This is a genomic window from uncultured Parasphingopyxis sp. (genome assembly GCF_937129435.1).
Lineage (GTDB): Bacteria > Pseudomonadota > Alphaproteobacteria > Sphingomonadales > Sphingomonadaceae > Parasphingopyxis.
Map to the genome: position 1 here is coordinate 1 of NZ_CAKZNF010000026.1, position 43,413 is coordinate 43,413.

56 protein-coding genes, 2 other RNA genes and 2 pseudogenes are annotated in these 43,413 nt (G+C 62.7%); 21 read left to right on the forward strand and 39 right to left on the reverse strand.

Going from position 1 to position 43,413, the window contains the following annotated elements; genetic code table 11:
* The 6 genes and pseudogenes from Q0139_RS05030 to ffh form a co-directional block, all read right to left on the reverse strand.
* Positions 1–332 (reverse strand): annotated as a pseudogene (locus tag Q0139_RS05030) (aspartate-semialdehyde dehydrogenase); the annotation flags it as partial.
* 95 nt (positions 333–427) lie between these two features.
* On the reverse strand, positions 428–847 hold the full coding sequence (gene rplS / locus Q0139_RS05035; RefSeq protein WP_298018401.1) for a 50S ribosomal protein L19: 420 nt from the start codon (positions 845–847) through the stop codon (positions 428–430).
* 1 nt (position 848) lies between these two features.
* Positions 849–1,592 (reverse strand): tRNA (guanosine(37)-N1)-methyltransferase TrmD, encoded by a 744-nt coding sequence (gene trmD, locus Q0139_RS05040; protein ID WP_298018404.1) that lies wholly within the window; start codon positions 1,590–1,592, stop codon positions 849–851.
* A gap of 327 nt (positions 1,593–1,919) precedes the next feature.
* Entirely contained in the window at positions 1,920–2,405 is a 486-nt protein-coding gene (rimM, locus tag Q0139_RS05045) for a ribosome maturation factor RimM (protein WP_298018406.1), read from the reverse strand.
* Between the two features lie 6 nt (positions 2,406–2,411).
* Complete coding sequence (gene rpsP, locus Q0139_RS05050) at positions 2,412–2,981, reverse strand: 30S ribosomal protein S16 (RefSeq protein ID WP_298018410.1); 570 nt, start codon at positions 2,979–2,981, stop codon at positions 2,412–2,414.
* Between the two features lie 40 nt (positions 2,982–3,021).
* A complete protein-coding gene (gene ffh / locus Q0139_RS05055; RefSeq protein ID WP_298018414.1) occupies positions 3,022–4,476 on the reverse strand; it encodes a signal recognition particle protein in 1,455 nt (484 codons plus the stop codon).
* A 242-nt stretch (positions 4,477–4,718) separates the two neighbouring features.
* Here ffh and Q0139_RS05060 point away from each other — a divergent pair, with 242 nt between their 5' ends.
* From Q0139_RS05060 to Q0139_RS05080, 5 genes are read left to right on the forward strand one after another with little or no spacing between them, the layout of a single operon-like run.
* A complete protein-coding gene (locus Q0139_RS05060) occupies positions 4,719–6,374 on the forward strand; it encodes an EAL domain-containing protein (protein WP_298018417.1) in 1,656 nt (551 codons plus the stop codon).
* 55 nt (positions 6,375–6,429) lie between these two features.
* Entirely contained in the window at positions 6,430–7,236 is an 807-nt protein-coding gene (gene dapF / locus Q0139_RS05065; protein ID WP_298018419.1) for a diaminopimelate epimerase, read from the forward strand.
* On the forward strand, positions 7,233–8,486 hold the full coding sequence (gene mtaB, locus Q0139_RS05070; protein ID WP_298018422.1) for a tRNA (N(6)-L-threonylcarbamoyladenosine(37)-C(2))-methylthiotransferase MtaB: 1,254 nt from the start codon (positions 7,233–7,235) through the stop codon (positions 8,484–8,486). The genes dapF and mtaB overlap by 4 nt, the downstream gene beginning before the upstream one ends.
* The gene (ftsY, locus tag Q0139_RS05075) at positions 8,483–9,436 is read left to right on the forward strand and encodes a signal recognition particle-docking protein FtsY (protein ID WP_298018425.1); all 954 of its coding nucleotides are present in this window, start codon (positions 8,483–8,485) and stop codon (positions 9,434–9,436) included. Before mtaB ends, ftsY begins: the two co-directional genes overlap by 4 nt.
* Entirely contained in the window at positions 9,433–10,059 is a 627-nt protein-coding gene (locus Q0139_RS05080; protein WP_298018428.1) for a septation protein A, read from the forward strand. Before ftsY ends, Q0139_RS05080 begins: the two co-directional genes overlap by 4 nt.
* Positions 10,060–10,122: 63 nt before the next feature.
* Here the strand turns inward: Q0139_RS05080 and Q0139_RS05085 are convergent, their stop codons facing one another.
* The 4 genes from Q0139_RS05085 to pspF all read right to left on the reverse strand — a co-directional run bounded on the left by Q0139_RS05085 (position 10,123) and on the right by pspF (position 13,238).
* On the reverse strand, positions 10,123–10,746 hold the full coding sequence (locus tag Q0139_RS05085; protein WP_298018431.1) for a superoxide dismutase: 624 nt from the start codon (positions 10,744–10,746) through the stop codon (positions 10,123–10,125).
* Between the two features lie 174 nt (positions 10,747–10,920).
* Positions 10,921–11,490: a tetratricopeptide repeat protein gene (locus Q0139_RS05090; RefSeq protein WP_298018434.1), complete on the reverse strand. Its 570-nt coding sequence runs from the start codon at positions 11,488–11,490 to the stop codon at positions 10,921–10,923.
* A 120-nt stretch (positions 11,491–11,610) separates the two neighbouring features.
* Positions 11,611–12,168, reverse strand: coding sequence for a tetratricopeptide repeat protein (locus Q0139_RS05095; RefSeq protein WP_298018437.1), 558 nt, complete (start codon positions 12,166–12,168; stop codon positions 11,611–11,613).
* Between the two features lie 53 nt (positions 12,169–12,221).
* Positions 12,222–13,238, reverse strand: coding sequence for a phage shock protein operon transcriptional activator (pspF, locus tag Q0139_RS05100; protein ID WP_298018554.1), 1,017 nt, complete (start codon positions 13,236–13,238; stop codon positions 12,222–12,224).
* Positions 13,239–13,407: 169 nt separating this feature from the next.
* Here pspF and Q0139_RS05105 point away from each other — a divergent pair, with 169 nt between their 5' ends.
* The 10 genes from Q0139_RS05105 (at position 13,408) to Q0139_RS05150 (ending at position 17,031) form a co-directional block, all read left to right on the forward strand.
* Positions 13,408–13,584: a hypothetical protein gene (locus Q0139_RS05105; protein ID WP_298018440.1), complete on the forward strand. Its 177-nt coding sequence runs from the start codon at positions 13,408–13,410 to the stop codon at positions 13,582–13,584.
* Positions 13,585–13,668: 84 nt separating this feature from the next.
* The gene (gene pspA / locus Q0139_RS05110; RefSeq protein ID WP_298018443.1) at positions 13,669–14,355 is read left to right on the forward strand and encodes a phage shock protein PspA; all 687 of its coding nucleotides are present in this window, start codon (positions 13,669–13,671) and stop codon (positions 14,353–14,355) included.
* 3 nt (positions 14,356–14,358) lie between these two features.
* Positions 14,359–14,643: an envelope stress response membrane protein PspB gene (pspB, locus tag Q0139_RS05115; RefSeq protein ID WP_298018446.1), complete on the forward strand. Its 285-nt coding sequence runs from the start codon at positions 14,359–14,361 to the stop codon at positions 14,641–14,643.
* A 31-nt stretch (positions 14,644–14,674) separates the two neighbouring features.
* Entirely contained in the window at positions 14,675–15,052 is a 378-nt protein-coding gene (gene pspC, locus Q0139_RS05120; protein WP_298018449.1) for an envelope stress response membrane protein PspC, read from the forward strand.
* Positions 15,053–15,099: 47 nt separating this feature from the next.
* Entirely contained in the window at positions 15,100–15,399 is a 300-nt protein-coding gene (locus Q0139_RS05125) for a hypothetical protein (RefSeq protein ID WP_298018452.1), read from the forward strand.
* A 12-nt stretch (positions 15,400–15,411) separates the two neighbouring features.
* On the forward strand, positions 15,412–15,723 hold the full coding sequence (locus Q0139_RS05130) for a hypothetical protein (protein ID WP_298018455.1): 312 nt from the start codon (positions 15,412–15,414) through the stop codon (positions 15,721–15,723).
* A gap of 9 nt (positions 15,724–15,732) precedes the next feature.
* Positions 15,733–15,975 (forward strand): hypothetical protein, encoded by a 243-nt coding sequence (locus tag Q0139_RS05135; RefSeq protein ID WP_298018458.1) that lies wholly within the window; start codon positions 15,733–15,735, stop codon positions 15,973–15,975.
* Between the two features lie 32 nt (positions 15,976–16,007).
* On the forward strand, positions 16,008–16,268 hold the full coding sequence (locus Q0139_RS05140; protein ID WP_298018461.1) for a hypothetical protein: 261 nt from the start codon (positions 16,008–16,010) through the stop codon (positions 16,266–16,268).
* Between the two features lie 11 nt (positions 16,269–16,279).
* Positions 16,280–16,519, forward strand: a complete 240-nt coding sequence (locus Q0139_RS05145) for a hypothetical protein (protein ID WP_298018464.1) — start codon at positions 16,280–16,282, stop codon at positions 16,517–16,519.
* Positions 16,520–16,617: 98 nt separating this feature from the next.
* The gene (locus Q0139_RS05150; RefSeq protein ID WP_298018467.1) at positions 16,618–17,031 is read left to right on the forward strand and encodes a SufE family protein; all 414 of its coding nucleotides are present in this window, start codon (positions 16,618–16,620) and stop codon (positions 17,029–17,031) included.
* On the opposite strand, the gene Q0139_RS05155 is transcribed toward Q0139_RS05150, so the two are convergent.
* The 12 genes from Q0139_RS05155 to Q0139_RS05210 form a co-directional block, all read right to left on the reverse strand.
* Positions 17,022–17,339, reverse strand: a complete 318-nt coding sequence (locus Q0139_RS05155) for a (2Fe-2S) ferredoxin domain-containing protein (protein WP_298018470.1) — start codon at positions 17,337–17,339, stop codon at positions 17,022–17,024. The two genes, Q0139_RS05150 and Q0139_RS05155, sit on opposite strands and share 10 nt — an antisense overlap.
* Complete coding sequence (locus tag Q0139_RS05160) at positions 17,336–17,872, reverse strand: J domain-containing protein (RefSeq protein WP_298018473.1); 537 nt, start codon at positions 17,870–17,872, stop codon at positions 17,336–17,338. The genes Q0139_RS05155 and Q0139_RS05160 overlap by 4 nt, the downstream gene beginning before the upstream one ends.
* Positions 17,873–17,945: 73 nt before the next feature.
* Entirely contained in the window at positions 17,946–18,542 is a 597-nt protein-coding gene (locus Q0139_RS05165; protein ID WP_298018476.1) for a Yip1 family protein, read from the reverse strand.
* 88 nt (positions 18,543–18,630) lie between these two features.
* Positions 18,631–19,013: RNase P RNA component class A (gene rnpB, locus Q0139_RS05170), an RNA gene on the reverse strand.
* 6 nt (positions 19,014–19,019) lie between these two features.
* Complete coding sequence (locus Q0139_RS05175; RefSeq protein ID WP_298018557.1) at positions 19,020–19,655, reverse strand: N-acetylmuramoyl-L-alanine amidase; 636 nt, start codon at positions 19,653–19,655, stop codon at positions 19,020–19,022.
* Between the two features lie 132 nt (positions 19,656–19,787).
* A complete protein-coding gene (locus Q0139_RS05180; RefSeq protein ID WP_298018479.1) occupies positions 19,788–20,627 on the reverse strand; it encodes a protein-glutamate O-methyltransferase CheR in 840 nt (279 codons plus the stop codon).
* Entirely contained in the window at positions 20,618–21,643 is a 1,026-nt protein-coding gene (locus Q0139_RS05185; protein ID WP_298018482.1) for a chemotaxis protein CheB, read from the reverse strand. The genes Q0139_RS05180 and Q0139_RS05185 overlap by 10 nt, the downstream gene beginning before the upstream one ends.
* Positions 21,644–21,695: 52 nt before the next feature.
* Positions 21,696–22,061, reverse strand: a complete 366-nt coding sequence (locus Q0139_RS05190) for a response regulator (protein ID WP_298018485.1) — start codon at positions 22,059–22,061, stop codon at positions 21,696–21,698.
* A gap of 70 nt (positions 22,062–22,131) precedes the next feature.
* Positions 22,132–22,566: a chemotaxis protein CheW gene (locus tag Q0139_RS05195; protein ID WP_298018488.1), complete on the reverse strand. Its 435-nt coding sequence runs from the start codon at positions 22,564–22,566 to the stop codon at positions 22,132–22,134.
* The gene (locus Q0139_RS05200; protein WP_298018491.1) at positions 22,563–24,914 is read right to left on the reverse strand and encodes a chemotaxis protein CheA; all 2,352 of its coding nucleotides are present in this window, start codon (positions 24,912–24,914) and stop codon (positions 22,563–22,565) included. The genes Q0139_RS05195 and Q0139_RS05200 overlap by 4 nt, the downstream gene beginning before the upstream one ends.
* A gap of 71 nt (positions 24,915–24,985) precedes the next feature.
* Positions 24,986–25,615, reverse strand: a complete 630-nt coding sequence (locus tag Q0139_RS05205) for a histidine phosphotransferase family protein (protein ID WP_298018494.1) — start codon at positions 25,613–25,615, stop codon at positions 24,986–24,988.
* Between the two features lie 40 nt (positions 25,616–25,655).
* Positions 25,656–26,069: a M67 family metallopeptidase gene (locus Q0139_RS05210; RefSeq protein ID WP_298018497.1), complete on the reverse strand. Its 414-nt coding sequence runs from the start codon at positions 26,067–26,069 to the stop codon at positions 25,656–25,658.
* Between the two features lie 30 nt (positions 26,070–26,099).
* Between Q0139_RS05210 and Q0139_RS05215 the strand changes: the two genes are divergently transcribed.
* The 3 genes from Q0139_RS05215 (at position 26,100) to mtgA (ending at position 28,709) form a co-directional block, all read left to right on the forward strand.
* Positions 26,100–27,044, forward strand: coding sequence for an RluA family pseudouridine synthase (locus tag Q0139_RS05215; RefSeq protein WP_298018500.1), 945 nt, complete (start codon positions 26,100–26,102; stop codon positions 27,042–27,044).
* A gap of 68 nt (positions 27,045–27,112) precedes the next feature.
* Complete coding sequence (gene rpoH, locus Q0139_RS05220; RefSeq protein ID WP_298018503.1) at positions 27,113–27,997, forward strand: RNA polymerase sigma factor RpoH; 885 nt, start codon at positions 27,113–27,115, stop codon at positions 27,995–27,997.
* A gap of 43 nt (positions 27,998–28,040) precedes the next feature.
* Positions 28,041–28,709 (forward strand): monofunctional biosynthetic peptidoglycan transglycosylase, encoded by a 669-nt coding sequence (mtgA, locus tag Q0139_RS05225; protein ID WP_298018506.1) that lies wholly within the window; start codon positions 28,041–28,043, stop codon positions 28,707–28,709.
* A 3-nt stretch (positions 28,710–28,712) separates the two neighbouring features.
* On the opposite strand, the gene Q0139_RS05230 is transcribed toward mtgA, so the two are convergent.
* The 10 genes from Q0139_RS05230 to Q0139_RS05275 all read right to left on the reverse strand — a co-directional run bounded on the left by Q0139_RS05230 (position 28,713) and on the right by Q0139_RS05275 (position 35,513).
* On the reverse strand, positions 28,713–29,012 hold the full coding sequence (locus Q0139_RS05230) for a hypothetical protein (RefSeq protein WP_298018509.1): 300 nt from the start codon (positions 29,010–29,012) through the stop codon (positions 28,713–28,715).
* A gap of 78 nt (positions 29,013–29,090) precedes the next feature.
* A complete protein-coding gene (locus tag Q0139_RS05235) occupies positions 29,091–29,414 on the reverse strand; it encodes a YbaB/EbfC family nucleoid-associated protein (RefSeq protein ID WP_298018511.1) in 324 nt (107 codons plus the stop codon).
* Positions 29,415–29,417: 3 nt separating this feature from the next.
* Complete coding sequence (locus Q0139_RS05240; RefSeq protein ID WP_298018515.1) at positions 29,418–31,082, reverse strand: DNA polymerase III subunit gamma/tau; 1,665 nt, start codon at positions 31,080–31,082, stop codon at positions 29,418–29,420.
* 242 nt (positions 31,083–31,324) lie between these two features.
* An RNA gene (gene ffs, locus Q0139_RS05245) (signal recognition particle sRNA small type) lies at positions 31,325–31,422 on the reverse strand.
* Between the two features lie 39 nt (positions 31,423–31,461).
* Positions 31,462–31,761 carry a type II toxin-antitoxin system RelE/ParE family toxin gene (locus Q0139_RS05250; RefSeq protein ID WP_350140401.1) on the reverse strand — a complete coding sequence of 100 codons (300 nt, stop codon included), beginning with the start codon at positions 31,759–31,761 and terminating at the stop codon, positions 31,462–31,464.
* The gene (locus Q0139_RS05255; protein ID WP_298018518.1) at positions 31,746–31,979 is read right to left on the reverse strand and encodes a type II toxin-antitoxin system ParD family antitoxin; all 234 of its coding nucleotides are present in this window, start codon (positions 31,977–31,979) and stop codon (positions 31,746–31,748) included. Before Q0139_RS05255 ends, Q0139_RS05250 begins: the two co-directional genes overlap by 16 nt.
* Before the next feature lie 36 nt (positions 31,980–32,015).
* Positions 32,016–32,924: a class A beta-lactamase gene (gene bla, locus Q0139_RS05260; protein WP_298018520.1), complete on the reverse strand. Its 909-nt coding sequence runs from the start codon at positions 32,922–32,924 to the stop codon at positions 32,016–32,018.
* The gene (locus tag Q0139_RS05265) at positions 32,924–33,262 is read right to left on the reverse strand and encodes a 2Fe-2S iron-sulfur cluster-binding protein (protein ID WP_298018521.1); all 339 of its coding nucleotides are present in this window, start codon (positions 33,260–33,262) and stop codon (positions 32,924–32,926) included. Before Q0139_RS05265 ends, bla begins: the two co-directional genes overlap by 1 nt.
* The gene (locus Q0139_RS05270; protein ID WP_298018523.1) at positions 33,259–34,443 is read right to left on the reverse strand and encodes a cysteine desulfurase family protein; all 1,185 of its coding nucleotides are present in this window, start codon (positions 34,441–34,443) and stop codon (positions 33,259–33,261) included. The genes Q0139_RS05265 and Q0139_RS05270 overlap by 4 nt, the downstream gene beginning before the upstream one ends.
* Entirely contained in the window at positions 34,440–35,513 is a 1,074-nt protein-coding gene (locus tag Q0139_RS05275) for an aminotransferase class V-fold PLP-dependent enzyme (protein WP_298018525.1), read from the reverse strand. The genes Q0139_RS05270 and Q0139_RS05275 overlap by 4 nt, the downstream gene beginning before the upstream one ends.
* 115 nt (positions 35,514–35,628) lie before the next feature.
* Here Q0139_RS05275 and Q0139_RS05280 point away from each other — a divergent pair, with 115 nt between their 5' ends.
* Positions 35,629–36,285, forward strand: a complete 657-nt coding sequence (locus Q0139_RS05280; protein ID WP_298018528.1) for an alpha/beta hydrolase — start codon at positions 35,629–35,631, stop codon at positions 36,283–36,285.
* A 37-nt stretch (positions 36,286–36,322) separates the two neighbouring features.
* On the opposite strand, the gene Q0139_RS05285 is transcribed toward Q0139_RS05280, so the two are convergent.
* Both Q0139_RS05285 and Q0139_RS05290 read right to left on the reverse strand, forming a co-directional pair.
* Complete coding sequence (locus Q0139_RS05285; protein WP_298018531.1) at positions 36,323–36,487, reverse strand: hypothetical protein; 165 nt, start codon at positions 36,485–36,487, stop codon at positions 36,323–36,325.
* Between the two features lie 16 nt (positions 36,488–36,503).
* Complete coding sequence (locus Q0139_RS05290) at positions 36,504–37,466, reverse strand: threonine/serine dehydratase (RefSeq protein ID WP_298018533.1); 963 nt, start codon at positions 37,464–37,466, stop codon at positions 36,504–36,506.
* A gap of 108 nt (positions 37,467–37,574) precedes the next feature.
* Between Q0139_RS05290 and Q0139_RS05295 the strand changes: the two genes are divergently transcribed.
* Together Q0139_RS05295 and Q0139_RS05300 are read left to right on the forward strand one after the other, a co-directional pair.
* Positions 37,575–38,009 carry an MAPEG family protein gene (locus Q0139_RS05295; RefSeq protein ID WP_298018536.1) on the forward strand — a complete coding sequence of 145 codons (435 nt, stop codon included), beginning with the start codon at positions 37,575–37,577 and terminating at the stop codon, positions 38,007–38,009.
* A 10-nt stretch (positions 38,010–38,019) separates the two neighbouring features.
* Complete coding sequence (locus Q0139_RS05300; RefSeq protein ID WP_298018539.1) at positions 38,020–38,448, forward strand: MAPEG family protein; 429 nt, start codon at positions 38,020–38,022, stop codon at positions 38,446–38,448.
* Here the strand turns inward: Q0139_RS05300 and Q0139_RS05305 are convergent.
* The 5 genes and pseudogenes from Q0139_RS05305 to Q0139_RS05325 all read right to left on the reverse strand — a co-directional run.
* Entirely contained in the window at positions 38,445–39,851 is a 1,407-nt protein-coding gene (locus Q0139_RS05305; protein WP_298018542.1) for an NAD(P)H-hydrate dehydratase, read from the reverse strand. The genes Q0139_RS05300 and Q0139_RS05305 overlap by 4 nt on opposite strands.
* Entirely contained in the window at positions 39,851–40,249 is a 399-nt protein-coding gene (locus tag Q0139_RS05310; RefSeq protein WP_298018545.1) for a hypothetical protein, read from the reverse strand. The genes Q0139_RS05305 and Q0139_RS05310 overlap by 1 nt, the downstream gene beginning before the upstream one ends.
* On the reverse strand, positions 40,230–41,951 hold the full coding sequence (gene ilvD, locus Q0139_RS05315; protein WP_298018548.1) for a dihydroxy-acid dehydratase: 1,722 nt from the start codon (positions 41,949–41,951) through the stop codon (positions 40,230–40,232). The genes Q0139_RS05310 and ilvD overlap by 20 nt, the downstream gene beginning before the upstream one ends.
* 109 nt (positions 41,952–42,060) lie before the next feature.
* Entirely contained in the window at positions 42,061–43,005 is a 945-nt protein-coding gene (locus Q0139_RS05320; protein ID WP_298018551.1) for an N-formylglutamate amidohydrolase, read from the reverse strand.
* A gap of 77 nt (positions 43,006–43,082) precedes the next feature.
* Positions 43,083–43,413, reverse strand: a pseudogene (locus Q0139_RS05325) (polyhydroxyalkanoate depolymerase); the annotation flags it as partial.

A 43,413-nucleotide genomic window follows, 5' to 3' on the forward strand; every position in this document is an offset into this window, starting at 1 on the left:
GGCACGATCAGGGGGACGTCCGGCTCCATACGAAAGAGCGAGCTGTTATCGATCACGGTGCAGCCGGCCTTTGCGGCCTTGGGTGCATATTCACGTGCGGGGCCGGAACCAGCGGCGAACAGCGCGATATCCCATCCGGCAAAATCGAAATGCTCGATATTCCTGCACTTCAGCATCTTGCCGGAATCGCCCATCTCGACCTCGGTCCCGTGCGACCGCGGCGAAGCGACGGCGGCAACCTCGTCCGCCGGAAATTCGCGTTCGGCGAGGCAGGCGAGCATCTCGCGCCCGACATTGCCCGTCGCACCGACCACGACGACCCGATAACCCATGAGAATATCCCTTCATTCGCAAACGAAAACGGCCGACAACCCGTTCGGGGCGCCGGCCGTTTCGCTAATTGGTCCGATACTGGATCGGCGGTTTCTTAGCTTTCGGCGGCTTCCGCGACCTCGGGCTGTTCGGTCTTGATCGTCTCGCGCTCGCGATCGTCGCGCTTTTCGACGATACGCGCGCTCTTGCCGGTGCGGCCGCGCAGATAATAGAGCTTGGCCCGGCGCACGACGCCGCGCTTGACGACCGTCACGCTGTCCACATTGGGGCCGTAGAGCGGAAAAACACGCTCGACGCCTTCGCCGAAAGAGATTTTGCGCACGGTGAAGCTCGAACCCATGCCCTTGTTCGAGCGGGCGATGCAGACGCCCTCGTAATTCTGAATACGCGTGCGTTCGCCTTCGACGACCTTCACGCCGACGCGGACCGTGTCGCCCGCCTTGAATTCGGGCAATTTCTTGCCGCTGGTGATCGCATCGATGGCTTCCGCCTCGAGTTCCTGGATGAGATTCATCTCATTCGTCCCTTGTCTTGTTCCGTTGCGCACCAGAGGGCGACTGACCCGAAGCGCTCCGGTAGCGCTCCCACAGATCCGGCCGCCTTAGCCGTGTATCTTCCTCGGCGCGGGCCTTGCGCCACGCCGCGATTTTCGCGTGATCCCCCGATCGCAACACTTCAGGGATCGCGCGCCCTTCCCATTCGACAGGCCGGGTGTAGTGCGGATATTCCAGAAGGCCCGTTTCGAAGCTCTCCTCCTCACCGCTTGAAGCCGCGCCCATTACCCCCGGCAGCAGCCGAATGCAAGCGTCGAGCAGCACCAGAGCGCCGATCTCCCCGCCCGAAAGCACATAATCGCCGATCGACACCTCTTCGACATCGCGCGCTTCGAAGATGCGTTCGTCGAAACCTTCGAAACGGCCGCACAGGATCGAGACACCCGGGCCGGCCGAAAGCTGCCGCACACGCTCTTGCGTCAACGACGCGCCACGCGGCGACATGGCGAGGACGGGGGCATCGGGCTGCCGTTCACGCGCCGCATCGATAGCGCTGCCCAACACATCGGCCTTGAGCACCATGCCCGCGCCGCCGCCCGCCGGCGTATCATCGACCGTGTGATGCTTGTCGGTCGCGAAATCGCGGATCTGCAGCGTATCGAGCGACCATTTGCGGTCTTCAAGCGCGCGCCCGGCAATCGACTGAGCAAGCGGCCCCGGAAACATCTCGGGGTAAAGGGTAAGGACGGTGGCGGCGAAGGTCATTTGGACTTTTGCCAGACCCAAGCAATAAGAAATGGGAGGATCAGAATCGTGTACGCGATTGGCACTCCAATTCCGTAGAACAACATTGCCAGAAAATCTAAACGGCCCGGGTTTCCGTGGATTGTCGGATCATAGTCAACCGGAACTGACCTAGGAACGAGATAAATGTAAACGGCAAAACCGGCGGAAATCATCGGTAGTAGCCCAAGTCTCCAGAACCACCAAAGAAACGTATATCGATCATGCCCAAATCGACCGGCTACAAGGCAGAAGGCCGCCAACAACCAACCGAAACCACCGATTGCCACTGCCCCTAGAATGATATTTTCAATCCACAAAATCCGCCTCCACAACGATCCGCTGCCGCCATTCGCGGACTGCTTTACTATTCAGAGGCACCAGAAACGTCGTCTTGTCTGGTCGTTGTATCTCTATTACGTCTCCTGCGCCGAAATTATACACTGCGATACAGCGACCGATATGGTCGCCGGTCGTCGACGTGCACGATAGACCCTCAAGGTCGGAATAATAATATTCGTCATCGCCAAGTTCCGGCAATGAATCCCGTGCCACGGTCAATTCCGCCCCACGCAGCGCCTCGGCCTCGTTGCGATCCGCGATTTCGGCGAAACGGGCGATCGGCATCTTGCCCGTCGCCCGCACCGATTTCAGCGTCAGCGTCCGCCCCGCCGCTTCGAAGGTCTCGAACGCCTTGAAGCTCTCGATGCTTTCGGAAAACAGTTTCAGGCGCACCTCGCCGCCAATGCCATGTGCACCGGCAATGGCGGCGAGGGTGACGCGTTTTTCGGACAAGGAGGGTTAGTCCTTCTTTTCGTCCTCGCCGCCGTTTTCGGCAGCGTCGTCGGCAGCAGCCTCTTCGGCCTTGGCCTCTTCGGCAGGCGCTTCCTCGGCGGCAGCCTCTTCAGCCGGAGCTTCTTCAGCAGCAGCTTCCTCGGCCGGAGCCTCTTCGGCGACAGCTTCCTCGGCGGCTTCCTCGGCGGGCGTCTCTTCGGCCGGAGCGGCCTCGGCGGCTTCAACGGCCTCCTTGGCGGCGTTGGCCTTCTCGGCCTTCTCCTCGGCGCGTTCCTTGGCTTTCTCGCCCGGCTCGGCCTTTTGCGGGTTGTTGCGCGCCTTGCGCTCCATGATGCCGGCGGCATCGAGGAAACGGGCGACACGGTCGGACGGCTTGGCGCCGACTTCGATCCAGTGCTTGGCGCGCTCCTCGTCGAGCTTCACGCGATCCGGATTATCCTTGGCGAGCAGCGGGTTGTAGCTGCCGATGCGCTCGATGAACTTGCCGTCACGCGCATTGCGCGAGTCCGCAACGACGATCTTGTAATAGGGCCGCTTTTTCGCGCCACCGCGCGAGAGACGGATTGCAACAGACATTTCGTATTTCCTTCCGATTGAACTTCGATTTTTACGTGATTTAGCGCTTCAACAATTTGTCGAGACCGGGCGGAACGCCCTGCCCCGGCATCCCGGGTAGCCCCGGCATTCCACCTTTCGGCATCTGGCCACCCTCGCCCATATCGGGCATCTGGTCGCCGCCGCCGAACATCTTCATCAGCCCCTTGATGCCGCCCATCTTCTTGATGCGCTTCATCGCGGTCGACATTTCCTTGTGCATCTTGAGGAGCTTGTTGACCTCCTGCACGGTCGTTCCCGAACCCATCGCCACGCGCCGCTTGCGCTTCGCGTTCAAAAGGGCCGGCTTCGATCGCTCCTCGCGCGTCATCGATCCGATCATCGCGTCCATATGGACGAGCACCTTGTCGTCCATATTGGACTGGGCCATAGCGGCCTGCGCCTTCTTCATGCCCGGAATCATTCCAGCGAGCGCGCCGAGCCCGCCCATGCGCTGCATCTGCTTGAGCTGGTTGCGCAGGTCGTCGAGGTCGAACTGGCCCTTGGCCATCTTTTTGGCGAAGGCCTCGGCCTCGTCCTTCTCGACCGTCTCGGCCGCGCGTTCGACGAGGCTGACGACATCGCCCATGCCGAGAATGCGCCCGGCGACGCGTTCTGGATGGAATTCCTCGATCGCATCGATCTTTTCGCCGGTACCTACGAACTTGATCGGCGTGCCGGTGACCGCACGCATCGAGAGCGCCGCGCCGCCGCGCGCATCGCCATCCATCCGCGTCAGCACCGTGCCGGTGAGCGGCACCTGTTCGGTGAAGCTCTTGGCAACGTTGACGGCATCTTGGCCGGTCAGCGCATCGACGACGAGGAGGATTTCCTCCGGCTGCGATTCCGCGGCGACCGCCTTCATCTCGTCCATCAGCTGCTGGTCGACATGAAGCCGGCCCGCCGTATCGAGCATGATGACGTCGAAGGCCTGGAGTTTCGCCGCCTTCAAAGCCCGCCGGGCGATATCGACGGGCTGCTGCCCCTCGACGATCGGCAGCGTTGCTACTTCGGCCTGCTCGCCGAGCACGGCAAGCTGTTCTTGCGCCGCCGGGCGATTGACGTCGAGCGAGGCCATCATGACCTTCTTGCGGCCCTTTTCGGTAAGCCGCTTGGCGATCTTTGCGGTCGTAGTGGTTTTACCCGAGCCCTGCAGGCCGACCATCATGACGACGGCGGGCGGCGCGCCATCCAGATTGAGTTCGGACGCTTCCGATCCCAGCATCTCGACCAGCGCGTCGTTGACGATCTTGACGACCTGCTGCCCCGGCGTGACGGATTTGAGGACCTGCTGGCCGACAGCCTGTTCGGTGACGTTTTCGACGAATTCTCGCGCGACGGGCAGCGCCACATCGGCCTCGAGCAGCGCGATCCGCACCTCGCGCATCGCCGCGCGGACATCGGATTCGTTGAGCGCACCGCGGCCCTTGAGCCGATCGAATACACCGCCGAGCCGGTCGCTGAGACTGTCGAACATCGTCCTATTCCTTCCTGTCCCGCAAACATCGAGGGCGAAACGCAAAAAACGCCGGCGGGCGAAAACTCGCCGGCCAGCGGACGCCAATCTGGCGCTTCTTACGCATTCCTCGCGGAACGAATGCCGCGCAGATAGGCGAAATCGGCTCGGTTATCAAGCGATTCCCCGTCAGCGCCAGAGTTAACGCCGTTTTCACCCTGACCGGCGATAAAGGCGGCTTCGATCGATACAGAAAGTCCGTGATGACTATCACCCGTGCGGATAGCCCGACCCGAAATACCGGCGCAACCGTCGCCGATGGCCGCAACAACCGGCAGCGAGGCTGGGTCGCGACAGTCGTGGCGCTGGCGTCGGTCGCGATGTTCGCGGCCGTGGCCGGTGAAGTACTCGGCAATATCCTCGCGGGCACCGCTACCCATCGCGACCCGATCCTCGCCGTAGCCCTGCTCCTTAATATCGCGCTGATCCTGATCGGCTGGCGGCACGATCGCGAGGTCAAGGAGGAGATCGCCAATCACAGCGACGCCGCGCGCCGCGCCAATGCGCTCGCCACCAAGGATCCGCTGACCGGGCTGCACAACCGGCGATCGGCAGGCGAGATCGGCTCGCAGATGCTCGCCGAGACCGAGCGCCGCCAGATGGCGCTGGCCATGCTCGTCGCCGATCTCGACGGATTCAAGCATGTCAACGATGTGCACGGCCATCATGCCGGCGACGAACTTTTGAAGATCGTCGCGGAAAAGATGCAGCGCATCCTGCCGCAATCGGCCCTTATCGCCCGCCTGGGCGGCGACGAGTTCGCCATGGCCTTCGCGTTCGAGCCATCGGGAGCATCGACCGTGAATGCGATTGCCGACGACCTGATCGAGGCAATCGGCAGGCCGATCCCGATTGACGAACAGACCGTCCAGATCAGTGTATCGATCGGTATCGCCCGGTCCGACCATGATTGCGAAACGGTGGAAACGCTCATGCGGCGCGGCGACATCGCGATGTACGCGGCCAAGAATCAGGGCAAGAGCCGCTCGGTCTGGTTCGACAAGACGATGGAACGCGAACTCCAGATCCGCAACAAGGTCGAGGCCGGTTTGCGGACAGGCATCCCGAAAGGCGAAGTCGTTCCCTATTACGAACCGCAGATCGATATCGCGACGGGGCGGCTTCACGGTTTCGAAGTCCTGGCCCGCTGGGTTCATCCGTCGGAAGGCGTCGTCGAGCCCGAAGTCTTCATCCACGTCGCCGAGGAGGCCGGCCTTATCGCCGATCTCTCCGAAAGCGTGATGCGCCAGGCGTTCATCGAAACCCGCAGCTGGGACCCCGAACTCGTCCTTTCGGTCAATATCTCGCCGACGCAGCTCAAGGACCCCTGGCTTTCGCAGAAGATCATCAAGCTTCTGACCGAAACCAACTTCCCGGCGAACAGGCTCGAGGTCGAGATCACCGAAACGGCGCTGTTCGACAATCTCGGCATCGCCAACTCGATCATCGCCAGCCTCAAAAATCAGGGTATCCGCATCGCGCTCGACGATTTCGGCACCGGCTATTCCAGCCTGTCGCATCTGCGCTCGCTGCCATTCGACCGGATCAAGATCGACCGTAGCTTCGTCAGCTCGATCACGCAGGACAATGAAAGCGCGGCGATCGTCGATGCGATCGCGCGGCTGAGCGGCAGCCTGGGCCTGCCCGTCACGGCGGAGGGAGTCGAGAATAGCGAGATCGAGGAAGCGCTGAAAAAGGTCGGTGCGATGCACGGTCAGGGCTGGCTGTTCGGCAAGCCGATGCCGATCCAGGATATCCGCCGCCTGCTCGCCGAGCGCGACATGATCGTGCCACGCAGCCGCGAGGAAAAGGCCGAGGAAGCGCTGCAACAGATCCGGCAAATTCGCGGCACCGGCTGAGGCCGCCGTGGCGCTTCGGTAGACAGCCCCCCTCGCCGCGCCTAAATCGCGCGCCATGCACACCCCCTTCCACAAGATGCACGGGCTCGGGAACGACTTTGTCGTAATCGATGCGCGCGACAGGCCGGTCGCCATGACCGGTCCGATCGCGCACGCCATCGCCGACCGGCATACGGGGGTAGGATGCGACCAACTTATCCTTTTGGAACGCGCCGAGGACGTCGATGCCCGGATGCGCATCTTCAACGCCGATGGCGGCGAGGTGGAAGCCTGCGGCAACGCCGCACGTTGCGTGGTGCAGTTGCTCGGCGGCGATGCACGCATCGAGACGAGCGGCGGAATGATTAGCGGGACCGCGAACGGCGGCGATCCGACGGTCGATATGGGCGAACCACGGTTCGATTGGGAGGCGATCCCCCTCGCCTATGCGATGGACACCGCCGATATGCCGGTCGGCTGGCACGGCCTCGATCATCCCGCAGCCGTGAATGTAGGCAATCCGCATATCGTTTTCTTCGTCGATGACAGCGGCGCGGTGCCGCTGGCGGAAATCGGCCCGGAGATCGAAAACGATCCGCTCTTTCCCGAGCGGATCAACGTCAATATCGCGAGCATCGGCTCCGACGGCGGCATCGACCTTCACGTGTGGGAACGTGGAGCCGGATTGACGCGCGCCTGCGGCACCGGCGCCTGCGCGACGGCAGTGGCAGCGATCCGGCGCGGACTGGCGCAGAGCCCCGTCGCCGTCCGCCTGCCTGGCGGGACGCTCACTATCGACTGGCCCCCCGGCGGCACGATCAGGATGACCGGCCCGGCGACCCATGTCTTCGACGGCGAGATCGATCTGGAGGCGCTGGCATGAGCGGCCCGGAGATTGTCACGCTGGGCTGCCGCCTCAACTTCGCCGAGAGCGAGGCGATGCGCGCCATGGCTGCGGGCCGTGACGACCTCGTGATCGTCAACAGCTGTGCTGTGACGGCCGAAGCCGTCCGCAAGACGCGTCAACAGGTCCGCAAGGCGCGCCGGTCGCGACCAGACGCCGAGATCGTCGTCACAGGCTGCGCTGCCCAGATCGAACCCGAGACCTTTGCCGATATGCCCGAGGTCGACCGCGTCCTCGGTAACCGCGAGAAGTTCGACATCACCGCTTTCGCGCAACCTTCGTCGACTTCGTTCGCCGTGTCCGATATCATGGCCGTGCGCGAAACCGCGCCGCACCTTGTCACCGGATTTGCCGAACGCGCCCGCGCCTTTGTCGAGGTGCAGAATGGCTGCGACCATCGCTGCACCTTCTGTGTGATCCCCTATGGCCGTGGAAACAGCCGATCCGTGCCAGCGGGCCTCGTCGTCGATCGGATCAAGGCGCTGGTCGACGAAGGCTATCGAGAGATCGTGCTGACCGGCGTCGATGTGACGAGCTACGGCCCTGATCTTCCCGGCAATCCCAGTCTCGGCCTGCTCGTCGAGCGGATTCTGAAAGGCGTGCCCGAGCTGCCGCGTCTCCGCCTGTCTTCGATCGATTCCGTCGAAATCGACGACCGGCTGTTCGAGATCATCACCGGCGAGCCGCGTTTCATGCCGCACCTCCATTTGTCGCTGCAGGCGGGTGACGATATGATCCTCAAGCGGATGAAGCGGCGGCACAGTCGGCAGCAGGCGGTTGAGATCGTTGACCGGTTGAAAGCAAAGCGGCCCGACATCGCGATCGGCGCCGACATCATTGCGGGCTTCCCCACCGAGACCGACGAGATGGCCGCCAACACGCTGGCGCTGATCGACGATTGCGATATCATCTACGGCCACATCTTCCCCTATTCCGCGCGCAAAGGCACACCGGCGGCGAAGATGCCGCAAGTCCCCGTGGCGATCCGCAAGCAACGGGCTGCGGCGCTGCGCGAGGCGGCGGCGCGGCGAAAAGGGGCCTGGCTCGACAGCCTAATCGGCACGCGGCAACGGGTGTTGATCGAGCGGGACGGCGCCGGCCATGCGGAAAACTTTACGGAAATTTGCATCCGCCATTCGCCCTTTCGCGGGAATGACGGGCTAGGTCAGATCGTCGAATTGAAGGTGACTCGCGTCGAAGGCGCGTCCCTTGTCGGAGAACCCGTATGACCGAGTCGCTTTCCTGGACCGAACGCATGCGCGCCGGTTTCCGCAAGACGTCCGGGCGGCTCGGCGAAAATCTTGCCGGGCTCGTCAAGGAACGGCTCGACGAGGAAACGCTCGACGAGATCGAGGAAGCCCTGATCGCGACCGATCTCGGCCCGGCGGTCGCCGCGCGCGTGCGCGACCGGCTGGCCGAAGGCCGATATGATCGGCATCTTTCCGAACTCGAAATTCGCGAAATTGTCGCCGACGAGCTGGAGACGATCCTTGCGAAGGTCGCTGTGCCCCTTGAGATCGACGCCTTTCCGCGCCCGCAGGTGATGCTGGTCATCGGCGTCAACGGGTCGGGAAAGACGACGACGATCGCCAAGCTGGGGCATTGGCTGCTGGAAGACGATTACGGCGTGATGTTCGTTGCGGGCGACACCTTCCGCGCCGCCGCCATCGGCCAGCTCAAGGTCTGGGCCGAGCGTCTCGGCGTTCCGATCATTTTGGGCAAGGAAGGCGGCGATGCCGCGAGCCTCGTCTTCGAAGGCGTCAAGCAGGGCACGGAACAGGGCATCGATGCGCTGATCGTCGATACGGCGGGGCGGCTGCAGAACAAGGCGCATCTGATGGACGAACTGGCCAAGATCCGCCGCGTTCTCGGTCGGCTCAACGAACAGGCGCCGCACAATGTCATCCTTGTGCTCGATGCGACGACGGGACAGAATGCGCTGTCGCAGATCGAGGTGTTCCAGCAAGTCGCCAATGTGACGGGACTCGTCATGACGAAGCTCGACGGCACGGCGCGCGGCGGTGTACTCGTTGCGGCAGCCGAAAAATTCGGATTGCCTATCCACGCCATCGGCGTGGGCGAAAAGCTGGAAGACCTGCGCCCCTTCGATCCGCGCGCCGTCGCCCGTGCGATAACCGGCGCCGACGAATTCGATCAACCCGACGAGAACCGCATATGACCGAAACTACCGATACCGCCGACAAGGGCGAGCTTTCCGCCGGGATGCGGATGGCGCTCGATTTCGGGCCGGTCATCATTTTCTTCATCGTCAATTTCATGGCACCGGAAAAAGGCGGCATCTTCTACGCGACCGGTGCCTTCATGGTGGCAATGGCCATCGCCATGGGCATCAGCTGGTCGAAATCGGGCAAGATTTCGCCGATGCTGATGTTCTCGGGCATCATGGTCCTGATCTTCGGTGGCGTGACGCTGATCCTGCACAACGAGACGTTCATCAAGATCAAGCCGACCATCTACTACGTCTTTATCGCGAGCATCCTCGTCTTCGGGCTGTGGACCAGGCGCCCGACCCTGAAAGTGCTGCTCGGCACCGCCTATCCCGGGTTGACCGACAAGGGGTGGGACCTGCTCTCCCGCAACTGGGCGCTCTTCTTCCTGTTCATGGCCGTGCTCAACGAGGTAGTCTGGCGCAATTCGAGCACCGATTTCTGGGTCGGGTTCAAGCTGTGGGGCGCGATCCCGCTGACGCTCGTCTTCGCCTTCGCCAACGTGCCGATGCTTTTGAAGCACGGGCTGTCGGTGGAAAAGAAAGACGATCCCCCGCTCCCCGAAACCGAATAGCAAAAGGGTCGCCGGTTCCATCGAACCGGCGACCCTTGTCGCCATTGCACATGGTTTGAGGAATTAGCCGTCCTGGTCGGCGCGGCTGACGCCTTCGCCGTCGAGGTTCTTGGCTACGAACTCCCAGTTGATCGCCTTGTCGAGCAGCGCGTCGACATAGTCGGGGCGCGCATTCTGATAATCGAGATAATAGGCGTGCTCCCACACATCGAGCGTGAGCAGCGGCTGCATCCCGTCATAGACGACCGGCGTATCGGCATCGTGCAGCGAGGTGATCTCGAGATTGTCGCCATTCTTGATCAGCCAGGCCCAGCCGCTGGCGAAATGGCCGGTGGCTTCCGCCTTGAACTTCTCCAGCATCTCGTCCTTCGAACCGAAGCTGTCCTCGATCATTGCGGCGAGTTTTCCCTGCGGGATCTGCGGCTCGGGGCTCAGGCACTGCCAGTAGAAGCTGTGGTTCCAGACCTGCGCCGAGTTGTTGAACAGCCCCTGGTTCCCCTGGCTCTTGGCAGACGCGATCACTTCGGAGAGCTTGGCGCCGGCGAGATCGGTCCCCTCGACCGCGTCATTGGTCTTCGTCACATAGGCGTTGTGATGCTTGCCATGATGGTAGTCGAAGGTTTCCGCCGAAATGGTCTCGCCAAAGGCGTCCTTGGAATAGGGAAGATCGGGAAGCGAAAAAGCCATGTGAGACTCTCCTGTCAGTCCGGTGTTTCAGTCATCTAAACGCGTAACGCATAACAGCATGCGCGTATCCGGGCAGGCGAGGCTGTTGTCAAAAAAAACCGCGAAAAAATAGGCACTGCCGCCGCCGGCAGGGGCAGGTCGGCGACGACAGGATTGGCAGGTCCGCCGAAGCGGCTAGTTGGCCGGTTCGACGATGAACCTCGCCAGATCGCGTTCGGGCACATCCCAGCCCGGATCGGCTTCGGTGGCGCGCCGGATATCGTAATAGGCCTGCGTCAGATCGCCATCGAGTTCATGCGCCAGCCCGCGGCCATAATAGGCGAGCGCCGGTTTGCGCGTACCCATATCGAGCGCCATCGTGAACAGCGGAACGGCGCGGCTGCCGGATTCGTCACGGCGGAGAAGTGCGATCGCCTTGTTCAGATAGGCCTCGGGTTCATCCGCATCGAGTTCGATCGCCCGGTCGAAATTCACGAGCGCTGCATCATATTGGCCCTGGTAGAAATACAGGATGCCGAGATTGACGTGGGTCGCCGTGCGCTCGCGTTCGGTGATCGGGTCTTCCCGTAACACCGTCTGGCAGAGCTGCACATTCCGGTTCGTCGCATTCGCATTTTCCGCCGCGTGGTAGCAGGCACTGGCGCGGCTGTTGCCGAGCACGATGACGCTGGCATTGGCGGCCGTTCCGACGACGCCGAAACTTGCGGCGGCAATGGCCAGTGAAGCCATGGCTTTCTTGATCATGATCCCTCTCCTCTCGCTATCCCCGCCTATAGCATATCGGGCAACAAAATTGCGATTTTCGGGCGAATTTCGTTCGTTTTTTCCACCAATGGCCGCGAAACGCGCACGAACGACAGGTCGCTACTCCTCGCGAACGACGAATCGCGTGAGATCCTGCGCCGGCGCCTCCCATTGCGGCGCAAGTTCGCTGGCCCGGCGGATATCGTTATAGGCCGACACGATGTCGCCGTTCAGTTCATGGGCAACGCCCCGCCCATAATGGGCCACGGCCGGCTCTTCGGTGCCCAATCGGATGGCGGCATCGAACAGGGGAATCAGGCCCTCGCCCGATTGATTGCGGCGGAGAAGCGCCAAAGCCTTGTTGAGATAGGCGTCGGGCTCTTCGGCATCGATCGTAAGCGCACGTTCGTAATCGGCGAGGCCGTTCTCGAAATCTCCCGACCGCACATAGAGGATGCCGCGATTGACAAGCGTCGCGACCCTGTCACGGGCCGAAAGGGTGCGATCGGCGATCGCCTCGGCGCAATTGCGAATCTCTCCGGCACCGCTACGCCCGTCGCGGGCCGCTTCATAGCAGCCACGGGCGTTGCTGTTGCCGTAGACGGTAACGGCAGCCTGGACCGGCAAGGTCGCAACGATGGCCAGCGCCGCGGCGGCAATTGTCGAAAAGCACTTCATCGAACGCTCCTCTTCAACGACCATGTATAACCGATTTCGGCGCTATCGGCGAATCAGCCGATCAGGTCGTGACGCTTGAGCGCGTGGCGTAGCTGGTCGTAGCTCAAATTCAGGGACTTGGCCGTCAGCCGCTGGTTGTAGCGCGCTTTTTCCAGCGCCGTTTCGAGAAGCCGACGCTCATAATTTTCGACCGCCGCCTTGAAATCATCGGTCTCCGGCTCCGGCTCTGCGGCCGCCGGCTCCGCCGCGTTGGCCGGCGCCTCCTGTGCTGCCTTTGGCTTGGTGCTTCTAGGACGCCAGGGCGATTCGAACGGATCGAGCTGGATCAGGTCGACCGGGCCCCGAGCCGGATCCCAACGATAGACGGCGCGCTCGACTGCGTTGCGCAATTCGCGGACATTGCCCGGCCAGCGATGCGATTCCATCACGGCGGTCGCCTCTTCGCCGAAACCCGGCCATTCGGGCCAGTCGAGCTCGACGGCCATCCGCCGCCCGAAATAGTCTGCGAGGATCAGGATATCGCCTTCGCGCGCCCGCAAAGGCGGCAAGGTCACGACTTCGAAGGAGAGCCGGTCGAGCAGGTCGGCGCGAAACGTCCCGCGATCGACAAGCGCGGGCAAATTTTCGTTCGTCGCGGCGACGATCCGCACATCGACCTTTTGCGGATGGTTCGAGCCGATCCGGGTGACTTCGCCATATTCGACCGCGCGCAGCAGGCGTTCCTGCGCCGCCGCCGACAATGTCGCCAGCTCGTCGAGAAACAGCGTCCCGCCATCGGACTCCTCGAACGCGCCTGCCCGCGCCTTGGTCGCGCCGGTAAACGCACCGGCCTCATGGCCGAACAGTTCGGCCTCGATCAACGTTTCCGGCAAGGCGGCGCAGTTGAGCGTGATCAGCGGACCGTCCCAACGCTGGCTGAGCCGGTGCAGGCGTTCGGCGATCAACTCCTTGCCCGTCCCGCGCTCGCCGATGACAAGCACCGGACGCTCCAAAGGCGCTGCCCGACCCGCCTGTTCGACAGCGTCGAGAAAGGCGCCCGACTCGCCGATAAATTGGTTTTCGCGTTCCATCGCCATGAGTTAGTGCATTTTCCCAATTGCTGGCAATACGCACCTGAGGGTCAGGGTGTAAAAATCGCGTTAAGCCGCAGAAAAGCGCCATTTCCAAAAACTGGCACACCCCCTGCATAGTATGGGGCGCAAACGGAAACACACAAAGCCAAGGTTCAGGAGACCAACAATGACCAACATCGATTTTCGCAGCCACGCCATCGCCGCCATCGCCGCCCTCGCCGTCAGCACCACCGTGGTGCTCGGCACGGTCGGGCCGGTCCAGGCAACGGGCACCGATCGCGGAACCGTTACCATGGTAGCCGATAGCGGCACCAACGAAGTCCCGTCCGCGGTTATCGCCTAACCCGGACAGCCCGGCCGGGGAGTGGGACGCCCCTCCCCCCTCCCCGGCCACAAGTTTCGCCAGAGGGCATAAGGAGTAACTACAATGGGTATCTTTTCACGAACGCGCGACATCATCGCCGCCAACGTCACCGACATGCTCGACAAGGCCGAAGACCCGGCCAAGATGATCCGCATGATCATCCTCGAGATGGAAGAGACGCTGGTCGAAGTCCGCGCTTCGGCTGCCCGCACCATCGCCGACCAGAAGGAAATGCGTCGCTCGATCGCCAAGCTCGAGGATCTGCAGGACAGCTGGAAGGAAAAGGCCGAACTCGCGCTTTCCAAGGATCGCGAAGACCTCGCCAAGCAGGCGCTGGTCGAAAAGCAGAAGGCCGCCGACATGGCGGATCGTCTGAAGAGCGAGATCGAAGTGCTCGACGAAGCGCTGGAAAGCTACGAAGCTGACATTTCCAAGCTGCAGGGCAAGCTGCGCGAAGCGCGCACCCGGCAGAGCAACGTCTCGGCCCGCCTCGAAAGCGCGGAAAACCGCTACCGGCTGCGCGAACTCCACAATGGCGAGCGTGTCCAGGACGCCTTCACCCGCTTCGAAGTGCTCGAACGCCGCGTCGATGACGCCGAAGGCCGCGCCGAAGCCGCCGGCATGGGCACGCAGCCCAAGAGCCTGGAAGACGAAATCGCCGAGCTGGAATCGAACGACAAGGTCGAAGCCGAGCTCGCCGCGATGAAGAAAGCGCAGAGCAAGGGCTCGAGCGCAGCCAAGGAGGCGTAACCCATGGAAGACATTCTCGTCCCCATCGGCGTCGTCGGGATGCTCTTCATCGGGCTCCCCTGGATCATCTTCCACTATGTCACGCAGTGGAAGAAGGCCGGCACGATCACCCAGGAAGACGAAAATCTTCTCGACGAGCTCTACGAACTGGCTCGCCGGCTGGATGACCGGATGCATTCGATCGAACGCATCATCGCCGCCGACAATCCCGACTGGAGCGGCCCGCCGCAACTGCCCGAGGAACGCGCCATCGAAAGCGAACACCAGGGCAATGTCCGCCGCCTCTAAAGAACACTATCTCTCAACAGGAGACACCGAGATGCAAAACCGCCGCACCAAATTCTACCTCGATAAGCAGAACGCCAAATGGCTCGGCGTGTGCAGTGGGGTTGCCGACTATACCGGGATCGACGTCCTCTGGGTGCGCGTCCTGACCGTCCTCACCACGCTCTTCTTCTTCCAGCCGCTGTTCGTCGTCTACTTCGTCGTCGGCTGGCTGGCCCCGAAAAAGCCGCTGGGCCTTTACGGCAACGAGGAAGAAGCCAAGTTCTGGCAGGGCACGCGAGCCAATCCGCATCGCACCGTCAACGGCCTGCGCTCGCGCTTCCGCGATATCGACCGGCGGCTCGCCGATGTCGAGATCATGGTGACGAGCCGCAACAATCGCCTCGCTCAGGAAATCGACGCACTTCGCTAAACGCCCGGCCAGGGTTCAGGAAACACAGGTTCAGGAAGGAAATTGCAATGAGTTGGGGAGGCCCCAGTTTCGTCATCGCGATCATCGCACTCAGCATGGGCGCATGGGTGATCACGACATGGATACGCGCCAAGCACGGATATGATCTCGAAGACGAATGGGGCGGCAAAACTTCTCGCCGCGATCCGGACGCCGATCGGAAGATCGAACTGCTGGCAAACGAAAATGGCGACCTGAAGGACAAGATGATGCGGCTCGAAGAGCGGATCTCCGTCCTGGAACGCATCGCCACGGACAAGGGCGCGCGGCTGGCCGACGAGATCGAAGCGCTGCGCAACGAAGGATAGGGGAACAGGGATATGGAAAATTTTGCAGAAGTCGCACCGGTCGCCGCCATCATCGCCGTGGTTTGTATCGGCGGATGGGTGCTTACCACCTGGATGCGGATCAAGAACGGCTACCCTCTCGACGGCAGCTGGGGCCAGGCGGTCTATCCGAAGTCCGATCAGGAAACGACCGAACGGGTCAAGCTGATCAGCCAGGAAAATGCGCAGCTGCGTGCCGAACTCGGGTCCGTGAAGGACAGGCTCGCCACGCTGGAGCGGATCATCACCGATGGCGGCTATGTGCTCGACCAAGAGATCGAAAGCCTGCGCGACCGCGCGAACTAGGAGGCCGACATGGAAACGATTGGGATTTTGCTGCTGACCGTTGTCTTCCCGATATGTGCGGTCACCGCGTGGGTGCTCGGGCCCAAATGGCTGGAGACAAGAGCCGACCGGACTGCCGAGAAAGCAGCGCAATATGCGGCCAAGACCGAAAGGCTCGAACAACGGGTCGCGGTTCTTGAGCGGATCGTCACGGACCGGTCGGCCGCGCTCGGGGATGAAATCGAAAAACTGCGGGACGAACCGCTCAACTAACGAAAATCAGGGAAAGGTTCAGGGAAAGCCAAATGATAGACAATCCATTCGCCATGGTCGTCGCCATCGTGCTGATCGTTTCGATCGCCGGTGTGATGCGGGCAAAGTACAAGGCCGGTCTGGGCGAGGACGAGAACGGTAACACCGTCCGCCTCACGGATCCGGATGCCGACAAGCTCCGCGACGAAGTGCGCACGCTGAAGGAACGGATCGCCGTCCTCGAACGCATCGCCACCGACCGCTCCAATCGTCTCGAAGACGAGATCGAAGCGCTTCGCGACGAGACCAGATAAGGGAGGATTTCATGTACGAACTGACATCAGTCCTTGCGATTTCCGCTGCCAGCCTGGCCGGGCTTACCATCGCGGCCTTCGCCACGCTCAAGGGCTGGCGCGGCTGGCTCGACCTGAAGCGGCTCGAAATGGACCGCGACCGGCGCGACGAGGACAGGCCCGCCGCCTCGACCGGATCGCGCATCGAGATCGCCGATCTTAAGGAACGCGTCCGCAAACTCGAAGCCATCGCGGCCGGTATCGAGATCTAGCGACGAAATCGCGATTGCGCAGTAAAGCCCTCGCTTCGGCGGGGGCTTTTTGCGTCGCACGGGGTGACGCAAGGCGGTACCTCACCTACATCGCCGCCATGAGCGCTTCCCTGTCCGATATCCGCGACGAATATGAATTCTTCGAACCCGGTTCCGATGAACGTTATCAGTTGTTGATCGAACTCGGACGCGAACTGGATGCCATGCCGGACGCGTTGAAAACCGACCAGACGCTGGTCCGCGGCTGTTCGGCGAAGGTCTGGGTCTATCCGACCACCAACGATGACGGCTCGCTGCATTTTCTGGCGGACAGCAATGCGCACATCACCAAGGGCATCATCGCGCTCGTGCTGAAAACGGTGCAGGATCGCCAGCCGCGAGACATTCTGACGATCGACATCGCCGAAGAGCTCGCGCCTTTCGATCTGAAAAACCAGCTCAGTTCGAACCGTACGCAGGGCATTCCCAACATGATCGCCCTGATCAGGGAAACCGCCGAGCGCTATTGCTGACCGGTCGCACCAAGCCCCAGATCGGCGATCACCGTCCCTATCGGCGTGCCCGGCTCGACGATCCTCCAGTTCAACAGATCGCTGGCGCTGACGACGGTGATACCGCGTTTCGGGCACACCGACAGGCACTTGACCTCAACGATCCCGACCGGCGCCTTGCGCCCCTTTTTCGGCTTTCCGAGATGGTCTTTGAGCGCCTTTGCGAGGCGCCATTTCCCTTTGGGGCCGAAGCCACCCTTGGCCTTTTTCGAGCACTTCTTGCAGATGAGAACGGCGTCCTGCCAGTTCGCACGAACGCGGCGCGTCAACTGCCTTTCCACTCCCGGCGTTCTTCGGCCGTCTTCAGCACGTTCCAGGCAGCCTGCCCCGCCGCGAAATTGCGCGCCGCCTCCTCGTCATCGGGTTTGACGTCGGGGTGATTTTCCTTGGCGACCCGGCGCCATGCCTTTTTCACGTCGTCGAACGAGGCATCGGTTTCGAGGCCAAGGATATCGAGCGCGCGAAGTTCATCGCCACTCCGGGTGCCATCGCCGGGCCCGGCCCAGCCATAGTGCGATGCTTCGGCGAAGCCCGCCGCGGCGCGCCGTTCGTCGCGTTCGCGACGCTTGCGCTCTTCTTCGGTCAGGCCTTCGAAATAATTGTAGTTCCGATTGTACTCGGCCGCATGCTTTTCGCAGAAATACCAGCGTTCGGGGCTGTTCGGCGATTTGGGCGCAGGGCGATCGCCGGGCTCGTCGCAACCATAGCGATCGCAGATACGGACTTCGGTGGCCTCGCGAGACGCGTTGTAACCGCGCCAGCGGGGAAAGCCCCAATCGTTCGATCTGCGCGCTCCAACCATGAAATCCCTTGATCCAAATTAAACGGGGCGAGCCATTCGGCCCGCCCCCAATGCTAACTTCACCCGAGATCGATCAGAAGCTGATCGCGGCGGTCGGTCCTCCCATTGCACTCAGAGCGATGCGGGTGACGATCTGGTTCACGATAAACGAAATGATGATCCAGATAACGATCGTCACCGCCGTGTAAGCCAAAGCGTTCTTCTGCGGCACCTTCATCAGCACCTGGCTTCCCAGATAGAGGAGGAAGGCTGCCCATGCGAAGCCTGCCAGTGCGATGATGATGCCGATCCCGTTAATCAGCGTGAAAAACCCGGCAATCCATGCAGCTGTCGCCGAATAGACGAGAAGCTTCATCGCAGAGACCGAGTTCTTCGTGCCTTCGAATGTCGGTGCCAGGGCGTCCGCTATGATGCCCATGAGGTACAGGACGCCCAGGCTCACAATATATCCAATGATCGCCAGGGTGATCAGGAATCCCATATTGTACCGGATGCCGAACGGCCCTTCGAACAGGAGACCGAAGAGGATCGTGCCGATTACCGGCACGAGTGCGAGGATCATCGCATAGCCGGTAAACAGATTGCCGATCGTCGTCGTCTCCGACTCGATAACGGGCCATTCTGTGCGCGGCGTGGTGATGATGTTCTTGACGCGGTCGATGAGGCTCATGGTCTTCCCCCTTGTTCGCAGAAGCGGCATTTATGCGGCTCACGGACCGCCATTGCAACGCATGACTTGATACTGCGTCGCGAATAATCTTGCCAGAGGGCCTGTAAGCCGGGTTCTGTCCAGCGGGTTCCTCCGCCTGGACGGCCATTCCTCTAGGGCCGCGATTGCCCGCGGCCTCAAGCGACCAACCCGGGCGGCTGGCTGGATCATGCCATGCGCCGCCCCTATTCGGTCTTGCTCCCGGTGGGGTTTGCCGTGCCGCGGCCGTTGCCGGCGCGCGCGGTGCGCTCTTGCCGCACCCTTTCACCTTTCGCCTGGCTTTAAGAGCCGTGGGCGGTCTGCTCTCTGTGGCACTGTCCCTAAGCCCCTTGCTTGCGCGCAGGGCCCGCCGGGCGTTACCCGGCACCGTCGATCCGCGGAGCCCGGACTTTCCTCCCCCGCTTGCGCGGCGGCGGCCGTCCAGCCCTCTGGCCGGAGCTATCTAGCGCCTCCCGCCTCGCGATCCAAGAGCAGCTGAAGGAGAATGGCCCTGCACTCGCCATCGATCGTCCCGTCGATCAGCGTTGGCCGCCAGCGCCGCTGAAAGGCCACCGTCGCTGCCAGCTTGTCCTCGATGTCATAACCGAAGCGTTCGAGCGCGAGCAGAAACGCGCCGTCGCTCCATTCCGGGTCAGTGGTCGGATTTCTGGGGCGCGCCAGGGCGAGCTGCAACCGCGCAAGCTTGTCCCAGGGAAAAAGCTCGCCCGGATCCTGCTTGCGCGCCGGCGCCACGTCCGAATGACCGACGACATTGGCCCGGGGAATGTCGTGGCGCTTCAGGATTTCACTGCTCAGCCGGATCAAGGCGGCAATCTGGTCATCGGGAAAGGGCCGATAGCCGAATTCATGGCCGGGATTGACGATCTCGATCCCGATGCTCGCCGAATTGACGTCGGTGATGCCGCGCCAATAGCTCGCCCCCGCATGCCAGGCCCGCTTGCCCTCGTCGACGAGACGCAGCACGACGCCGTCCTCGTTGACGACATAATGGGAGGACACACCGCTCTCTTCCGACGTCAGCCGTTCGATCGCTTCGGCGCCGGTTTTCATGCCCGTATAGTGCATGACGAGCATCGTCACCGGCAGTTTCCTGTCGTTGAAGTTTGGCGATGGTGTGTCGAGAAACTCCAAATCGGCGGCCCCATGAAGTGGAAAGCTTACACGACAACTCCGCCGAATTTCCGGCCGGGGGTCAAGGGGAAATCGTCAACCGCCGACGGCGATGTCGCGGCGTTCCTCGCTGTGAAGGCGGTAGAATCCATAGCCGCCATCGATCTTGTCGAGCCCGTTCGCCAGCCCGATCAGCGTCTCGCCCGCCCCGAGTATGAGCGTCCCGGCAGGCGCCAGAGCATCGCGCAGATGGGACAGCACCTTCGCCCGCGTTGCCATTGGGAAATAGAACAGCACATTGCGGCACAGGATGAGGTCGAACGGCCCTGCCGCCTGCGGTTCAAGCAGATTGTGTTCCCGGAAGGTGACGCTCTCGCGCAATTTGTCGCGAATCCGCCATTTCTCATCCTCCTGCGAAAAATCCCGGATCATGGCGCGAACGGACAAGCCACGCTGGATCTCGAACTGCGAATACAGCCCTTCCCTTGCCCGATCGATCGCCCCACCCGAAATATCGGTAGCGACAATATCGATTTTCCGTCCCGGGAGGTGCGGCATCTCGCCGAGCATGATCGCCAGCGAATAAGGTTCCTGCCCCGTTGAGCATCCCGCGCTCCAGATTCGATAGGGGCGCGGCGATCCCTTTTCGGTCAGTGTATCGGCAAGCAGGTTCCGCAATTGCTTGAACATGGTCGCATCACGGAAGAAGGACGTCTCGTTATTGACCATCGCCTCGACGATCTGGGTCGCGACTTCATAGCCGGATTTCGAGGTCAAAAGCGCGAACAGTGCATCGGTATCGCGAAAACCGTGCGACCGCATGATCGATTCGACCGCGCGGGCAACGCGCCAATAGCGGCTGTCGTTAAGTTGTTGGCCCGTCCGCGCTTCGAGCAGCCGGTCGAGTATCGCGAGTTCGGCAGATCCTAGTTCCATCCGAACGTCCGGGCGCGCATGGCGATTTGCGCGGCAAGCATGGCCGGCGGCGCGATGGAGTGCGCGATACCCGCCTCTACCACCGCGCCCGGCATCCCCCATATCACTGCAGAGCCTCGGTCTTGGGCCACTACGCTTCCGCCATATTCGACCAGGGTAGCGGCCCCTTGCGCGCCGTCGCGGCCCATTCCGGTGAGCATGACGCCGACGGCATCGGTGCCAAAGCAGACCCCGACCGAAGCAAAGAGCGGATCGACCGACGGGCATGGCCCGCTTCCGCCTCGCGGCTGCAAGGCGATGCGCGTATCCGGCCCATTTCCGGCAATAGCGAGATGGAAGTTTCCGGGCGCGATATAGATTTTTCCGGCCCTGAGCGGTTCGCCGTCTTCGGCGATCACTGTCGTCCGGCCCGAACTCGCTTCGATCTGGCGGGCGAAGAAGGGCATGAAATCTGCGGGCAAATGCTGGGCGATCAGGATCGGCATGTCGTGTTCGGCCGGGAGCGCAGCAAGCAAGGCATTGAGCGCGTGCACGCCGCCGGTCGACGCACCGATCGCAAGGCAGCGAACCGGGTGCTCAACCGTAGCGCCGATCTGATAGACGTCATCGGATGGGCCGCCGGCGTCCTCCAGGAGTCGCAGCATTGTCTCGCGCAACAGGCAACCGAATCGCGCTCCGGACTGACCTCCCGTCGGCTTGAGCAATGTATCGCTGGCGCCCATCGCCATCGCCCGGATCGAGGCTTCCGCATTTTCGGAGCAATGCGATGACAGGACCAGGATCGGGACGTTGCCGCACTCATGCATAATATGCGGAATGGCGTCGATCCCACTCATTCCGGGCATTTCGATATCGAGCAGCACCAGATCGGGCCGGACGCCGGATACCCGCTGGATCGCCTGGTCCGCACTCGCAGCATGACCAACGACCTCGAACACGCCAGCCTCATCGACAACACGCTTGACCATCATCCGTGCGACCGCCGAGTCGTCGACGAGAAACACGCCCGGCTTCATCGCCGCACGAGCATCCTCTCCGGTTATTTCGCTATGGACTGCGTGCATCGGATCAGGCCAGTCCGACGATTTCCAGCTTGGCGTGGAGCGTCTCGCGGTCGAACGGCTTCATGATATATTCGTCGGCGCCCGCATCGATCGCCTGCCGGATCTGCCCGGCGCCATTCTCGGTCGTGCAGAAGACGACTTTCGGGCGGTCCGGCAGTTGCAGTCGCTTCAGCGCGGCAAGAAAATCCATCCCGCCCATGACCGGCATGTTCCAGTCGAGCAGGACGACATCCGGCATATCCCGCTGGACCTTGGCGAGCGCGACTTCACCATTTTCGGCTTCGCTAACCTCGAAATCGAGCGTTTGCAGAATATGACTCGCCACGGTCCTGATGACCTTGGAATCGTCGACGACCAAACATTTTTTCACACGCTTACTCCGTACTGGCGGTGAGTCCGGGCATATCGGCCCAATCGTAAGTCTGCGGTTAAGATGCGCATCACGCTGCCGCCGGCTCGAAAGAGCCGACGAGCTTCGCCGTGTCGATGACGAGAATAGTCTCACCATCGAAATCGATGACGCCTATCGACACCGCGTGCCAGCCTTTCGCCATCGCTACGCCCGTGCGTCCCGGCGCCTCTTCCACCTCGATGGCATCGATGACATCATCGACGGCAAGGCCGTAGAAATGTCCTTCGATAGACACAGCGACGAGCGTGGCATCTTCGGAAATGTTCGCCGGACCGCCCTGGATCGCCGCGAGCGGATCGACGACGGTGATGACATCGCTGCGCATGGCGGCGAGTCCGGCGACAAAGGACGGCGTTTGCGGCGCGCGCACGATCGTCCCGCAGATCATGACGGTCGTCACGTCGGTTGCCGGGATGGCAAGCCGCGTGCCGCTCGCCTCGACGATCAGGTAGAGGTTGTTCATGATTGGCCTCCGGCGCGGGCGTGGCGATCGAGCGCGTCGGAGATGGCTTCCCGGTCGTAGCGGAAGACCGCGTCGCCGCTGCTCCTGTCGTCCGAGAGGCGAAGAACTGGCGCCGCCGCCTCATCAAATCCGACGGTATCCGCGTTCGCCTCGATCACCAGATCGACGGGCCCATCGGTCGCCTCATTATCGAATACGACGCGATAGCCTGCCATTTCGACGAGCGGCCGCAGAATTTCTTGCCGCCAATGATCGCCGCCGCCGACGATCCGGCAGAGCTTCGACGCCGCTTCGGCACTTCGGTCGGCAAATTCTGCGAACAAATCATGGCTGTCGAGAAGCTCGATCGGTACGTCGTCCTGATTGACGATGCCCGCGATGCGGCCGGGTTCGCGCACCGGGCGGAACGCACCGTCGAGCGTCGCAATATCGGCGGGGCCGCCGATCGCATAGGCGATGTCCGTTTCGCCGTCGGTCAGTCTGAGCATGGTGATCGTCCCGCTTTCGGGCAGAGGCCCGGCGGCGATAACCGGCAGAATCTCTCCACCGAGCGTAAGATGGAGCTGTCCGGCACGATTCCTGACATGCTGTGCTTCCACCTTGATCACGCGATCGACGATGCCGATCCGAACGGCGCGGCGGACCTGATCGCAATCGTCGAAGACCAGCGCCTGAATATCGCTGCGCGAAACGACACGGGCGGGATCCTCGGACGTCGCTTCTCCGGCCTTGAGGTTCAACCGCAGGCCCGCCTTGTCGGCAATCCCGGCGATATCGAGCAGCAGGAGAGGCAGTCCCGTGTCCGGTAGCGCCGACCCGGCGAACATCCCCGTTGCCATGACCACGGGCGCCAGCGGTTTGACGACGAGATCCTCATGTCCCACCGTCCGGTCGAGCGCCAGAGCATAGCGCTCGCCCTTGCGGGGCGACACGATGACCGCGAAGCGCTCGTCGCACGATGGCGATTCCTCGCCGAACAGCCCCGAAAGACGAACCAGCGGCATGTGCGCGCCGCGCATCATCAGGAGTTCGCCGCCGCCGACCCGTTGCACCTGGGCGTGGTCCGAGGCGAGGCTCACGATCTCGCCGATCATCGGTCGCGGGATGGCGTAGATTTCTTCGCCACAGCCCACGACAAGCGACGGAATGATCGTCAGCGTCAACGGCACGTTGAGTCGGAAGGTCGTTCCAATTCCCGCCAGGCTCTCGACCGAAATCGTTCCGCCAAGGCGTTCGACATTGGTGCGAACGACGTCCATGCCGACGCCGCGCCCGGAAATCTCGCTGACCTTTTCGGCCGTTGTGAGGCCGGGATGGAAGATGAGATCGTCACGCTCGGCATCGCTCAAATTCGCGATATCGCTTTCGGCCACGACACCCGCCGCAACGGCCTTTTCGAGCAACTTGGCGCGATCAATGCCGGCCCCGTCATCGGAAATCACGATCTCGATCCGGTTGCCGGTCTGCCGCGCGGCCACCGAAAGCCGGCCCTCGGGCAGCTTTTCGGCTGCCAGCCGCACATCCTCGCTCTCGATGCCATGATCGATCGCATTGCGGACGATATGGGTGAGCGGATCGCGCAGCATCTCGATCATTTCGCGGTCGAGTTCGACGTCCGATCCATCGATATCAAGCGCGACCGACTTGCCGAGCTGCCCCGATATATCGCGGACCAGCCGCGGCAGCGCGGCGAACAGGCTTTCGATCCGTTGCATCCGCGTCCAGCTGATCCTGTCGCGCAGGTCGGTGATCGAACTCGACAGCCGTTCGAAGGCCAGGTCGAGACCGTCGCTATCGCCGACAGCAAAGCGGCGCGCGAATTCATTGCGCGAAAGGACGAGGTCGGAAACGCCCGCCATCAACTGGTCGAGCAGCTCGACCGGGACCCTGATGCTGCGAACCGGTCCGCGCGGCACGGATGGTTCGGATGGTGCGCCTGCAGAGTCATCGAGACTCGCCGTAAACTGCTGGCGACCGGGCGTCTTTTCCTGGGTCAGCGCAGCAATCAGCGGCTCGTCGTACGCATCGATCTCCTCGCCATTGTCGAGCGCTTCCGTCAATTCCCCGATGCGGTCGATAATCGCCAATATGGCGGAAACGAGCGCGGCATTCGGTTCGCGGGTGCCGGCGCGCAACTCGGACAGCACATCCTCGGCGGCATGGCTGAGCCGCTGATGACGCGGCAGATCGAGGAAACCGCTGCTTCCTTTCACCGTGTGAACGAAACGGAAAATCTCGTCGAGGCGCTTCCTGTCCGCCGGATCGCGCTCCCAGGCGACCAGTTCGCCCGAGACATGTTGGAGCATGTCGCGCGTTTCGCTGATAAATTCGGCTATGATTTCGTCCATCGCCACCGTCCGGAATGCCCCGAACCCGGCTATGGCCGATGATGGTTAAGAAGCGGTTTCCTTGCGTCGCTTCACGACGCGAAGGCAGCGCCGAACAGCAGGACGTTTTCCTCCGGCTCCGACACCTGGATCTCGCCGCCACCCTGCCGGACGAGGACATGGGCCAGCCAGGCGGCCGCAGCACGGGGCGTCAACCCGTCTTCACCCGTTTTGCCGAGCAGGGCGTTCTTCAGCTCGGGATCGAGGATCAGCCGCTCGCCTTCGGCGCGAACGACGATCTCGTCCTGTTCCGCCCCGACGAGCAGCTTCCCGCCGCGCACCATCGCATCCGCCGCGATCAGCGCGAGGTTGAGGAGAACCTTGATCTTCGCCTTCGCCATGGTCGACGGGCCGACCATCCATTCCAGATCGATCCGGCCCTTCGTACCGATCAGTCCCTCGATCGCCGTCTGTGCCTCGCGCGCATCGATTTCGTCCTCGAACCCGCCCGCTGCACCGAAGGCCAGCCGGAAGAATTTGAGCTTCGCCGCCGATGTCCGCGCGCTTTCACCGAGCAGCTCGACGCAGCGCTCGCGCATTTCCGGATCATGTTCGTCCGCGAGCAGCTCGACGCCATTGTTGAGCGCGCCGATCGGGCTCAGCAGGTCGTGACAGAGTCGCGACGCCAAAAGGCTCGCAAATTCTACGCTTTTCTCGTCCATTCGGCCCCGCATCGCGTTGCAATTGTTGGCGTGCTGGCACCTATTGGCCCTCGCTCCCGTCGCTGGCAAGGCAAAGCTCCACAGCGGCGAATTGCCCCGGCGCAACGACCTGCCAGGCCGCCATCCGCCCCGACGCCACGATAATCCAGTATCGGCCGACATCGAGCGCCATTTCCCGGTCCCGGTCCGACGGTTGGGCCTCGCCGCACGGATGCGAATGGAAATGACCGAGGACGCGGTATTTTCCCGCCCGCTCGTCCCGAATGGCGGCGAACAGCGCCGATGGGTCGATTTCGAAGGCAATGGCCGGATTCCGGGCTCTGTTGGGGGTCGGAACCGCGCGCTCGACATGCCCCGAACGGCCTATCAGCAGGCCGCAAGCCTCCACAGTCGGCGTCGCGGCGCAATGCTCGAGAACCCTATCGTGCGCGGACCTTGCAATATTCAGCTTCACGACCACATCGCTACGGCAGGAACGGGGCCCATGTCGACAATTCGCGCGATCATTCCGGCGGAAGCCGATGGCTGGCGGCTCGACCGCGCTCTGGCGGCCGCCTTGCCCGACCATTCGCGCGAGCGGCTCAAGAAGCTCATTGCGAGCGGACAGGTGACGGACGATAACGGAAAGGCCGTGCGTGACGTCAAGGCGTCGGCGACCCCGGGAGCGGCCTACAACCTTGTCATTCCCAAACCCGAGCCGATGGCGGCTGCCGCGCAGGACATTCCGCTCGCCGTCGCCTATGAGGACGAGCATCTGATCGTCGTCGACAAGCCGGCGGGTCTCGTCGTGCACCCGGCGGCGGGCAATCCCGACGGAACGCTTGTGAACGCGCTGCTCCATCATTGCGCCGGTTCGCTCTCGGGCATCGGAGGGGTTTCGCGCCCGGGAATCGTCCATCGTATCGACAAGGACACGTCGGGGCTCATCGTCGCCGCGAAGACCGACAAGGCGCATGAAGGCCTTGCGAGGCAGTTTGCCGCTCACTCTATTGATCGTGTTTACAAGGCAATAGCGTCCGGCATTGTCATGCAATCGGAAGGAACGGTCGAGACGCATCTGGCCCGTTCGTCGCAGAATCGGCAGAAGATGGCGGTTGTCGACGCTCCACGCGGAAAAAGGGCGGTGACCCATTTTCGCCGGATAGAGGCGCTGAACGAGGCGACTCTGGTCGAATGCCGGCTCGAAACCGGTCGGACCCATCAGGTCCGCGTGCATATGGCACATCTCGGTCATGCGCTGGTTGGCGACCCGGTCTACGGACGCCCGCGCAAGGCGCACCGCAAGCTGTTGGACACGTTGGGTTTTCACCGGCAGGCGCTGCATGCTGCCCGGCTCGGTTTCACCCATCCGGTGACGAGAAAAACTATAGCCCTGGAAAGCGATTTGCCGGGTGATATTCAGGAACTATATAGGGTATTGAACGTATAAGAATCGTCAGCAAATCCGGGATTTTCCGGCGTCTGACAGGGAGCAGATTACCAGACATGGCAAACGCAATGGCCACGATTCCTGCAATCGGCGGCGAAAACAGCCTCAACCGGTACATGACGGAAATCAAGAAGTTTCCGATCTTGAGCCAGGAAGAGGAATATATGCTCGCCAAGCGCTTTGAAGAACATGGCGACCGCGAAGCGGCGCAACAGCTCGTCACGTCCCATCTCCGCCTCGTGGCGAAGATCGCGATGGGCTATCGCGGCTACGGCCTGCCCGTCAGCGAGCTGATCTCCGAAGGCAATATCGGCCTGATGCAGGGCGTAAAAAAGTTCGAGGCCGACCGCGGCTTCCGCCTCGCCACTTATGCTATGTGGTGGATTCGCGCCTCCATCCAGGAATATATCCTGCGTTCGTGGAGCCTTGTGAAGATGGGCACCACAGCGGCGCAGAAGAAGCTGTTTTTCAACCTTCGCAAAATGAAGGCGCGGCTGAACGCGTTCGAAGACGGCGACTTGCGCCCCGAAGATGTCGAGAAGATCGCGACCGATCTCGGCGTGACCCAAGATGAAGTCACTTCGATGAACCGGCGGATGGCGATGGGCGGCGATACGTCGCTCAACGTGCCGATGCGCGAGGACGGCGAAGGGCAGTGGCAGGATTGGCTCGTGGCCGAAGATCCGCTGCAGGACGAAACCGTCGCCAACGCGCAGGAGGCCGATGTCCGCCGCGAAATGCTGATGGAGGCGATGGGCGAGCTCAACGAGCGCGAACAGCACATCCTGACCGAACGCAAGCTGACCGACGATCCGCAAACGCTGGAAGAACTGTCCAAGGTCTATGACGTTTCGCGCGAGCGCATCCGTCAGATCGAGGTCCGCGCGTTCGAGAAGCTGCAAAAGGCGATGATACGGATCGCGGAGGAAAAGCGTCTCCTGCCCGCAAGCTAAGCTTTCGCTGGAATGACGCCATGGTGTTGGCTAGTCCGGCACCATGGTTCGCGCGCTCAAATTCGTTTTCAAGACAATTTTGTGGTTTCTGGCGATCACCATCCTCTGGGTGGTGATTTACCGCTTCATCGCGCCCCCCATCACGCTGACGATGGTATTCGACGAGAACGGCGCGACCCGCGAATGGCGGAGCCTGTCGGAGATCGATCGCGACATGGCGGTCGCAGCGATCGCGGCGGAGGATGGCAATTTCTGCCTGCATAGCGGCTTCGATTATGAAGCGATCCGCCAGGCATGGGAGGAACGCCAGGCCGGGCGCCGGCAGCGCGGCGGTTCGACGATCAGCCAGCAGACGGCCAAGAACGTGTTCCTGTGGCAAGGAGGCGGCTGGTTCCGCAAGGGGCTGGAGGCGTATTTCACCGTCCTGATCGAGCTGCTCTGGGGCAAGGAGCGGATCATGGAGGTCTATCTCAATGTCGCGGAAACCGGGATCGGCACCTATGGTGCCGAGGCAGGTTCGAACCGCTATTTCGATCACGATGCGTCGACCATGAGCGACATCGAAGGGGCGCGGATCGCAGCGATCCTGCCTGACCCCAAGAGCCGTGACGCGCGCAATCCGGGCGGCTGGACGGCTCAATATGGCAATCGGATCGCCGCGCGGATGGCGCAAGTGCGCGCCAGTCCGCTCGACGACTGCATTCCGGAATAGGCGTTAATTGCCGCTTAGGTTGCCTGCCGCTTCCTCGGCGGCGTCACCGGCCTGTTGTGCGGCATCGCCGACATCGCCGGCGGCTTCGGTGATGGCTTCGGTTTCGAGCGCCTCATTGCCGCTCATTTGCGTGAAAAAGTAAATGCCGGCGATCACGGCGACGATCAGAACGATGGCGATGACCCAGCCTGCCCCGCCGCCGGATTTTTCGACGACAACGGTGTGCGGTGCTTCGTCGCTGCGCTCGACTGTCTTTTCACGGGTGACGCCGTCGTCCCGTTCGGTAACGCGTTCTTCGGTCATGACTTCAAACTCCTTGCAGTATGCGCGTTAAACGGCGCATGCGGCACCGGAGTTCCCGAAAATCTGCGAAGGCGTGTCCTAGAAAGGCAGTTTGAATCCGGGCGGCAGCGGAAGACCGCTGGTCATCTTGCTCATCTCTTCCTGGCTTCTCGCGTCCGCCTTGACCCGCGCATCGTTGAGCGCGGCGGCGATCAGGTCTTCGAGCACGCCCTTTTCGTCCGGCGTCAACAGTGAATCGTCGATGGCGACGCCGAGGATCGTTCCCTTGGCGCTGGCGCGGACCTTGACGAGCCCGCCACCCGCCACGCCCTCGACCTCGATCTTCTCGAGGCCTTCCTGCGCCTTTTTCAGCTCTTCCTGCACATTCTGTGCAGCCTTCATAATGTCTTCGAAATTCTGCATCGCTCAGGCGCTCCCTTTGCCAAGCTTGTAGTCGATCAGTTCGGCGTCCGGAAACGCCTCGAAGGCGGCCTTTACCACCGGGGATTCCAGCACATCCTTGCGTTCCTTGTCCGCCGCAGCCTGTTCGCGCTGGCGGAGCGAGGGTTCCGCCTCGCCATCGCCCAGTTCGACGGTCCAATGCTCGTCCGTCAACCGCTTCAATATGGCCGCCAGGTCACGGTTCCAACCCTCCGGCATCGGTTTCAGCGGTTTGAGGATCAGAGACGGCGGCTCGTATCGGATCACGCCGACATCGTCATGGAGTTGCACCGCGAGGCTCTGTTCCTGCCCCTCCTCCACCCGTTTCACTAATGCCCCAAAATCGGCGGGGAGAGTGGCGCTGGTATTGCTTCCCGGGGCAGACGGCGCCGTCGCAGCCGGGCCGGCGGACAACTCACCGCTTTCCAGCTTGCGCGCCAGATCGCCCGGATCGGGAAGCCCCGCGGCATGCACCACGCGCAGCAATGCCATCTCCGCCGCCTGCAATGGCATCGGCGCGGTCTCGACCTCGTGAAGCCCCTTGAGCAGAAGCTGCCAGATCCGGTGAAGCTGGGCGAAACTCAGCCGGCTCGCCCAGTCGGACAGGGCTGCGCGCTCATCTTCCGACAGCGCCGGATCGTCGACCCCGGCGACCTTGGCCCGCGTCACGCCATGCGACACTTCGAGCAACCCGCGAAACAGCGCCGCCGGATCGACTCCATAATCGTACTGCGACTGGATCGAGGCCAGCACACCATCGGCATCGCCCTCGAGCAATTGTCCGTAAAGCTGTCGCACCGCGCCGCGATCGGACAGGCCCAGCATCTCGCGCACCTGATCCGCCGTCACCGTCTCGACACTGTGCGCGATCGCCTGGTCGAGGATGGACAGCCCGTCACGCGCCGATCCTTCAGCCGCCTTCGCGATCAGCGCCAGCGCTTCCTCCTCGGCATCGACCTTCTCCTGATCGCACACCCATCGGAAATGCGCGGCCAAGACATCGGCCGGAATACGGCGCAGGTCGAAGCGCTGGCAGCGCGACAGCACCGTCAGCGGCAGCTTGTTGACCTCGGTGGTGGCAAAAAGGAATTTCACATGGGGCGGCGGTTCCTCGAGCGTCTTCAAAAGGCCGTTGAACGCGGCCTTGGACAGCATGTGGACCTCGTCGATAATGTAGATCTTGTAGCGCGCCGAAACCGCCGCATAGCGCACCGCCTCGATGATCTCACGGATATCGTCGATGCCGGTATGGCTTGCCGCGTCCATTTCGACGACATCGATATGCCGCCCCTCGGCGATCGCCTTGCAGGGCTCGCATTCGCCGCAGGGATGGATGGTCGGACCGCCCTCCCCGTCCGGACCGACGCAATTGAGCGCCTTGGCGATCAGGCGAGCCGTCGATGTCTTGCCGACCCCGCGCACGCCAGTGAGCAGGAAGGCATGCGCCAGACGATCGCGCTTGATCGCGTTGGCGAGCGTCTGGACCATCGCGTCCTGGCCGATCAGTTCGTCGAAATTCTGCGGCCGGTATTTGCGCGCGAGCACGCGGTAGGGAGAGGTCGCTGCGGGTTTTTCCTGCTGCGGCGGTTCGTCGAGGCCGAGCCCGGGTCCTTCCGGCGGCGCTTCGGTGGTGGTGTCGGAATCGGTCACGCGATCAGACTAGCCGTCCCGATAGGCGAAGTCGAAGGTGTAATGCAGAAGCGCCCAGCATTGAACAAGTTGACACCGATTGACACCCCCTCGGCCCGCAAGTTGACACCTGTCTGACAGCCGGTTGACAACAAACCGCCCTGCCGAAGGCCGCGGCATATCGGCCGCAACTCGCTGTTCCAAAATGAAAATGCGCCTCCATCGCCCGGCGATAACATCGGGCCGGCATGTAGGGCAGCAAGAGAGGTGGAAGCCGGAACGACCCGCAACGAAATCGTTACGGCTGCTTCCTTCCGGACCTGACCGGGTTGGCGAATGCTGCGTCCGCCCGACTTCCGAAGCGGCATATGGCGCGTCCGACCCGGAAATTCAATGCCGGTCATGCGATATCCGAACCCTCCAGATCGGATTGATCGTGAACGACGCGCACCACGCGAAGGATTTCGCCATCGGCGCGGTAGACGATCAGGTGCCTGCCGCTGCGCCAGCGCCGGTAAAGATGCCCGCCATGTTCGAGGCGACTTCCAAGACCTGGAACGTCCGAGAGCTTCTGGAAAGCTTCTTCCATCTCTCCTTCATAACGTTCGGCTTGATCGACGCCCCAACGGCGGGCCGTATAAAGCCAGATATCGCGCAGGTCGGCAAAGGCCCGCTCGGACAGAACTATTCGGAGTGGAATCGCTTCTTCGCTTCGGCAAAGGCTTCACGGGGCGTTCGATCGCTCCAACCGCTCGCTTCCCCTTCGTCGATCAACGTACGAAGACTGTCGACATCGCCCTGATGCCTGCGCACCAGCGAGCGAATATAGTCGCTGGCATTGGCATATCGCCCGGTCGCAATCTGCGCCTCGACATGCGCCTTCATTTCATCGGGAAGCGAGATGTTCATCGTGGCCATGGCGTCAATCTACTCAATGATGGCAAAGATTGTCAATCAAGGACTTAACGCCGACAGTTCCCGCACGGCCACGGCCAGCCGCGCGATGTCGGCAATCGCGGCGTTCACCGCTTCGGCTTCCGCCTCGGGCCGGTCGATATAGACGGCAAGTACGAACGCATCGCCCTCGGGCGGCCAGACGATGCCGATATCGTTGTACGCGGTGCCGCAGGTGCCGGTCTTGTCGCCGACGCGCCAGCCGTCCGGGATGCCGGCGCGGATGCGTTCGTCGCCGGTCTCGTTGGCGATCGCCCAAGCGCCGAGCTGCTCGCGTGAGGCGAGGCTCAACTCAGGTTCGAACATCAGGCGCTGGACGAGGCTCGCCATCGCTACGGGGCTGGTCGTGTCGCGCGGATCGCCCGGCGCGTTCTCGTTCAATTCGGGCTCCATGCGATCGAGCCGCGACACTTCGTCGCCATGATCGCGGAAAAAAGTGGTCAGTGCTGCCGGGCCGCCAATGCGATCGAGGAGCAGATTGGCGGCGGTGTTGTCGGAAAGCGTGATGATCGCCTCTGCCAGTTCGGCAACCGTCATCTCGCCCTGTGCAACGCGTTCCGAGGTCACCGGCGCATAGGAAAGGATGTCGCTCTGGTCGAAGACAATTGAATCGTCGATCGAGAATTCGCCTTCCTCGACCCGTTCGAGCACAGCTGCGGCAAGCGCCAGCTTAAAGGTCGAGCACATGGCGAAGCGTTCGTCGCCGCGCCACGCGTAAAGCGTTTCGCCGCGCTCGTTCATGAGTGCGACGCCAATCCGCCCGCCAATCTCCTCTTCCATCGTCTCCATCGCCGAATCATCGAGCGATCTCAAGGTTGCCGCGCTTTCCGTGTCCGATGCCTGCGTCGCGCATGCCGAAGCACCGAGTGCCAAGACGAGCGCCGAAAAGATCATCCAGATACGCAACATCAGCCTCTTCCTTGCATATTGTGCACCGAGCCCGGCATTTTCACGGTCAGGCTGTCCCATTCCTCCTGGAGCCAAATCTGGCAGGCGAGCCGGCTGTAGCGGTTAACATCGGCGGCGAGATCGAGCATGTCGTCCTCCATCTCGCTCGGTTCTTTCAGCTTGCCGAAATCGGCCGGGTCGACATGGACGTGGCAGGTCGAACAGGCCATCTGCCCCTCGCACGTCCCTTCGAGTGGCTGGCCGTCCGCCTGGGCGAGATCGAGCAGCCGGTCGCCGGGCGCGCCCTCGACTTCGCTGACGGTTTCACCATCGCTCGCCACGAAACGAACGCGGATCACGCGTCGTCCTCGAGCTGGATTTCGTCTTCGATATGCTCCTCGTCGCCCTCGACCTTGCGTTCGGGCAGCTGATGCTCGGCATTCTCGATGATCTTGTCGAGCGCCTCGGAAAGCTCGTCTTCGGTCGTGTAGCGGCCGAAACCCAGACGGATGCTCGATTGCGCCTGCTTTTTTGAAAGCCCGAGCGCCTTCAGCACATGGCTCGTCCGGCCCGAACCGCTGGCGCAGGCGGAACCCGCCGAAAACGCCACTTCCCGTGTTTCGGAGATCAGCCGCCCCGCATCGAGCCCGTCGAGGCGGAGGTTGAGATTGCCTGGATAGCGCGCGCAATCCGATCCGTTGATGTCCCAGTGATCGCCGAATTTATCGACCGCAATGGCCCATAGCTTTTCGACATGCGCCTCGTCGTCGAAACGATTGTCGGCCATCAGCTTCGCAGCGGCGCCGAAGCCCGCGCATAAGGCTGGCGAGAGCGTGCCCGACCGCAATCCGCCTTCCTGTCCCCCGCCATGCAGCAGCGGCGCCGGCTTGACGCCGTCCGCGCACCAGAGCGCACCGATCCCCTTGGGGCCGTGAACCTTGTGCGCCGAGATCGCGATCATGTCACAATGATCGACCGGCACCTCTTCGCGCCCGAATCCCTGCACCGCGTCGCAGAACATCAGCGCGCCGGATTTGCGCGCCATCTCTCCGATCTGGTCGATATGGTTGATGACGCCGATCTCGTTGTTGACGAGCATCGCTGCGACCAGCGCGACATCGTCGCCCATCGCTTCACCCATCGTCATGGTATCGACCAGACCTTCGCCCGATACGCCGATGACCGTCAGCTCATAACCGTTCTTCTCGCAATATTCGGCGGTATCGAGGACGCAGGCATGTTCGGTGGCGATGGTGACGATCCGGTTTCGCTCCTTGGGCGCCTTCGCCATCGTCCCCTTGATCGCCCAGTTCGCCGCCTCGGTCGCGCCGCTTGTGAAATACAGATTGCCGTTCTTCGCGCCGAGGCAGTCCATGATCTGGTCGCGCGCCACATCGACCGCGGCCGCCGCCTCGCGCCCCATTTTGTGCGGCGAATGCGGGTTGCCGAACTTCTCGTCGAGAAAGGGCTCCATCGCCTCGCGTGCCTCGGGGGCGAGCGGCGTCGTCGCCTGATAGTCGAGATAGATGGTCTTGCTCATGCCGCGCGCGATTTCGCTTCCTTGGCCAGCCGCTTCCACGTGTCGATGAAGCGATAGATATCGGCGCGCTTGGTGTCAGGGCCGAAGCTGACCCGGATGACTTCCGACGCTTCCTTTTCGTCCCAGCCCATCGCGGCGAGCACGTGGCTCGGCTTGAGGCTGCCCGACGAACAGGCGCTGCCGGCGGACACGGCGATCCCCGCCATATCGAACTGTATGAGTTGCGCGGAGGCCGCAACGCCGGGCATCCGATAGGAGGCGATGGTGGGAATGCGATCCGCATCGCGCGCCACTACTGTTCCGCCCTCCTGTTCGATCGCCTTGTCGAGATGATCGCGCAATCCCTCTGCGCGCCCGAGCCAGCCTTTAGGTGCTTCGACCGCCGCTGCAAATCCGATGGCGGCGGGAAGGTTCTCGGTTCCCGGACGATACCCCTTTTCCTGCCCGCCCAGCGCATGGAGTTCGGCAAGGTCGCGCACGAGCAGCGCGCCGATGCCCGGCGACCCGCCCAGCTTGTGCGCCGAAATCGCGACAAAATCCGCATCGGGAAGCGGCCATTTGCCGGCGGACTGGCTGCAATCGGCGAGGAGAAGGTTTCCTCCGACCGCGATCCGCGCGTCGAGATCGGTCAGATCCTGCGCCACGCCCGTCTCGTTGTTCACCGACTGGATCGCGACAAGCGCCCGGCTATCGGTCCCGGCGAGTAGCCAATTGAGCTTGCCACCATCGACGATGCCGTTCCGATCGACGGGCAATCGCTCCGCATCGGCGGCCGCCCGCTGAACCGCGTCATGCTCCACCGTGCTCACAATGGTCCTGTCCGCTTTCGAGCAAGACGTCGCCAGCGCAATGGCTTCGCTGGCCCCGCTCGTGAAGATCAGCTCATGCGGCCAGTCCAGCGCCGCTTTGATCCGCGTCCGCGCGTCTTCCAGTGCGGCACGAGCCGCGCGTCCCTCGCCATGGGGCGAAGAGGGGTTCGCCCATTCCTCCAGCGCCGCCGCCATCGCTTCGCGCGCCTGCGGAAGCATCGGCGTCGTTGCGGCATGGTCTAGATAAAGGCGTTCTTTCAAAGGTTTATCCGGTTTTTATTGCTTGGCGAGCGCGATTTCCTATATAGCCCCCGCTCCGCTTGTCCCCGCATAAGCCCGATTCCCGCCCGATTCCAGCAACGAGACCACAGCCAATATGCCCGAAGTGATTTTTCCCGGCCCCGAAGGCCGCCTCGAAGGCCGTTTTGCACCGCCGCTCCGCCCGCGCGCGCCGGTCGCCATGATCCTGCATCCGCACCCCCAGGGGGGCGGGACGATGAACAATGCAATCGTGCAGCAACTCTACAAGACCTTCGTCAATCGCGGGTTCGCCACGCTGCGTTTCAACTTTCGCGGCGTCGGCAAGAGCCAGGGCGAGTTCGACAACGGCATCGGCGAGCTTTCGGACGCCGCCTCCGCGCTCGACTGGGTGCAGAGCTTCCACCCGGAAGCCGAAACGACCTGGGTCGCCGGCTTCAGCTTCGGCGCGCTGATCGGCATGCAGTTGCTGATGCGCCGCCCGGAGATCCGCGGCTTCATCTCGATCGCTCCGCCCGCCAGCATGTACGATTTCAGCTTCCTCGCCCCCTGCCCCGCCTCCGGCGTGATCATCCAGGGCGATTCGGACGAGGTTTCGCTGCCCTCGGGCACGCAGAAGCTCGTCGACAAGCTGCGGACGCAAAAACACATCACGATCCAGCACGACGTGATTCCCGGCGCCAACCATTTCTTCCAGAACGAGATGAGCGAGCTGATGACGTCGGTCGACGATTATCTCGACATGCGGCTCGATCCGGACTGCCCGATTAAATAGCATTTTGTCGGGCTCGACCTGTCGGTCGAGCGCGGCACTAAACCGTCCAGATCAGCACGTTGGCGAGGATGACGATCGCCGCCGCGATCATCAGCAGACCCTTTTGGGTGTCGCCCTGCTTGCGCCAGAGATAGATGCCGCCCGCGATGAGCGCGAAGACGGCGAACATGGCGAGCGAGAGCAGGATGTTGGCGGCGAGCATCAGGCGTTTTTCTCCGTCAGTTTGGGGAAATAATCTGGGCGAATGTGGCCGCATCGACATTGCCGCCCGACAGCGTCACCAGTGTGCGCTCCGTCACCGGTACCTTGCCAGCCAGCACGGCGGCCAGCGCAACAGCCCCGCCCGGTTCGACGACGAGGTGAAGCTGCGAAAAGGCAATTCGCATAGCCTGCTCGACTTCGATTTCGCTGACCGTAACGCCGTTCGCTCCGGCTGCCTGGAGTATGCCGAACGTCAGCGGTGAAACGCGCAACGTCTGCAATGCGTCACATCGTGTGCTCGGCGGATTCGACCCGACCGGTTCGATCTCACCGGCGACCAGCGAGCGGCACATATCGTCCCAGCCCTCCGGTTCGACCACAGTCAGCGGCACGCCGGGCAGCGCGAGCGCGGTGCCGGCAGCAAGTCCGCCACCGCCGCAGCAGATGACGGCACTGTCCGGCGCGCCGCCGGCATGGGCCTCCATCTGCGCCTTTGCCTCGAGCGCCGCGCTGCCCTGGCCCTCGACGACCCAGGGATCGTCGAAACTCGGCACCAACACCGCCCCGCGCTCATCGGCCAGTGCGGCAGCGATTTCCTCCCGACTCTCGGTCATCCGGTCATAGGTCACAATTTCCGCGCCGAGCGCGCGGGTCGCTTCCATCTTGGCTTTCGGCGCATCGGCCGGCATCACGATCGTCGCGGCCATGCCGAGCCGCGTCGCCGCCCAGGCAACGCCCTGCGCGTGATTGCCCGAGGAAAAGGCAACGACACCGAGCGACCGCTCGGCATCGCTCATCGCCGTCAACCGGTGCAGCGCACCGCGCAGTTTGAAGGCGCCGATCGGCTGCAGATTCTCGCATTTCAGCCAGATCCGCCCCTGTTCGATATCGAGCGGCAAAAGCGGTGTGGGAGGCACGGCCGCGGCGACCACACGGGCCGCCTCCGCAACGCCTTCCGCCGTAGGTTCGCGCATGGTCATGCGCTCCCGCTAGCCGCTCCTGTCGCCAACCGCAACGGGACCCGTTGCAATTGACTACCTTTCCCGTTGGGCGCAGTGTTGCGGCCGTAACAAGAGGGGGAGAAGATCATGAACAGTGCCATCCTGCTACCGGCGGCCTTGCTCGTCGTGTGGACACTGCTGATCCTGATGTGGATGGCCTCCACGCGCTTGCCGGCGATGAAACAGGCCGGGGTCGACATGGGTGCCAGGCCGGGCGGAATGGGCCGCGATCTCGAGGGGCTGATTCCGGACAAGGTGAACTGGAAAGCCCATAATTACGCGCATCTCGTCGAGCAACCGACGCTGTTCTACGCCGTGGTCGGGATTATCGCACTGACCGGGACAGGGGATGTCCAACTCAATGTCTGGCTGGCCTGGGCCTATGTTATCCTCAGGGTTGTCCACAGCTTGATCCAGACGCTGTGGAATTATGTACCGGCGCGCTTCCTCGTCTTCCTCATATCGACCGGCGTGCTGTTCGTATTGGCGATCCGCGCGCTGCTCGCCGCGGCCCAGAGCTAGGAGAAGCCGAATGGGAACCAATATGATCCTGCAACCGGTGATTGCGCTGGTCCTCTGGACGATGCTCATATGGCTCTGGATGTACGTCACGCGCATTCCGGCGATGGGCAAGGCCAAGATCGACACCGCCAATATGGTCGGCGGCACGGGCAAGGATCTCGACAACGCCCTGCCCGCACAGGTCCAGTGGAAGGCGCATAACTACAACCATCTGCTCGACGAGCCGACATTGTTTTACGCGGTGGCGCTGAGCCTGGCGCTGCTCGGCGCGGGAGACGGTTTCAACGTCACGCTGGCCTGGGCCTATGTCGGCCTGCGCGTGCTGCACAGCCTGATTCAGACCACGGTCAACCGGGTGATGTTCCGCTTCCTGGTCTTCGCCTTGTCGAGCATCGTGCTGATCTGGCTGGCGATCAACGCCGCGCTGGTCGCGTTCTAGGCGGCGAGACAGCCGGCGATGGCGCGCGGGATCGCGGCGACGACATCGTCCGCGATCATCGCCGGACCGGCGAATTGCGCGGCTTCCGCATGGAGCCACACCGCTTGGCAGGCGGCGGCGAAGGGATCGCCCGTCGCCGCGTAGCGAGCCGCGACGAGCCCCGACAACACATCACCCGTTCCCGCCGTTGCGAGCGAGCCCGGCGCGTCGGCAAGGATGCCCGCACGCCCGTCGGGCGCCGCGACAACGGTGTCGGCACCCTTGAAGACGACCACCGATCGCGCGGTCTTCGACGCCTGACGCGCCCGAACGATCTTGCTCTCGTCGCCCGCCCCGAACATCCGGTCGAACTCGCCCGCATGCGGCGTGAGGACCGGAATCTGTGCGAAAGACGCCAATCTGTCGGGGCCGTCCTTTTCGCCGAGCAGCACCAGAGCGTCGGCGTCGAGAACAAGCCGCCGTCCCGACGCCAGAACCGCGTCGAGCCGTTGCCGCGCTTTCTTGTCGCGTCCCAGGCCCGGCCCGATCACCGCGCAATCGATCCGCTCGTCTTCGAGCAATTTGCCGAGCGTCTTGGGGTCGGTCGCCTGCTTCATGATCAGCGCCTGCGGCCCGTCGCCGCGCTCGGGCCCGGCCATGACGACATAGCCCGCCCCACCGCGCATGGCCGCCTGCGCGGCCAGGCTCGCTGCGCCTGCCATCGGCCCTTCGGCGACAAAGACATAGCCGCGTATGTATTTGTGATCGTCGGGACCGGGCGCCGCGATCGACGGGCGCGCGATTTCAGTGAGATCGCTCTCGGCCGCAATGCCGATCTCGCCGAGCAGCACATGGCCCATATGGCGCTGCGCAGGCTGCAGCAAATGCGCCGGTTTGAGCGCACCGAGCGCGACCGTCACATCGAAATCGGGAACCGGCGAGAGGATCGTGCCGCCATCCGTCTCGATCCCGCTCGGCAGATCGACGGCAATGCCATGCCGTGCCCTTGCAACCAGATTGCCCAGCTGCCCCGCAAGCGCCCTATCGAGCGGACGCTTGAGCCCGGTGCCGAACAGCGCGTCGATGACAAGCGGCGCGGATTTGGCTTCATCGATTGTAACCACCTCGCCGTTCCACTTCCGGCGGGCCTCGGCCGCCGCATCACTGGCCGGATCGGCCAGCGCCGCGACGCGAACATCGCAGCCGCGCTCGGCGAGCAGCCGCGCAACGACATAGCCGTCGCCGCCATTGTTGCCGGGCCCGCACAGGATGAGCGTTTCGCTTCGCCCGGCGATCCGCCAGGCAATGTCGGCAACCGCCCTGCCCGCGCGTTCCATCAGCTCGCCGACCGGGGTGCCGCTATCGATGGTCGCCTGTTCGGCGTCGCGCATTTCCTCGGCCGTCAGGATCGCGCGGCCCGGCATCAGCGGACCGTGGCCGGCAGCCGGTAACGATCGCCGCCCAGCGCGACTTCGATCTCGCCTTGTGAAAGTGGCGTGACGGCGGCCTGCTCGGCCCCGTCTGCGGCGATCACCCCGCGCCCGTCATTGGTGACGAGCAGCCGCCGGAAGCCGCCATCGGGATGGCGCAGGGTCAGGATCAGGCCTTCCGCCGTCTGCGTGCGTTCGATCGTGCAGTCGGGCTGATATCCGGTTGCCCCGCCCGGCGCGCAATAGACCATGCCGCTTTCGATAAGATCGCGCTGCGCATTGGCTTCGGCCTCGAGAAGCGGGTCGACGTTATCCGTTTCTGGCTGGTCGCCAGCCCCGCACGCCGCAAGGGCGAAGCTGATTGCCAATGTGCTAGATATCCGCATAGACATGCGTTTCGGCCTTTGCGCCGGGATGGGTGACGGCGCCCTTGCTCGCCGGACCGACATTCTGGGCATAGCGCCACAGCGTTCCCGACTGGTAATCGTTCTGCCGCGCGGTCCAGTTTCGCCGCCGCTCGGCGAGCACATCTTCGTCGACATCGAGATCGATCGTCCCGGCCTCGGCGTCGATCCGGATGATATCGCCATCCTCGACAAGCCCGATCGGCCCGCCTTCGGCGGCTTCCGGTCCGACATGGCCGATACAGAACCCACGCGTCGCGCCCGAAAACCGCCCATCGGTGATCAGCGCGACCTTCTCGCCCATCCCCTGGCCGTAAAGCGCCGCGGTGGTCGAGAGCATTTCGCGCATCCCCGGCCCGCCCTTGGGCCCTTCATAGCGAATGACGATCACCGATCCTTCTTCGATGTCACGCGTCTCGACGGCGTGGAAGCACTCCTCCTCGCTGTCGAAGCACCGCGCCGGCCCCTCGAACTGGAGCCGCGCCATCCCGGCGACCTTCACGATCGCGCCATCGGGGGCGAGCGAACCTTTCAGCCCGACCACCCCGCCCGTCGGCGACAGCGGGTGTTCGACCGGATAGATCACCTTCTGCTTCGGGTTCCAGGTCACCTCGTCGATATTCTCGCCGAGCGTCTTTCCCGTCACCGTCAGACAATTGCCGTCGAGCAGGTCGTGATCGAGCAGCGTCTTCATCAGCATGTAGACGCCGCCCGCCTCGTACATGTCCTTGGCGACATATTTCCCGCCGGGCTTGAGGTCGGCGATGTACGGCGTCGACTTGAACATTTCGGCGACGTCGAACAGGTCGAAATCGATCCCGCATTCGTTTGCCATTGCAGGCAGGTGCAGCGCCCCGTTGGTCGAGCCACCGGTCGCCGCGACGACGCGCGCGGCGTTTTCGAACGCCGCCTTGGTGCAGATGTCGCGCGGGCGGATATTCTTCTCGAGCAGCTCCATCACCTGCTCGCCCGCAGCGCGCGCTATATCGTCGTTCGATTCATAGGGCGCGGGCACCATGTTGCTGTTCGGCAGCGAAAGCCCGATCGCCTCGCCAACACAGGCCATGGTGTTCGCGGTGAACTGGCCGCCGCACGCGCCATGGCCGGGACAGGCGACCTTCTCGAGTTCGATCAGCTCCTGCAGCGGGCAATCGTCGGCCTCATAGCGTCCGACCGCCTCGAACACGTCGACGACGGTGACGTCGTCGCCGTGGAAATGGCCGGGCAGGATCGATCCGCCATAGACGAAGATCGCTGGGACGTTGAGCCGCAGCATCGCCATCATCATGCCGGGCAGCGACTTGTCGCAGCCGGCAAAGGCGACGAGCGCGTCATAGCAATGGCCGCGCACCGACAGCTCGACCGAATCGGCGATCACCTCGCGGCTGACGAGCGAGCTCTTCATGCCCTGATGGCCCATAGCGATGCCATCGGTCACGGTGATCGTGTTGAAGCGGCGCGGCGTACCGCCACCGGCGATCACGCCCTCGCGGCAGATATCGGCCTGGTGATCGAGCCGCGTGTTGCATGGCGCGCTGTCGTTGCCCGCGCTCGCGACCGCGACAAAGGGACGATTGATCTCCTCCTCGCTCATCCCCATCGCGTAATAATACGAGCGATGCGGCGCACGCGAGGGGCCGATCGAAACATGCCGGCTCGGCAGCTTTTCCTTGTCGAAACGGTTGGTCATCGAAACTCCGCCAATATTCCATCGTCATTCCCGCGAAGGCGGGAATCCCGCTGCCTTCAACCGGAAAGAAGAAGCGGGGCCTCCGCTTTCGCGGGGATGACGGAGAGAATCAAGGGAGTGTGTCGCGCGTTTCCGCGATCACCGGCGCGAGGATATCGGCCCATTTCGAGACACCCGCAGCATCGCCGATCAGGTCGTTGCGCACCTCGATCGCCAGATAGGGCAGCCCTCTCGCCTCCGCGTGATGGTTCATCGTCGCGTTGAGCAGCTTGCCCGAATAGGGTTCATTGTCGCCGACCGTCAGCCCCTCCGCCTCCAGCAATGGAATGGCTATCCGTGGTGCGCGTTCGTCCTCATTGTAGAGAATTCCGCATTCCCACGGCCGCTCCTGATCCGGCTTCGAGCGCAACTGCGGTGTGAAGCTGTGGATCGTGAAGAGCATCTTCGGCTCCCGCTGCTCGATCTCTCGCTCAACACGCGCATGATAGGGCCGCCAGAAGCGATCGATCGCAGCTCCGAAAGCTTCGGTGTAGGCGCCCCTGAAGTCGACCGTCGTTGTGGCCTCTCCATCCGTGCTTTCCCCGAGATAGGGCTCAAGCAAAGCAGATCCGCCAAGCTTGTGGATCGTGGGTCGGTCTGGCCTTTCGCGAAAATCCCGCGCGATGAAGTGAACGCCTACTTTCTGTTTCGAGATCGCGGAATCCGAGAATGCGATGTAGTTGACGACGATTTCGACATAGCAGGCCGTGTCAGACCCTGTCAGGCGGCTGCGCTGGCGAGCGGCGGTGTGGTAGTCGACGGGCTCTTCATGCTCGATAAAGGCGAACCCTGCGAGGCGGCCCTCGCGTGCCAGCAACGTCCTGGCGATGTCAAACTGCGAACCGGCTTCGATCTGGGAAAGCAATTCTGCCTCGGGGACATCGCGGCCTGCCAGAAGCTCCGAAATCAACCCGAAATTGCCAAGGCTGGTGAAACCCTGCACTTGATCCGTCGGAAAGAAATGCGCTTCGCACAACGGCGGTGCGCTGACATCCTGGGCAAGCGCAAGCAACATCAGGACTGTAGCAGAACCTGTCATCGTGTTGGCGTGTGCTCAGCGTCGGCAATAGTCAATCTTGCAAATACTGCCGTTCAGCCATGCGCCGCGATGAATTCCTCGACCACTGGCGCGACCTTCGTGCGCCACTTGCTGCCGTTGAAGATTCCGTAGTGTCCGGCGCCCTCTGCCATGTAGTAGCGCTTCTTCTCCTCACCCAGCCCGGTCGCCAGCTTGAGCGCGGCCTTGGTCTGGCCCAGTCCGGAGATATCGTCGCGCTCGCCTTCGATCGCGAGCAGGGCGGTGTCGCTGATCTGGGTGAGGTCGACGACCTCGCCCTTATGTTCGAACGTACCGTTGGGGATCGAGTGCTTCTGGAACACCTCCTCCACCGTCTGGAGGTAGAACTCCGCCGTCATGTCACAC

Coding starts and splice junctions, on each gene's coding strand:
- rplS (WP_298018401.1), bottom strand. CDS start 847: ATGAATCTCATCCAGGAACTCGAGGCGGAAGCCATCGATGCGATCACC.
- trmD (WP_298018404.1), bottom strand. CDS start 1,592: ATGACCTTCGCCGCCACCGTCCTTACCCTTTACCCCGAGATGTTTCCG.
- rpsP (WP_298018410.1), bottom strand. CDS start 2,981: ATGTCTGTTGCAATCCGTCTCTCGCGCGGTGGCGCGAAAAAGCGGCCC.
- ffh (WP_298018414.1), bottom strand. CDS start 4,476: ATGTTCGACAGTCTCAGCGACCGGCTCGGCGGTGTATTCGATCGGCTC.
- Q0139_RS05060 (WP_298018417.1), top strand. CDS start 4,719: ATGACTATCACCCGTGCGGATAGCCCGACCCGAAATACCGGCGCAACC.
- dapF (WP_298018419.1), top strand. CDS start 6,430: ATGCACACCCCCTTCCACAAGATGCACGGGCTCGGGAACGACTTTGTC.
- mtaB (WP_298018422.1), top strand. CDS start 7,233: ATGAGCGGCCCGGAGATTGTCACGCTGGGCTGCCGCCTCAACTTCGCC.
- ftsY (WP_298018425.1), top strand. CDS start 8,483: ATGACCGAGTCGCTTTCCTGGACCGAACGCATGCGCGCCGGTTTCCGC.
- Q0139_RS05080 (WP_298018428.1), top strand. CDS start 9,433: ATGACCGAAACTACCGATACCGCCGACAAGGGCGAGCTTTCCGCCGGG.
- Q0139_RS05085 (WP_298018431.1), bottom strand. CDS start 10,746: ATGGCTTTTTCGCTTCCCGATCTTCCCTATTCCAAGGACGCCTTTGGC.
- Q0139_RS05090 (WP_298018434.1), bottom strand. CDS start 11,490: ATGATCAAGAAAGCCATGGCTTCACTGGCCATTGCCGCCGCAAGTTTC.
- Q0139_RS05095 (WP_298018437.1), bottom strand. CDS start 12,168: ATGAAGTGCTTTTCGACAATTGCCGCCGCGGCGCTGGCCATCGTTGCG.
- pspF (WP_298018554.1), bottom strand. CDS start 13,238: ATGGAACGCGAAAACCAATTTATCGGCGAGTCGGGCGCCTTTCTCGAC.
- Q0139_RS05105 (WP_298018440.1), top strand. CDS start 13,408: ATGACCAACATCGATTTTCGCAGCCACGCCATCGCCGCCATCGCCGCC.
- pspA (WP_298018443.1), top strand. CDS start 13,669: ATGGGTATCTTTTCACGAACGCGCGACATCATCGCCGCCAACGTCACC.
- pspB (WP_298018446.1), top strand. CDS start 14,359: ATGGAAGACATTCTCGTCCCCATCGGCGTCGTCGGGATGCTCTTCATC.
- pspC (WP_298018449.1), top strand. CDS start 14,675: ATGCAAAACCGCCGCACCAAATTCTACCTCGATAAGCAGAACGCCAAA.
- Q0139_RS05125 (WP_298018452.1), top strand. CDS start 15,100: ATGAGTTGGGGAGGCCCCAGTTTCGTCATCGCGATCATCGCACTCAGC.
- Q0139_RS05130 (WP_298018455.1), top strand. CDS start 15,412: ATGGAAAATTTTGCAGAAGTCGCACCGGTCGCCGCCATCATCGCCGTG.
- Q0139_RS05135 (WP_298018458.1), top strand. CDS start 15,733: ATGGAAACGATTGGGATTTTGCTGCTGACCGTTGTCTTCCCGATATGT.
- Q0139_RS05140 (WP_298018461.1), top strand. CDS start 16,008: ATGATAGACAATCCATTCGCCATGGTCGTCGCCATCGTGCTGATCGTT.
- Q0139_RS05145 (WP_298018464.1), top strand. CDS start 16,280: ATGTACGAACTGACATCAGTCCTTGCGATTTCCGCTGCCAGCCTGGCC.
- Q0139_RS05150 (WP_298018467.1), top strand. CDS start 16,618: ATGAGCGCTTCCCTGTCCGATATCCGCGACGAATATGAATTCTTCGAA.
- Q0139_RS05160 (WP_298018473.1), bottom strand. CDS start 17,872: ATGGTTGGAGCGCGCAGATCGAACGATTGGGGCTTTCCCCGCTGGCGC.
- Q0139_RS05165 (WP_298018476.1), bottom strand. CDS start 18,542: ATGAGCCTCATCGACCGCGTCAAGAACATCATCACCACGCCGCGCACA.
- Q0139_RS05175 (WP_298018557.1), bottom strand. CDS start 19,655: ATGCTCGTCATGCACTATACGGGCATGAAAACCGGCGCCGAAGCGATC.
- Q0139_RS05180 (WP_298018479.1), bottom strand. CDS start 20,627: ATGGAACTAGGATCTGCCGAACTCGCGATACTCGACCGGCTGCTCGAA.
- Q0139_RS05185 (WP_298018482.1), bottom strand. CDS start 21,643: ATGAAGCCGGGCGTGTTTCTCGTCGACGACTCGGCGGTCGCACGGATG.
- Q0139_RS05195 (WP_298018488.1), bottom strand. CDS start 22,566: ATGAACAACCTCTACCTGATCGTCGAGGCGAGCGGCACGCGGCTTGCC.
- Q0139_RS05200 (WP_298018491.1), bottom strand. CDS start 24,914: ATGGACGAAATCATAGCCGAATTTATCAGCGAAACGCGCGACATGCTC.
- Q0139_RS05205 (WP_298018494.1), bottom strand. CDS start 25,615: ATGGACGAGAAAAGCGTAGAATTTGCGAGCCTTTTGGCGTCGCGACTC.
- Q0139_RS05215 (WP_298018500.1), top strand. CDS start 26,100: ATGTCGACAATTCGCGCGATCATTCCGGCGGAAGCCGATGGCTGGCGG.
- rpoH (WP_298018503.1), top strand. CDS start 27,113: ATGGCCACGATTCCTGCAATCGGCGGCGAAAACAGCCTCAACCGGTAC.
- mtgA (WP_298018506.1), top strand. CDS start 28,041: ATGGTTCGCGCGCTCAAATTCGTTTTCAAGACAATTTTGTGGTTTCTG.
- Q0139_RS05230 (WP_298018509.1), bottom strand. CDS start 29,012: ATGACCGAAGAACGCGTTACCGAACGGGACGACGGCGTCACCCGTGAA.
- Q0139_RS05235 (WP_298018511.1), bottom strand. CDS start 29,414: ATGCAGAATTTCGAAGACATTATGAAGGCTGCACAGAATGTGCAGGAA.
- Q0139_RS05255 (WP_298018518.1), bottom strand. CDS start 31,979: ATGGCCACGATGAACATCTCGCTTCCCGATGAAATGAAGGCGCATGTC.
- bla (WP_298018520.1), bottom strand. CDS start 32,924: ATGTTGCGTATCTGGATGATCTTTTCGGCGCTCGTCTTGGCACTCGGT.
- Q0139_RS05270 (WP_298018523.1), bottom strand. CDS start 34,443: ATGAGCAAGACCATCTATCTCGACTATCAGGCGACGACGCCGCTCGCC.
- Q0139_RS05280 (WP_298018528.1), top strand. CDS start 35,629: ATGCCCGAAGTGATTTTTCCCGGCCCCGAAGGCCGCCTCGAAGGCCGT.
- Q0139_RS05285 (WP_298018531.1), bottom strand. CDS start 36,487: ATGCTCGCCGCCAACATCCTGCTCTCGCTCGCCATGTTCGCCGTCTTC.
- Q0139_RS05290 (WP_298018533.1), bottom strand. CDS start 37,466: ATGACCATGCGCGAACCTACGGCGGAAGGCGTTGCGGAGGCGGCCCGT.
- Q0139_RS05295 (WP_298018536.1), top strand. CDS start 37,575: ATGAACAGTGCCATCCTGCTACCGGCGGCCTTGCTCGTCGTGTGGACA.
- Q0139_RS05300 (WP_298018539.1), top strand. CDS start 38,020: ATGGGAACCAATATGATCCTGCAACCGGTGATTGCGCTGGTCCTCTGG.
- Q0139_RS05305 (WP_298018542.1), bottom strand. CDS start 39,851: ATGCCGGGCCGCGCGATCCTGACGGCCGAGGAAATGCGCGACGCCGAA.
- Q0139_RS05310 (WP_298018545.1), bottom strand. CDS start 40,249: ATGTCTATGCGGATATCTAGCACATTGGCAATCAGCTTCGCCCTTGCG.
- ilvD (WP_298018548.1), bottom strand. CDS start 41,951: ATGACCAACCGTTTCGACAAGGAAAAGCTGCCGAGCCGGCATGTTTCG.
- Q0139_RS05320 (WP_298018551.1), bottom strand. CDS start 43,005: ATGTTGCTTGCGCTTGCCCAGGATGTCAGCGCACCGCCGTTGTGCGAA.